Source organism: Modestobacter sp. NPDC049651 (assembly GCF_040659695.1).
Lineage (GTDB): Bacteria > Actinomycetota > Actinomycetes > Mycobacteriales > Geodermatophilaceae > Modestobacter.
This window is the reverse complement of sequence record NZ_JBFAOG010000001.1, coordinates 539961-597631: the sequence shown is the minus strand read 5'-3', so window position 1 is coordinate 597631 and position 57671 is coordinate 539961. Positions and strand designations below refer to the sequence as shown.

Genomic DNA, 57671 nt, shown 5'->3' with positions numbered 1-57671 from the left:
CGTTCACCGCCTTGAAGCCGTCGAGGTCCAGCGCCAGCAGTGCGAGCTGGGTGCCGCTGCGCCGGGCCCGGTGCATCGCGGCGCCGATGAGCTCCAGCACGTGCGCGCGGTTGGCCAGCCCGGTGAGCGAGTCGTAGGCGGCCTGGTGGGCGAGCTCCTGCTGCAGCTCGGTGCGCCGCCGGCCGGCGGCCACGATCTCCCGGATGGCCAGGTGCATGCGGGCCACGACCAGGCCGAACAGCGCCACCGAGGCGACGACGACCGGCCAGCCCTGCACGGCCAGGTGGAACGTCAGCTGGACGGCGAGCGCCCCCGGCGCGACGAGCACCGCGATCCCCAGGGCGGCGAGCCGGCGGCCGCTGAAGGGTGCGGGCTCCCCGGGGCACCGCTCCGACAGGCTGCGCATCGAGGGGTGCAGCGCGGCCGCGCCCCAGAGCACGTAGGAGGCGAGCCACAGGAGGTCGAACGCCCCGCTGTCGTAGTCGGTCCGGGCGGTGATCACCGCGTAGCCGACGTCGGCGAGCAGCATGGTGCCCACGGCGGCGCCGAGCAGCCGGAACGACGCGGTGCGCGCGCCGGGGGTCGTGACCAGCCGGGCCAGCAGGGCGAGCAGCAGGATGTCGCCGGCCGGGTAGGCCAGGCTGACCAGGCGGGTGGGCACCGCCTCGGCGGAGTGCACGATCGGTCCGGCGATCACCAGCCAGGACACCAGGCCCAGCGCGATCGTCACGACGGCGCTGTCGATCGACCCGGCCAGGTCGAGTCGGCGCTGCCGCACGCGGATGAGCACGACGATGCCGCCCCCGAGGATCGGGTAGGCGGCCAGGTAGAAGGCGTCGGCGGGCGAGGGGTAGGGCGACACGTGCAGCACGTCGTCGTACCAGGAGAACAGCGCGTCGGCGGTCACCCAGCTCAGCTGCCCGGCGGCCATGGCCCACCAGGCCGCCGGTCGCGCGGGCCGGTGCAGGCGGATGCCGGCCACGACCGCCGCGACGCTGGACAGCCCGACCGCCACGTAGGCGCTGTCCCGGGGGATGCCGGCGGGCAGCAGGAAGTAGCCGGCGAGGACCACCCCGCCGGCCGTCGCGTACGCGTGCCAGGCCTTGACGTTCACGCCACCCCATCGGACGGCGTGCGGGCGCCCTTGACCGGTCCGGGAGCCGGGTGGACGCCGCGGCGGTGCGCGCGTGGTGCCGCAACGGAACCGCCCGGTATCGCTTCCAGCGGCCTGACCTGCTGTTTCCGTTACGGACGTGTTTCGTTCAGCGCAGTCGGCGGTGCGGGGACGGGTTCCGGCTGGATCCCCCGGTGGGGGGAGGTGGCTCAGCCGGGCGGACGGTGCGTGCCCTGCTCCCGTCGCTCGGCCGCGGACGGTGGCCGGCGCACCGTGATGCCGGCGTCGGTGAGCATGCTGAGGTCCAGCGACCAGTCGACGGTGTTGCGCCGCCGCCACACCGCGGCCGCCTCGTCGATGTGCCGCGCGGTCTGCGCCGCCGACCAGCCGTTCACCGCCGCCAGGTGCGCCCGCGCCTCGGCGTCCCGCCCCTTGATGCTCGCGAAGCCGTAGTGCGTGGCCTCGTGGCAGTCGTGGCAGAGGCAGATCAGCCGCCGCAGGTGCTGTGTCCGGGTCGCCTCGTCGTAGGCCCAGCGCTCGTGCGCCTCGAGCTGCGCACCGGCGGCGCCGCACGCCTCGCAGTGCCAGTCGGCGCGCCGGTAGACCATCTTCCGCAGGCCGTCCCACTGGCTCGGCTCCACGCAGCTGCGCACGTTGGTGAACCAGCAGCTGCGGGGCACCAGGTCGACGAACAGCCCCCGGCCGAATGCGCGGTCCTCGCCCGGGAAGTGCGTCGGGACCGGCCCGGACGGCGGCGCGACCGGCGTCCGTTGCTCCCGTTCCTGCTCCTTCGGGCGCCACCGGGCCAGCCCCGGCAGCAGGTCGGCGCGCGGCGCGTACCAGCGGCGCGCCTCCTGGTCCCAGCGGGCGCCGGCCGCCTTCGCCTGGTCCTTCTCCGCGTAAGGCACGTCCAGCCACAGCCGCTCCGCCATCGGAACCTCCCCCTGGTCACGACGAGGGGCCGAGTGTGCCGCACACCGCACGGTCCTGTCTCGGTTTTCTCCGCGCCGTCGGCCGTTCACCCCGCCGGGTGACCGGGACCGGCGGGTTCCGCTCGGGCGGTCAACTGCGGGCCCGACCCCGACGACGTCTGCTGGGTGAGCTGGTCGACCGCGCCCGAGGTGGCGACGCCGCGCATGATGGCGCGCGTCCTGGCGACCTTCTTCGTCTCCGGTGGCGCAGCCGCGCTGCTCGCCGCCACCGGTCTGCACGGCGCCGGTCGCTGGGCGCTCGTCGGGCTGGCGCTGTGCGCGGTGGGCTGCGGAGCCGCATCCTCCCGGTTCGGACCGCGCTGGCCGCGGTCGGTCTTCCACGCCCCGGTCGCCTCGGCCGCCGGGCTGATCGTCGCCGCCGTGCTGGTCAGCCCCGACTCGGCGACCGCGGTCGCGGCGGCCTCGGTGATGTCGTTCGTCGCGGTCGACGCGTTCTTCTTCTTCAGCCTGCCGCTCGCGTACCTGCACATGGTCGGGGGCGTCGGCGCGGTGACGATGGCGCTGCAGCTGCAGGGCGACGTCCCGCTCCCGCTGGCCCTGGCGCTGGACTCGGTGATCGTCGCGCTGGGCGTGGTCACCCGGGGGCTGGTCATCCGGGCGTCCAGCGCGAGCCGCGACCCGCTCACCGGGCTGGCCAACCGCCGGGGGTTCGACGACGTGCTGCAGGAGCTGCTCGTCTCGGCGTCCCGCACCGGTGAGCCGCTGTCGGCCGCGCTGCTCGACCTCGACCACTTCAAGCAGATCAACGACACCGCCGGGCACGAGGCCGGCGACCGGGTGCTCTGCCGGGTCGCCGAGGTCTGGAGCCTCGAGCTCCCGCCCACCGCGCTGCTCGCCCGGCACGGCGGCGACGAGTTCGCGCTCCTGCTGCCCGGGGTGGCCGGGCCCGCGGCGCTGGCCCTGGTCCGGCGGATCGCTGCGCTGCACCCGGACGTCGGGATGTCCTGCGGGATCGCCGAGCGGCAGCCCGGCAACAGCGGCGCGGACCTGATGCGCCGCGCCGACCGCGCGCTCTACGACGCCAAGGCCGCCGGGCGCGGCCGCAGCGAGCTCGACGGGAACGTCGGCTCCCCGCTCGCCCGCGACCTCGCCGCCGCGCTGACCGCCGGGGAGATCGAGGTGCACTACCAGCCGATCGTCACCGTGCCCGGCGGCGCGGTGACCGGCGTCGAGGCGCTGGCCCGCTGGACCCACGCCGGGCGCGGCCCGGTGCCGCCCACCGAGTTCGTGCCGGTCGCCGAGCAGGGCGGGCTGGTGCACGCGCTCGGCGAGCACGTGCTGCGCACCGCGTGCGCGGAGCTGGCCGGCGTCCGGTCTAGGACGGGTGCGCAGCTCACCGTCGGCGTCAACGTGTCCGGCCGCGAGCTCAACGACCCCGGCTACCCGCAGCGGGTTCGCGCCGTCCTGGCCGAGACCGGCTTCCCCGCCGGCCACCTCGTGCTGGAGGTGACCGAGAGCCTGCTGGACGGCGAGTCGCCGAGCGCCGTCGCGGCGCTGCACGCCGTCCGCGCGCTGGGCGTGAACGTCTCGATCGACGACTTCGGCACCGGCTGGTCGTCGCTGAGCCGGCTGGACACGCTGCCGGCCGACATCCTGAAGCTGGACCGCTCGTTCATCGCCACGCTCACCGACTCGCCGCGCCGGGCGCAGATGCTCCGGGACCTGGTCACGATGTGCCGCGGGCTGGGCCTGGACGTGGTCGCCGAGGGCGTCGAGACCGGCGAGCAGGCGGCCGCGGTGCGCGACGTCGGTTGCGAGTTCGCGCAGGGCTGGCTGTACGGCCGCGCCGTCCCGCTGCCCGCCCTGCTCGCCGGGCCGGCCCTCGCGCAGCCGCTGGCCGGTGCGGCCCGCAGCACCTGACGCGCCCGGCGGGTCCCGGCGGAGCCGTTCCCGTCAGCCGGCCGCGACGCCCGACGTCGGCCCGGCGCTGCTGCCCGCCGCGGTCGACGTGGGCCCCGCGGTCGACGTGGGCTCAGCGGTCGTGGCGGGCGCGGTCGGTTCCGGGGTGGTGGTCGGCTCTGGGGTGGTGGTCGGCTCTGGGGTGGTGGTCGGTTCTGGGGTGGTGGTCGGTTCTGGGGTGGTGGTCGGTTCTGGGGTGGTGGTCGGTTCTGGGGTGGTGGTCGGTTCTGGGGTGGTGGTCGGTTCCGGGGTGGTGGTCGGTTCCGGGGTGGGCGGTGCCGGGGACGGGGGGACCGTGGTCTCGACCGGTGCCGCGTCCTCCGTCTCGGCCGGCGGCGCAGTGCTCGGCGCGCGCGACCCGGAGGCGGTGGGCTCCGGGGCGGTGGACTCCGGGGTGGTCGTCTCCGGGGTGGTCGTCTCCGGGGTGGTCGTCTCTGGGGCGGTCGTCTCCGGGGCGGTGGACTCCGGGGTGGTCTCCGGGGCCGTCCTGAGCGCGACCGCAGGCACGGGCACCTCTGCTGGGACGACCGGCTGCGGCGTCACCGCCGGGCGGAAGGCAGGGGAGCTCGACGTCGGTGCTGCGGGCGGCGGCCCGTCGTCCGCGGTCGGGGCTGCGGCTGCGACGCTCGCCCCGCCGTCGGTGCGGAACAGGTCGCTGCCCAGCGCAGCGGTGCCGCCGAGCAGCAGGACACCGCCGAACCCGACGGTCCCGACCATGACCGCGGCCCGCCGCCGCGCCGACCGGGACGTCCGGGGCTGCGGGACGGCCACCGTCGGCCCGGTGCCGAGCAAGCCGTCGAGCCCCGTGCCCGGGGGGCCGGCCGCAGACCCCTGCGCGGCAGCGGCAGCGGCGGCGGCCAGCGCGCCCGCCGTGGGGTGCCGGTCGGCCGGGTCCTTGGCCATGCCGCGGGCGACCACGTCGTCGAGGCCCGGTGGGAGGCCGGGGACGACGTCGGTGACCCGGGGTGGTGCCTGCTCGAGGTGCGCGCGCGCCAGTTCGGGCCCCGGGGTGCCGGGGAACGGGCGCTGCCCGGTGAGCAGCTCGAACAGCACGCAGGCCAGCGCGTACACGTCGGTGCGGGCATCGGCCGCGGGGTCCCGGCGCAGCCGCTCGGGGGCCAGGTAGTCGAACGACCCGATGGTCGCCGCATCCGGTGCGGGCTGCCCCGCGGTGGCGCCGACCGACCGGGCCAGCCCGAAGTCGACCAGGTAGAGGAAGCCCTGCGGGGTGACGAGCAGGTTGGACGGCTTCACGTCGCGGTGCACCAGACCCGCGCGGTGTGCGGCATCGAGGGCGAGGGCTGCCTGGTTCAGCAGGGGCAGAGCCCGGGCCAGCGGCAGCGGGGCCTCGCGGGCGATGAGCCGGGAGAGGTCCTCGCCGTCCACCAGGCGCATGTCCAGGAACAGCCGGCCGTCGATCGCGCCGAACCGGTGCACGGGCACCACGTGCGGGTCGGTCAGCTGGGCGACGGCGTGGCTCTCCGCGAGGAAGCGGTCCGCGAAGCCGGGCTCGGCCGCCAGCGACGGGCGCAGCAGTTTGAGCGCCACCACCCGGTCGTGCTCCCGGTCCCGGGCCCGGTACACCTCGCCCATGCCGCCCTGCCCCAGCAGTTCCTGGAGCTCGTACTGGCCGAAGGAGGTCGGAAACGCCAAGGAGCTTCTCCCGTGCACGGATCGGTTGCGCTGCTTCTGTCCTCTCCGCCGTCCCCGTGCCCTCCGCCGGGGAAACCGGCCGGTGCGCTTCGTCACGCGACCGCAAAGAACCCGGCGCGCCCCAGCAGCCACCCGCGTCGCCGCGGTCTCCTGCGCGTCACCCGGGTGCAACGCAACCGTGGGACGCTCGGCGTCGTGTCTGCACCACCTGGGCCCGAGCCCGCGGCCCCCCGCACCGCCGAGCACGCCCGTCTGGCCGAGTCCGCCGACATGTCCGCCCCGTGGCGGATGTGGGGCCCGTACCTGGCCGGCCGGCAGTGGGGGACCGTCCGCGAGGACTACTCCGCGGACGGCGACGCCTGGGCGTCGTTCCCCTTCGACCACGCGCACGCCCGCGCCTACCGCTGGGGTGAGGACGGCCTCGGCGGGCTCTGCGACCGCTACGGCTTCCTCAACTTCTCCGTCGCCATGTGGAACGGGAAGGACCCCGTCCTCAAGGAGCGCCTCTTCGGGCTGACCAACGAGGAGGGCAACCACGGCGAGGACGCCAAGGAGTACTGGTGGGCCGTCGACGGCACGCCCACGCACTCGTGGATGCAGTGGCTCTACCGCTACCCGCAGGCCGAGTTCCCCTACGCCGAGCTGCGCGAGGTCAACGCGCAGCGCAGCAAGCTGGAGCGCGAGTACGAGCTGGCCGACACCGGCGTGCTCGACGACGACCGGTTCTTCGACGTGCAGGTCACCTACGCCAAGGACTCGCCGGAGGACGTCTGCATCGTCGTCTCGGCCACCAACCACGGCCCCGAGGCCGCGCCGCTGCACCTGCTGCCGCAGGTCTGGTTCCGCAACACCTGGTCGTGGGGCGGCGACAAGCGGCAGGGCACGCTCAGCCAGCTGCTCGCACCCACGCTGACGGTCAACGGGCTGGAGGCGGTCGAGGCCGAGCACGGGGCGCTCGGCCGGTACGTGCTGGCCGCCGAGGGCGCGCCGACGGTGCTGTTCTGCGACAACGAGACCAACGCCGTCGCGCTGTTCGGCGCCGAGCGGAACCTCAGCCGGTACCCGAAGGACGGCATCAACCGCCGCGTCGTCCACGGTCAGCGGGACGCCGTCAACCCGGCGGACTCGGGCACCAAGGCCGCGTTCTGGTACCAGTGGGACGCCGTCGCGCCCGGGGAGACCGTCCAGGTGAAGCTGCGGCTGCGCCGCGACCACCCGGACGAGCAGATGTTCGGCGACGAGTTCGAGGGCGTGCTGGCCCAGCGCCGCGCGGACGCGGACGAGTTCTACGCCAGCGTCATCGACGACAGCCTGGACACCGACGACCGGCACGTCGCCCGCCGCGCCTACGCCGGGCTGCTGTGGACCAAGCAGCTGTACCGGTTCGACGTCAGCCAGTGGCTGGACGGGGACCCCGACGTCCCGGCGCCCGAGTCGCGCCGGGGACGCGGCCGGCGCAACACCGGCTGGCGGCACCTGGCGCTCGCCGACGTCATCTCGATGCCCGACGAGTGGGAGTACCCGTGGTTCGCCGCGTGGGACACCGCCTTCCACTGCCTGCCGCTGGCGCACGTCGACCCCGCATTCGCCAAGGAGCAGCTCGTGCTGATGTGCCGCGAGTGGGCGATGCACCCCAACGGCCAGCTGCCGGCGTACGAGTGGGCGTTCGGTGACGTGAACCCGCCGGTGCACGCGTGGGCCGCGTGGCACGTGTACCGGCTCGACGGGTACCGCGACCAGCAGTTCCTCATCCGGGTGTTCACCAAGCTGCTGCTGAACTTCAGCTGGTGGGTCAACCGCAAGGACGCCGACGGCTCCAACGTGTTCGAGGGCGGCTTCCTCGGCATGGACAACATCGCGCTGTTCGACCGGTCCGCGCCGCTGCCGCCGGGCTACAAGCTGGAGCAGTCCGACGCGACGAGCTGGATGGCGTTCTACTGCCAGCAGATGCTCAAGATCGCGCTCGAGCTGTCGCGCAACGACCAGGCGTGGGACGGCGTCGCGACCAAGTTCTTCGAGCACTTCCTGGCGATCGCCCGCGCGATGAACGCGTTCGGGTCGCAGGAGGTGTCGCTGTGGCACGAGGACGACGGCTTCTTCTACGACGTGCTCGTCTCCCCGGACGGGACGGCGGAGCCGCTGCGGGTGCGCTCGATGGTGGGGCTGCTGCCGATCCTGGGCGCGACCGAGATCCCGGGGTGGGTCAGCCAGCTGCCGGACGTCGCGAACAAGGTGCGCTGGCTGCAGAAGCGCCGGCCGGAGCTGATGGGCCCGCTGCGCAGCCGGTCGACGCCCGAGGGTCGCAAGATGATCCTGTCGCTGGTCGACAAGGAGCGGTTGCAGCGGCTGCTGCAGCGGATGTTCGACCGCGACGAGTTCCTCTCGCCCTACGGCATCCGCTCGCTGTCGAAGGCGACCGGGCAGGTGTTCGCCAACGTCGGCGGGCGGGACGCGTCGATCGAGTACGAGCCGGGGGAGTCGCACACCAAGCTGTTCGGCGGGAACTCGAACTGGCGCGGGCCGGTCTGGTTCCCGGTGAACGTGCTGCTGGCCGACAAGCTGCGCACGCTCGGCCGGCACTACGGCGACTCGCTGACCATCGAGATGCCGACCGGCTCGGGCCGGCAGGTCACGCTGGTCGAGGCCGCGGACATCATCGACGACGGGCTGACCGCGCTGTTCCGGCCGGTCAACGGCAAGCGCCCGGCCGACGGCAAGCGCATCGAGGCCAGCGACTCGCCGCTGTGGCGGGAGCACCCGACGTTCAGCGAGTACTTCGACGGCGACACCGGCGAGGGGCTCGGGGCGACGCACCAGACCGGCTGGACGGCGCTGGTCGCGCACCTGCTCAACCCGCGGCTCCCACCCGACCCGCGCTGGGCCTGAGAGGCCGGCGGACCGGCCGTGCTGGTCTGGTCTCACTGCCCCAAGAAGTGTGAGGTCAGCCGTCTTCGCCTTCCTTCCGAGGCGGCGCCGTCCGATGGTCTCGGGAGACGCCACGGAGGGAGAGCAATCAATGGGTCTGATCCGCAAGAGCATGTCGCTCGGCACCATGGGCCTGGTCAACTACCGGAGCAAGGACGAGCGGACGGCCAAGTACGCCAAGCAGACGCGCAACGCCGCCCGCGTGCAGGTCGCCCAGACGGCGATGATGATCGAGAACCAGCGGCAGCAGCTCGCGGCCGCCGATCACGCGAACGTCCGCGAGGAGGTCCGCGACATGCGAGCTGTGCAGGCCCCGGCTCCCTCACCGGTGGGGCCGCCCCCGGGGTTCTACAACGACCCCGACGACCCGGCTGTGCTGCGGTGGTTCGACGGTTCGCAGTGGACCGGGATGACCAAGCCCGTCGAGGGCTGACCGTCGAGCCGGACCGCCGGACGCGCGCCCCGGCTTCCTCGGACGAACACTCCGAGGAGGCCGGGGCGTCGTTCGTCCGTGCTCGTGTCGGACCCTGCTGGCAGGGTGCCCGCCGGTGCTCGAAGGGGGACGAGGCATGGACGACGACGCGCTGGCCGAGCTGGCGGACGCACTGGGCGTGGACCCGCGGACGGCGTTGCGGGCGCTCGGTGGGGGCTGGCGGCGGGCGGACGTGCGCGGCCGCGAGTGGCCGGTCGACCGGTGGACCGGCGCGACCTGGTTCGTCGCCGGGAAGCCGCGCCAGGTGCTGCTGGGCGTCGACCACGCGCAGCTGGTGCTGGCCCGCCCGCTGGTGCGCTGGGACCCCGGCCCGGTGCTCGGCTGGACCGACGCGCGGGAGTTCGCCCGCGACGACGTGACCTTCCAGCCGGACCTCCTGGCCGACGCTGTCGAGGACGTCGTCCGGGCGAGCCGGCGCCGGCTGCGCTGGTGCCGCACCTGCCGGACGGTGCACGCGCCGGAGGACATGCACGACCGCGACGACTGCTCGGCCTGCGCCGCCAGCCACCGCGGCATCCGCCCCTGACCCGGCCGGGGCTGCCCGGTCGGACGCGGCCGGTCAGCGGTTCGGGAAGGTCGGCGCGGGGCGGTTGAACGGCGGCCACCAGGACGTCGGCGGTGCCGGCGCCGCCGAGGTCGGTGGAGCCGGAGCGGTCGTCGTCGGTGGTGCCGGCTCGGTCACCGGCGGCGGCACCGGCACGCTGACCGTCGGCGGCGGCGGCTCCACGACCGGCGGGGGCGCCGGCTCGCTGGGCACCTCGCTGGTCGCCGGGGGCGGCTCCGGCGGCGGGCTGCTCGCCGGCGGCTGCTCGCTCGGCGGCGGGGTGCTCGGCGCGGGCGCCGGGGGCGGGGCCGCGGTCCGCCGCGGGACCGGTGCCCGGCTGGTCCGCGGTGCGGCTGCCTCCTGCGGCTCCTCGGTCGCCGGCACCGACGCCGCGGCCGGGCTGGGCGTCACGGGCACCGGCATCGGCGTCGGTGTCGGCGTGGCGGACACCGTCGTGGTCGCCGCCGGCCGCGCTGTCGGGTCCGCGACGCCGTCCACCTCCGCGGCCGACGGGGTGACCGGCCGGAGCACGGTCCCGCCCAGCACCGCCCCGCCGAGCAGCAGCACCGCACCCGCGCCCACGGTGAGCACCGCCCGCACCCCGCGGCCCCCCACCCCGGGCCGGCGCACCGGACGGGTCACGACCCCGCCGGTCAGCCCCGGGCGGCGGGCGCCCAGCAACGTGTCCAAGCCGACGTCCGCCGGTTCCTCCGCGGCGGCGACCGGGAGCACGGCGTCGCCGTGCACCGCGGCCCGGGCGGCGGCCGCGAGCGCACCGGCGCTGGCGTACCGCGCCGACGGCACCTTCGCCATGCCGCGCGCCAGCACCGAGTCGAGGTCGGCGGGCAGTTCGGGCCGCAGCGAAGTGACCCGCGGCGCCCGTTCGCTGAGGTGCGCCCGCACCACCGCGTCGCTGGTGTCCAGCGGGAACGGCGGCCCCCCGGTGAGGCACTCGAACAGCACGCAGGCCAGCGAGTAGACGTCCGACCGCGCGTCCGGCTCGGCGCCGTCGAGCACCCGCTCCGGCGCCAGGTAGTGCGGCGTCCCGACGGTCGTCCGCTCGACCGGCGACGCCGCGCCGATCGCCTCGGCCAGCCCGAAGTCGACCAGGTAGACGAAGTCGTGCGGCGCGACCAGCAGGTTCGACGGCTTCACGTCCCGGTGCAGCACCCCGGCGGCGTGCGCGGCGTCCAGCGCGTGGGCCGCCTGCTCGACCAGCGCGACCGCCCGGGCCGCCGGCAGCGCGCCGTCCCGGGCGAGCAGCCGGGCCAGGTCGGAGCCGTCGACCAGCCGCATGTCGATGAACGGCCGGCCGTCGACCTCGCCGAACCGGTGCACCGGGATGACGTGCGGCTCGGTCAGCTGCGCGACCGCGTGGCACTCCGCCGCGAAGCGTGCGGTGAACGCCGGGTCGGCGGCCAGGCCCTCGGGCAGCAGCTTCAGCGCGACGTCCCGCTCGTGCTGCTCGTCGTGGGCCAGGTGCACCTCGCCCATGCCGCCCCGGCCGAGGAGGCCGCGCAGCTCGTACGGACCGAAGTGCGTCGCGTCCGCCACCGGCCACCCCCTGCCGTCCGACTGGGCCTGACGCTAGAGCCGGGTGCCGGCACCGGCGCGCGAGCCGCGCGCCGGCGCCGTCGTCCGGCCCCGTGTTCCCGACGCTCCGCGACCGGTGGGTGACGATCCGCTGCACCCGATCCGGTCGCGCGGCGCCGGACGCGGTCAGGTCAGCCGTCGGGCGGTGGTGAAGCTGCCCATCGCGTCGAGGCTGACCACCTTGACGACGCTGCCGCTGGTCGGTGCGTGCACCATCTGGCCGTTGCCGATGTACATCCCGACATGGCTCACCGGGCTGTAGAAGAACACCAGGTCACCGGGCCGCAGGTCGGCCCGCGACACCGGCGTGCCCAGCTTGGACTGGGACAGGGACGAGTGCGGCAGCTTCACCCCGGCCGCCGCGTAGGCGTACTGGGTGAGCCCGGAGCAGTCGAAGGCGTCCGGGCCGGCCGCGGCCCACACGTAGGGGTCACCCTGCTGGGCGAGCGCGGTGTCGACCGCCTTCTGGGCGGCGCCGTTGGGCGCGGGAGCGGGTGCTGCGGCGACCCCGCCGCCGCCGGAGCTGGAGGCGAAGGCCGGCAGCGGGGTGAGCGCCACCCCGGCTCCGACGAGCACCGCCACGGCGGCGCGGCGGGAGCGGGGCAGGATGGACGTGCGTGCAGTCGTCATCGACGACGGTTCTCCTCGTTCTCGACCGCCTACCGGGTGAGCTGACGGGTTCGGGCGGGAACTCGCCCGGCGGCGCGGTGGCCGCTTCACCCCAGACGTGCGGTGGGTCCCCGGTCCGGCCCGCCCCTGGCGGGGGCGGGCCCGTTCGGCGTGCCCGGCGGGGGTCGCCATCGGCGACGAGGACCCGGCGGGCGCGCTGAACCTATGAGCGGGCGCAGCGCTCCGCAGGGGGACAGCACGTCACGGCTGGTGACCCCGTGTGGTCGGCGCGCCCGGGTGCTCGGGACTCGCCGTCGGTGAACTGCGCGGTTCCGGAAGGGGTGGAGAACACTGCGGAAGACGGCCGCGGACGACTGCGCCGGACGAATTCCCGGGGCCTGCGCGCGTCCCTGCACACCGTGAGCAGCCCGGCCCGCGTGTCAGCGGGCGCGCTGCCAGTCCCGCGGGCTCAGCCCGTACGCCTCCCGGAACCGGCGGGCGAAGTGGCTGGGGTCGGCGAACCCGTGAGCCCGCGCGACGGCAGCCACCGACCGCCGGCGCCCGGCAGGGGAGGCGAGCGCCCTCCGGGCCGCCTCCGGCCGCCCGGGGTGCCGGTCGACCTGGCCGCCGGGGCCGCCGCTCCCCGCTGACCGGGCGGGTCAGCCGGTCGCGACGATCAGCCCTCCGGCGCGGGTGACCCGGTCGGCGCGCACCAGCGCCGACAGCGCGGCCTCCAGGTACGGGATGAGCACCGGGTGGTGCCGGCGGTGGCCGAAGACGGCCAGCGTCTCGTCGAACAGCTCCTCGCGGGTCAGCCCGGCCCGGGCCCGGCACAGCGCCACCATCGCGTTGGCCACCTCCTCCGGCGGCACGTGCTCCAGGGGCCGGTCGGCGTGGTCGGACTGCCGGCGGAAGCCCGCCCAGGACGCCGGGTCCAGCCCCGCCGGCCAGCGGTACTCGGCACCGGGCTCGGGCAGCAGCGCCAGCACGTCCTCGGTGCGCGCCTCGCTCAGCCGGGCCACCCCGAACGCCGCGGCGGTCAGCCGGGCCAGCCGCACCCGGTGCACCGGGCCCTCGGCGGCGATGCCGGCCAGCATCGTGCGGCGCACCGCCCGCGCGGCCTCCGGGTTGGCGAGCTGGTGCAGCAGGCGGGGGTCACCGGCCGGCCGCGGGGTCCACGGCTGGAACGGCTGCTCGCCGGGCAGCACGGCGGGGGCGAGCACCGGCAGCGCCGTGGTGCGCACCGGTTCGCCGAGGTCCTCGTCGTCGAGGTCGTCGAGGTCGTCGAGGTCGTCGGTGTCGTCGAGGTCGTCGTCGTCCAGCTCGTCGTCGGCCGGTTCCGCGACCGGTTCCTCGACGGGCTCCGGGACGGCGGGGCCCGGCGCCGACCGGACCGCCTCCACCAACCGGTCGAGCACGGCCTCCCGGTCGGCCAGCCAGCCGGGCAGCCAGACCCGCTGGACTGCCGGCCACCGCGCGGCCAGCGCCTCCGCCGGCACCAGGTCGCGGTCGGTCACCGTCTCCCGCGCCGCCCACGCGGGGCCGTCGAGCAGCACCGCCAGCACCGGGGGCGCACCCGGGACCCCCACGGCGAGGTCCACCCGGAAGTCCGACGTCCCGACGTCGGTGCGCACAGCCAGGCCGCGGCCGCGCAGCCCGGCGGCGACGTCCTCGCGGTGCGCGTCGGGCCGCCGGTCCGCGGCCGGCTGCGGCGGCCGCGCCCCGGTGGCCACGTCCAGCAGCGCGCGCAGCCGGCGCACCCCGGCGGCCGACGTGGCGCCGCCGGCGAGCAGCGCCGGCGGGAACGACGCGACCACGACGACCTCCCGCCGCGCCCGGGTGACCGCCGCGGTCAGCAGGTGCTCCCCGCCTGAGCGGGCCAGCGGACCCAGGTCGCCGGCCAGCCGGTCGAGGCCCTCGGGCGCGCAACCCAGCGTGAGCAGCACGGTGTCGCACTCCCGCCCGGCCACGTCCGCCGGTTCGCGCACCCACACGGTGCCGTCGGCGAGCGCCTGCAGCAGCCGCTCGTCGCCGGTGGCGCGCAGCCGCTCCTCGACCAGCGCGCGCTGGGCGTCGTGCAGCGCCACCACGCCCACCGACCGGCCCGGGCGCCGCCGCACCTCCGCGACGACCGCGTCGGCCTCCGCGGGGTTGGTGAACCGGTCGTCGGTGGCCGAGCGCAGCACCGCGCCGCCGGTGCGCACCAGCGAGACCGCGGCGCGGCCACCGGGGGAGGGGAACGTGCGGGTGCCGGGCCGGGGCGCGGCGGCGGTCAGCTCCTCGGCCAGCGCCCGGTGCTGCCAGATCAGCTCGCGGCGCGGCACCCCGGCGCGCAGGCACGCCGACAGCAGATCCGCGCCGCCGGCCTGCGCACCGTCGCCCACCACGACCGCCGTCCGGCCACGACCCAGCGCACCGATCGCGTCGACCACGGGCAGCCGCTCGGCGTCCTCCACGAGCACCAGGTCGAACGTGCCGGCCAGCGGCGGCAGCTGCCGGGCGACCGCGGCGGGCGTGGTCAGCACGCAGCGCGGGAGGTCGGCCGGGTCGGCGAACAGCGCCGGCACGTCCGCGGCGGGCTCGGGAGGCGGAGCCTCCACCGCGGGAGCCGGCGTGCCGGCCACCCGCGCGCGCAGCCGGCCGCCGAGCTCGAGCGCGCGGTCGTGCGCCCGCTGCACCGCGGCGGCCTCGGCGGCGCCCAGGCCGGTGGCCGCCGCCCGCTCGGTGAGCGAGGTGCGCGCGAGCCCGCGGTCGAAGGCGGCGACGGCGTCCTCGGCCGGCACCGCGCCGGCGAGCAGCGCGCTGCGCACGCCGGGCAGCTGCGCGGCCTCCAGCAGGTGCAGCGAGCGCAGCAGCTCCAGCCAGCGGGCCAGCGACGGCAGGCCGGGCTCGTCGAGCGCCCGCCCGGCCCGGGTGGCCTCCCAGCGCGGGAACACCCCCTCCTCGCCCGCCCAGTCCGCCAGCTCCGCCCCGCCCGCACCCACGACGGCGAGCAGCGTCTCCAGCGCCGTCCGCAGCGCGGTGAGCGCGGCCGCGTGCAGCGGATCGGGACCGGGCTCGGTGAGCAGGTACCGGCGCAGCGCGGCGGGGAAAGGACCCCGGTCCAGCAGCGCCGCCCGCAGCCGGCGCAGCCGACCGACCTGCCCGTCGAGCAGGTCGGGGGCCAGCAGCGGGTTCCAGTTCCAGGGCACCGTCAGGCCGGGGACGTCGCCCGCCCGGGCGGCCAGGTCGCGGACCTGCTCCTGCACCCCGAGCAGCGCCTCGGCCAGCGCGGGCACGTCGGCGGGCAGCACCTCCACGCCGTCGCGCAGCACCGGCTCCAGCTCCGCGCGCACGGCCAGCAGCCGCTTGGTGCGGCCCAGCCGGCCGGACGCCGCCGCCTCCTGCGCGCCGGCGACGATGCCGGCCAGCGGCAGGTCCAGCGCCGTTGGCCAGGCGACGTCCAGCCCGGGGTGGTCGCTGCCGGCGACCTCCGCCGTCTCGGCCAGCAGCGCGTCGGCCCCGTCGTCCCAGTCCGCCCGCAGCGCCGGCTCCAGGTCCTCCACCCGCAGCACCGGGCCGGCCAGCACGACGGTCAGCACGTCGAGGTCGGCCGGGGTGCGGACGGCCGCGACCACCCGGGCCAGCGGGCCAGCGCTGGGCAGCCGCTCCAGCGCGGCGTCCAGGTCCGCGGCGGCCGTGGCGACGGCGCCCGGGTCGACCGCGTCGCTGCAGACCAGCCCCCACGGGTGACCGGGGCCGGGCAGGGTGGCGGCGGCCCGGCGTGGGAACTCCGCGAGCAGCGACCGCACGGCCGCGACCGTGCGGTCGGAGGCCGTCACGACGAACGCGGGCGGGACCGGCAGCACCGGCAGGTCGGCGTCGGCACCGACCGTGCCGGCGTGCGCGGCGTAGAGCGTGAGCCCCGCGGAGTTCGGCTCGTGCAGCCGGTCCCGGTAGGCGGTGAGCGCGCGGCGGGCGGCGCGCAGCTCCTCGGTCGCGTCGGGTACCGGTGCGACCGGGGCGGGGCCGCCGGCCAGGACCGCACCCAGCCCGGCCGCGGTCAGCCGCTCGGTCAGCGCCTGCCGGGTCGCCCGGGCACCGGCGACGACCAGCACCCGCCGGCCCGCGCCGACGACCGCGGCGGCCAGGGCGGCCACGGTGTGCGTCCGGCCCGTGCCCGGCGCTCCGTCGAGCACGAGCGTCCGGCCGGCGCAGGCGTCCGCGATCGCCGCGAGCTGCCCGGCGTCGGCCGGCAGCGGCAGCCGCGCGGCGAGCTCGTCGAGGTCCGGGTCGACGGTGTCCGCCGGGTCGGGCGCCGGCGGCCGGAAGCGGGTCGCCGGGCCGCTGACCAGCGCGGCCACCAGCGGGTTGCGCATGAACTCGGTGGGGTGCCGGTCGGCGTCGGTGCGCCGCTGCTGCGCGGGCAGCGGCAGCAGCGCCAGCGCCGCCGTGGGCTGCACCCGGGCGGGCAGCCCGGCCCGGGCCAGCGCCGGGGGCAGCGCCGCCAGCACGGCGGCCAGCGCGCCGGGCAGGTCGGCGCGCACGTCCGCGGCCGGCAGGTCCAGCCCGGTGCGCCGGTGCAGCTCGGTGGACAGCCGCTCGTTGACCGCCGGCACCCCGGCCGGGTCCAGCGCCAGCCGGCGGGCGCCGCTGCCGGGCACCCGGGTCAGCGTGACCGGCACGAGCACCAGCGGCGAGCGCACCGGCCGGCCGTCGAGCTCCCAGGCGATCGCGCCGAGGGTCAGGTGCAGCAGGGCGTCGCCGGTCTGCTCGGCCGCCGCGCCGGCCCGGACGGCGAGCGCGTCCAGCCGGCGTCCGTAGCCGTCGCCGGTCAGCTCGGTGTAGACGCCGCCGTGCCCGGTGAGCAGGTCGCCGAGCTGGTGGGCGGGCAGGTCCCGCGCGCTGACGATGCCGCGCCGGCGGTGGACGGCGCCCAGCTGGTCGTCGGGCAGCAGCGTGGCCCCGCCGCCCGCGGCGATCCGCTCGGCCAGGTCGCGCAGCCCGGTGGGGGGCAGGGTGAGCGGCACCGGGGCGGTGTCGCTCAGCCCGTCGTCGGTGCCCAGGTCGAGCAGCTCGTCGGGGAACGCCCAGCGGGCTCCCGCCGCTCCCCGCCGGCGCCGGGGCGCAGGCCCGGGCGCCTCGGGGGCGGGCGGCAGCGGGCCGATGCCGTCGAGCCGGGCCCGGTGCACGTCGGTGACGCCGACCAGCCGGTGCAGGTCGCCGGTCAGCCAGGCGGCGAGCGGGGTGCGGTGCAGGTCGCCGAAGGTCGCCGGCGGCGCGGTCCCGGTCAGCATCGTCGGTTCCACCAGCTGCACCGCTCCGCGCCGGACCAGCGGCACCAGCCCGGCCACGTCGGTCGTCGCGGTGGCCTGGGTGCTGCGGCCGGTGCGCCAGTAGCCGAGGAAGGCGTGCCCGTCGGCGATCCACAGCAGCGGCCGCAGCCCGGCGTGCTCGAACGCGGCGGCCAGCACCACGACGGCGTCCAGGCTGCTGGCCACCCGCTCGTCGAGCACCTCGGTGGGGGTGCGCACCCGCTGGGGCACGTCGGCCCAGCTGTCCGGGGCCGGGCCCGGGCGCACCGCCCGGCGGCGGAACGCCTCGACCAAGGCGGCCGCGGTCTGGTCGATCCGGTGCGCGTCCGACCGCGACGGCTCCCGGCCCGGGTCGCCGGTCGCGGCGCGCAGCAGGTCGGTGGCCGAGCCGACGAGCGCAGCGGCCGCCGGGTCGTCGGGCCGCACGTGCGCGGCGAGGGTCTCCAGCGCGAGCGGACCGGGGGCGGCCAGCCACTCGCCGGGGGCGAGCACCCGCAGCCGGGTGCTGGCGGCGGCGAGCTCCGCGCCGTCGGCGGTCACCCGCACGGTGAGCTCGCCGGCGGCGGGCAGCCCGGGTGAGGCGAGCACGTCGGGATCGGCGAGCAGCCCGACGTCGGCCAGCACGGTGGGGCGGTCCGGCCGGAGGGCGCAACGCAGCTCGACGTCCGGGCCCAGCCGCACCGCCCCGGCCCGGGCGGCGACGGTCACGACGGCGCCGTCGGCCGGTCCGGCGGGGAGCGTGAGCCGCGCGACGAGCGGCACCCGGCCCCGGGCGAGCGCCTCGCCGACCACCGGGACGGCGTCGACCACCACCCGGTCGCGGTCGCCGTCGACGGCGACCGCCGGGCCCGGGGGGACGCCCATGGTCCCTGTGTACCCGGCGGCGGCACCCGTTCCCGGGACCCCGGCGGCCGTGTGTCGCGGCTCAGCCGTCCAGCCAGGCCTCCACCGCGTCCAGCTCGGCGTGGGTGAGCCCGGTCGCGAGGTGGGGGGAGACGACGAAGACCTGCGGGTTCGCGGCCAGCCACTCCCCGGCGTCGGCCGCCTGGTCGGCGAGGTCGTCGTCGATCCAGACGATCCGCCGGCCCGGCTCGGCCGCCGCGACATCCTGCGCGGCGGTCAGCTTCCACCAGCCGGCCAGCGCGCCCCACCGGCCGGCGAACCCGGTCGGCGCCGCCGCCCGCTCGTGCACCCGCAGCCCCCGCGGCAGCCCCATCGGATCGGCGAGCAGCGCGTCGGCGTCCGCCGTCCAGGTGGTCAGCCACTGCAGCTCGACCCGGCCGCTCTCGTGCCAGTCGCGCAGCCGGGCGGTGACCGTGGGGTCCCAGCTGAGCACGTAGCCGTTGAACCGGCCGCGCGCCCAGCCCGCCGGCAGCTCCGGGGTGAGCGCGTTGAGCACGCCGTCGACGTCGAGCAGCAGCACCGGGGGAGCGGTCACCGGGCCAGCAGCCGGCGCAGCCACCGCACCCGCGCGGCCCGCGCCTCCCGGGACAGCTGCGCCTGCGGGGCGAACCCGTCGAAGCCGTGGAAGCCACCGGGCCAGACGTGCAGCTCCGCCTCGCCACCGGCCTGCCAGATGCGGCCGGCGTAGGCGACGTCCTCGTCGCGGAAGGTCTCCGCGCTGCCCACGTCGATGAACGCCGGCGGCAGGCCGGCGAGGTCCGCCGCCCGCGCCGGTGCGGCGTAGGGGGAGACGTCCGGGCCGCCGCGGGCGTCGCCGAGCAGCGCCGTCCAGCCGGTCTCGTTGCTGGTGCGGTCCCACACGCCGCGCCCGGCCATCTGCCGCGCGGAGACCGTCTCGTTGCGGTCGTCGAGCATCGGGCAGATCAGCAGCTGACCGGCCAGCGCCGGGGCGCCGCGGTCGCGGGCCATCAGCGCGAGCGCCGCGGCCAGCCCGCCGCCGGCGCTCGCCCCGGCCACCACGATCCGAGCCGGGTCGAGGCCCAGCTCGGTCGCGTGCTCGGCGGTCCAGACCAGCCCGGCCCAGCAGTCCTCGACCGGGCCGGGGTGCGGCGTCTCCGGTGCCAGCCGGTACTCCACCGAGACGACGGCGAGGTCCAGCTCCTCCGCCCAGTCGACGATGTCGGCGACCCCGCTGCGGTTGTCGCCGAGGACCATCCCGCCGCCGTGGGTGTGGTAGACGACCGGCACCGGGGCCCCGGTGCGCGCCGGCCGGATGACCAGCAGCGACACGTCCGGGGCGCCGGCCGGCCCGGGCACGGTGCGCTCCTCGACGGTGAACCGGCCGCCGCGGGAGAGCTCCTCGTCGGTCGGCGGCGGCACGGGCGGGGCGGCGCCGCGGCGCAGCGCGACCATCTCCGGGGTGATCGACGGCGGGAGCACACCGGCCAGCGGCGCCAGGGCCGCGGCCAGCTCCGGGTCGAAGGGCGGCGGCGGGCCGACCGGGTCGGTCGGGGCGGACGTCGGCGTCACGGGACCTCCAGCTGCGGGGCGGCCGGGGGTGACCGCGGTCTCATCCTGGCGTCCCGACCCGGGCCGGGCGAGCAGGGGTCAGAGGTAGCCCCCGATGTCGGTTCCCCGCCGGACGGTCGGCAGCCTGCGCTCCTCGCGCAGCGCGTACAGCTCGGCCAGGGTCACCGGGCCGGTGGGGGCGGGGCTGTCCGGGCCGAGCCAGGCCTGCGCCTCCGCCGGGGACAGCGGGGAGAACTCGACCGCGCTCAGGCACCGCCCGGGCCGGGTGATCGCCGGGTGCAGCGCGCCCAGGTCCTCGTTCGTGGTGAGCAGCACCACCACCCGCAGGCCGTGCCCGAGGATGCCGTCGCACAGGTTGAGCAGCCGGCCCAGCGACGCCCCGGCCCGCAGCTTCGCGTCGCTGCGCAGGTACTCGTCGCAGTCCTCGGCGACCACCAGCCGCCACCGGCCGGGGTCCTCGTCGACGTCGTCCTCGTCGCCGCCGGCCACCTCGAGGAGGTACTGCGGGCTGGCGAACAGCTGCTCGGGGTCGGTCACGTAGTGGGTGTCGCACCAGCCCGACCACGCCCGGCTCAGCGCCCGGGCCGCGGTGGTCTTGCCGGTACCCGGGGCGCCGTGCCAGAGCACCAGCCGGCCCGTGCGCCCCTCGAGGTCGGTCAGCGCGAGCAGCGGGTCCAGGCCGGCGGCGGTGCTGCCGGCGTAGTTGCCCACCACGTCCGGCCACTGCGGCGTCGACACCGTGCGCGCCGCGCTCGTCGCGGTGTCCTGGGAGCTCGACCAGAACCGCATCCGCACGGTGCCCTCGGGCAGCGCGACCGCCGTCCGGGCGCTCCCGACCAGCCGGTCCAGCACCTCCTCGACCCGCCGCAGGTCGGCGCCGATGACCGTGGCGTGCGTGATGCCCCACCGCACGGACAGGTGCACGATCGCGCCGTCGAGGTCGGCCAGCACCGCGCGCCACTTCTCCGCGCGCTGGTCCAGCCGGACCCGCGCGCCGTCCGGGAGCAGTGCGCGCAGGTCGTCGACGGCACCGGGCACCTCGGCCGCCCGGTGGTAGGGCATCGCGCCGGTCCACTGGGCGTGCAGCAGCACTGCGTCACTGATGTCCTCGACGTCCGACAGCTGGACGCCGGGGACGACGGTGCCCGAGGGCGAGCCGGGCAGCGCGGCGGTCACGGGTCCTCCTGGGGAGCGGGGAGCAGAGCCCGCGAACTCTACGGCCGGCCGCCGACGGCCACACCTGCATTCCGCCGCTGCCGACACGCACGACCTGCCCGTGGGCGCACACCGGCTGGGGGATGCTCGACCCTTCCCCCGCACGGAGCCCGCACGGAGCAAGGAGACGACATGAAGGCCCGGTACCTGGGCGGCCTGGTCGCCGCCGGGCTCGCGCTCGGCGGCCTCACCGGCTGCAGCGGGGACGACGAGCAGCCCGCCGCCGCGCCCCGGACCACGAGCGCCGCGCCGACCCCCACGCCCACCCCGCCGCCCCCGCCGCCGCCGACCTGGCCGCTCACCGGGCTGACCGCGAGCTCGGCCACCGGTGACGTCACCGAGCGCCCGGCGCTGGCGATCAAGGTGGAGAACTCCGTCGACGCGCGCCCGCAGACCGGGCTGGACGCCGCCGACGTCGTCTGGGAGCAGGTCGTCGAGGGCGGCATCACCCGGTTCGTCGCCGTCTACCAGTCGACGCTGCCGCCGCAAATCGGGCCCGTGCGCTCGGTCCGGCCGATGGACCCGGCGATCGCCGCCCCGCTGCACGGCCTGCTCGCGTTCTCCGGCGGCGTGCCCGCGTACGTGCAGGCCGCCCGGGACGCCGGGCTGCAGGTGGTCAGCCAGGACTCCGGCGCCGCCGGCTTCTCCCGGGTCAGCACCCGCAAGGCACCGCACAACGTCTACGCCGACCCCACCGTGCTCGTCGGGCAGGCCGACGATGCGCACAAGGCGTCGCCGCAGCCGCAGTTCGAGTTCGGCCAGCCGCCGACCGCCGGCACCCCCGCCACCCGGCTGGACCTGACCATGTCCGGGGTCAGCCACCCGCGGTGGACGTGGAACGGGCAGGCCTGGCTGCGCGCCGAGGGCCAGCAGCCGGCGGTCACCGCCGACGGCCGGCAGCTCGCGGCCACCAACGTCGTCGTGCTGCGGGTCGACGTCGTGCAGACCACCGCCCGCGACCCGGCCGGCAACCCGGTGCCCGAGACGCAGATGGTCGGCTCGGGCGCGGCGACCGTCGCGGTCGGCGGCACCACCGTCGAGGCGCGGTGGGCGAAGAACGCGGTCGGCGACCGGGTCGCGCTCACCGGTGCCGCCGACGGCATGCCGGTGCGGCTCGCCCCGGGCACCACCTGGGTCGAGCTGGTGCCCAACGGCTCCGGCGGCGTGGCGGTCGGCTGAGGCGCTGGTCGCGCCTCAGCCGACCACCGGGATCAGCGCCGGACCTCGGCGGTGCCGATCGTCTTCGTCGGGAACCCGAGGGTCTGCAGCACCGTGCTGATCCCCGCGTTCGCGGCGCCGGCGACCACCACGATCACGTCGTCCGGCGTGCGCACCGTCGTCACCAGGTCGTCGTCCGCGACCTGGTCGATGCCCGACGCCGACGCCTCGTCGAACGCCGAGACGCCCGGGGCGTTCTCGAACACCGCGGTCGAGTCGCCGCGACCGGCGGCGCGCAGCTGCCCCGCCGTCCGGCCGCTGTGCTCGGCCAGGTACTCGCGCACGTCCTGCTTGGAGAACCCACCCCCGGCCAGCAGCTGCGCGTGCTCGGGACCGATCACCACCACGACCCGGCGGAACCGGCGGGTCATCGACCCGATCCGGCCGCAGGTGTCGGCGAGGTCGTTGAGCACCGCCTTCGGGTCACCGGTGTTGCGGTTGTCGACGTGCTCGGTGCTGCGGGTGTGCACCGCCGACACCGCGCTGACGCCGGGCGCGTGGCCCAGCGTCTCCGACAGCGGCTCCCAGGGGCTCTCCTCCTCGTTCTCCGCGATGCAGAGCGAGTACTTGCCGGGGAAGCCCTGGGTGGCCTGGTCCAGCTCGTGCGGCCGGATGCCGTAGGCGTTCATGATGATCAGCCGCAGCGCGCGGCCGACCGTCGCGTTCGCCCGGAAGCCCGGCCCGAACACGTTGCCCTTGGCGTTGAAGCCCAGGTCGGCGCGCACCGGGCCGTTGACCACCAGCAGCGGACCCCCGCCGGTGGTGCTCTGCCAGCCGCCCAGCCCCGGCCAGCCCTCGTCGACGGTCGCCTCGAGCGCGGCCAGCACCACCGGGAAGTGCTCCGGCCGGCAGCCGGCCATCGCGGCGTTGATCGCCGCGGCCTCCACCGTGCAGCCGCGCTTGACCTGCTTCATCGTCCAGAGGACCTCGGACGGCGAGCGGTCGGTGTGCTCGAGGAACCGGTGCACCAGGCTCGGGATCGGCGGGACGACGGGCAGCCCGTCGGTCCAGCCGCGCTCGTGGCACTCCTCGATCGCCGCGATCAGCTCCTCGGGGCTGAAGGCGGTCTGCTGCTCGGTCACGGTGCCTCCCCGCGCAGGACGGCCAGCACCTGCGGTGCGGCGAGTGCGGCGTGCTTCGCGATGCCCTCGGCGTCCAGGCTGCTCACCGGGTGCGGCACGACCGCGAACGTGTAACCGGGGGCGCCCTGGATCGTCGCCATGGCGTCGGCGCTCGCCTTGAGGGCGTCGGTGCAGATGGCCACCGACGGGATGCCCCGCTTCTCCATCAGGATGACGTCGGCCACACTGGCCGCGCTGCAGCTGCCCTAATCACCGACCGCTTCGATGACCAGGTCGCACCCGGCCGCGATCTCGTCGAGCAGCTCGTCGGGGGCCGGCCAGGTCGCCGGCACCTTCTTCCAGATCACCTCGGACGGCGCCAGCTCCGGCTCGACGATCGCGAAGACCGCCTCCAGCAGCTCTCGGGCGTTGTGCTTGCCGTTGTCCATCAGGACCAGGCGCTTGCCGCGCAGGTCGGCGGGGCGGTCGGCGAGCAGCACCGCTGCCCCCTCGGCCTGCACCGTCGGGTCCATCAGCTCGAAACCCACAGCCATGGCCACTCCTCTCGGTTGCCAGTGATGGCGGTCACGCTAGGCAGCGGCGGCGGTGAGTGCAGGTCGTCGTCCGGTTGGTGGAAGACGTATCGCCGTCCGGGCTCCTGCGGGTCGACCCGGCCGTCCGCCGGGTTGAGCCGGGCGGCCTGAGGTGGAGCCGTGCCGTGGCACGGCTCCACCTCGGTCGGTGCGGGTCGACCCTGGCGCCGGGCGGGTCGACCCGGGCGGGACGGCGGGGGGTCAGGCCGGACGGCGGCCCACCCAGCCGGCCGCGGCCATGCCCAGCCCGAAGACGACGGTGCCCGGGATGATCCCCCAGCCCTCGACCGGCAGCACCCCGCCGGCCAGCACGCCCCCGACGGTGATCGCCGGCAGCGCCAGCGCGACCGCCGCGGGCAGCAGCCGGTGCCGCAGCGCCCCGACGCAGACCAGCAGCGGGCCGAGCAGCGTCGCGGTGCCGGCGAGCGCCGAGAACCAGGCGATGGACTCCTCGAGCTCGTGGAAGTGCGAGTGACCCATCAGCGGCGCCACGTACCCCTCGGTGATGCTGCCGATCGGCATGAGCACCAGCCCGACCCACAGGACGGCGAGCCCGGCGGTGGCCAGCCGGGACGGCGCCAGCCGGCGGAACAGCACACCGATCCCGGCGGCCATCAGCACCGCGCCGGCGCCGAACGTCAGGTGGGCGGCGAGCCAGGTCGGTGCCTCCAGCGCGGCGTCGTCGTGCCGCATCGGGTGCAGCGCGTTGCCGACGGCGAACAGCACCCCGCCGGCGACGACCGACAGCGCGGCCAGCGGCGGGCGGCCGGCCGGGGCGCGGTGCCCGGGAGCGGGGGAGGAGGTGGTGGGGGCGAGCGTGGCGGTCATGGCGTCCTCGTCGGGTGCGGCGGCTCCACGGTGAGCCGGTCGGGGCAGACCGTCGCCGCCCCCACTTGCCGGGCACTTGCGGCGCCGCGGCAAGTCGGCCGCAAGTGCGCCGGTGCACGGTCCTCGGCATCCACAAACCCCCACCGAGGAGGACCCGATGACCACCACCGCCCCGTTCCCCGTCACCCCCCGCCGCGACGGCGACCCGGTGCCCGACGTCCTGGGCATGCGCCTGGCGCACCGCACGATGCTCAAGGACGCCGCCCGGCTCACCACCCGCGCCGAGCAGTTCGCCGCCGGCGCGAGCGGCGACGTGCCGGCCTTCAGCGCCTACGTCCGCGACTACGCCTTCTCCGTGCACCACCACCACACGGTGGAGGACGAGATCCTCTGGCCGGTGATCGTCGAGTCGGCCGGGCCGCACGTCGACCTCTCCGAGCTCAGCGACGACCACGCGGCGCTGGACCCGCTGCTCGAGCGGCTGCGGTCGACCGCCGACGGGTTCGCCGCCCGCCCGGCCGAGGACTCCGCGACCGCGCTGGCCACGGCGCTGGCCGAGCTGCGCGACACCCTCACCGAGCACATCGCCGAGGAGGAGGCGGAGGTGTTCCCGGTGATCGAGCGGCACCTGTCGGTGCGGGACTGGGCGCAGGTCGAGGCGCGCATCCGGAAGCGGGCGAAGATGTCGTTCGAGGCGCCGCGCAACGTGCTCGCGGCGACGCCGGCGGAGCTGGCGAAGGTCAAGGCCGAGGGCGGGCTGCCGATCAAGGTGCTCATCGCGCTGCTGGTGCCGCCGTTCCGCCGCCGGGAGCGCGCGGTGTTCGGCAGCTAGAGGTCGAGCCCGGCGAGCTGGCGGGCCAGCTCCTCGCGCAGCCGGGCCGCCCCCGCCCGGTGGGCAGCCGCGGCCGCGGGGTCGCCGACGGCGTCGGCCACCGCGGCCAGCGCGTCGTCGACCGGGCCGACCACCAGCGTCCCCGACTCCAGCCCGGCCACCCGCCCCGCCCAGGGCAGCAGGTCGGCGTAGGCGGCGCGCGCCACCGGCAGGTCGCCCAGCCCGACGGCGGCGTGCGCGCGCAGCACGGTGGTCACCAGCCAGTAGTAGTCGCGGGCGATCGGACGGCGGACCGGCCACACCGCCCGCGCCTCGTCCGGCCGCCCGGCGTCGAGCAGGCCGAGGACGACGGCGTCGGTGAGCGCGCCGGGCATCGCGGCGCGCAGCCACTCGAGGTCGGCCAGCGCGCCGGACAGGTCGCCGCGGTTCCAGCCGGCGGTGAACCGGCCGATGATCGCCATCAGCTCGCCGTTCATCGCGCCGGACTCCGCCAGCCGCGCGGCCACGGCCTCGTAGCGGGCCCGGCCCTCGTCCGGCCGGCCGGCGAGCACCAGCAGCGCGCCGGAGAAGATGTGCAGCGCGCCCAGCAGGTGCGCGAGCTGACCGGTGCCGGCCAGCGTCACCGCGGTGTCGGCGTGCCGGCGGGCGGTGGCCAGGTCGGTGCGCGCCCCGGCCGCCAGGAACAGCAGCCAGTGCGCCACCGCCAGGTGGTCGGGCTGGCCGGCCGCGGCGGCGCGGTACTGCTCGGCGAGGGCATCGCGCTCGGCGGCCAGGTCCGGGCCCAGCGCGTAGTAGCAGCGCGCGTTCAGCGCCAGGCACCGCAGCCGCTCGTCGTCCACCGCCCGGGCGAGCTCCAGCGCCTCCCGGCCGGCCTCCCCGGCGCGGTCGTCGTCGACCCCCTCGACCTCCCGGAACAGCGCGACCAGCAGCCGGCAGCGGACGTCGCCGGGCAGCCCCGCACCCGCGTCGGTGTCCAGCAGCTCCAGCAGCGGGCCGAGCAGCTCGGGGTCCTGCGCGCCGTCGTCGCGGACGGTCCACACCAGCGGCGCGTCCCAGGCGGCCAGCGCCTCGACCAGCGGCTCCCGGCGGCCCAGCCGGGCGGCGGCCCGGACGGCGTCGCGCTGCTGGCCGCGGGCGGTGACGATGTCGCCGGCCCGGGCGTGCGCGGCGATCGAGGGCACCAGCAGGTCGAGCAGCGCCTCGTCACCCCCGGGGCCGCCGGCCAGCGCGTGCAGCCGCAGCGCCGAGGCCCACTGCCGCGCGGCCTCGGCCGGGGCGCCCAGCTCCGTCGCCGCCCGGGCCGCGGCGACGGCGAACGGCACCGCGTCGGCGGCCGTCGTCGGACCGGCGGCGGCCGCCGCGTGGTGGGCCAGCGTCATCGGGTCGGCGCCGCCCCGGGCGCGCAGCGCGGCCAGCGCGGCGGCGTGCAGCCGGGCCCGGCGCAGCAGCGGGGTGCCCTCGTAGAGCGCGTCGCGCACCAGGGCGTGGGTGAACCGCACCCGGCCGGGCGCGGGCTCGTCGAGCAGCCCGGCGAGCACCGCGGTCTCCAGGCCGTCGAGCAGCTCGTCGGGATCGCGGCCGGCCACCTCTGCCAGCAGGTCGACGTCGACCTCGCGGCCAAGCACGGCGGCCTGCCGCAGCGCCGTCCCGGCCGGGCCGGGCAGCCGCTCGACCCGGCGGCGCAGCACGTCGCGCACCCCGGCCGGGACGGCGGTGCGCGCGGCGGCGCGGCCCTCGGCGACCAGCAGCCGGGTGAGCTCGCGGACGTACAGCGGGTTGCCGTCGGTGCGCTCCCGCAGCAGCGCCACCTCCGGGCCGGTCACGTCGGCCAGCCCGAACCGGCGGGCCAGCACCGCGACGCCGGCCTCGTCGAGCCCGGTCAGCGGCAGGTGCAGCGACGGCACACCGGCCAGCGCCGCGCGGGTCGCCGACAGCGCGTCGCCGCCCTCGCCGGTGCGCTCGGTGGCCAGCACGACGACCGGCTCCCCGGCGAGCAGGTCGGCGAGCTGGCGCAGCAGCTGCAGGGTCAGCTCGTCGGCGCGGTGCACGTCGTCCAGCACCACCAGCACCGGGTGCTCGCGGGCGGTCGCGCGCAGCCGGTCGGCGAGCGCGCGGGCCGACCAGAAGGCGTTGGGCGCCGCGCCGCCGAGCAGCTCGGCGTCCTCGAGGTCCGGGGAGCCGAGGTCCGCGGCCACCTCGCGCCAGGCCCAGGCCGGCGGGGCGCCGTCGACCTCGGGGCAGCGGCCCACCGCGACCCGCCAGCCCCGCTCGCGCAGCGCGGTGGCCGCGGCCTCGGCGAGCGTCGTCTTGCCGGCGCCCGGCTCGCCGTCCAGCCACACCAGCCGCAGCCCGGGGCCGTCCGCGACCGCGAGCAGCCGGGCGAGCTCCGCGGTGCGGCCCAGCGACGGCGGGGGAGCGGGCGCCGGCCCGGGAGCCGCGGGCGGGGTGCCGGGCCGGTCGAGCACCGGCGCCTGGTCGAGCACCGCGGCCTCCAGCGCGCGCAGCGCGGGACCCGGGTCGACGCCGAGCTCGTCGGCGAGGTGGTCGCGCGCCCGGCGCAGCACCGCCAGCGCGTCGCCCTGCCGGCCGGTCCGGTACAGCGCCAGCGCGAGCAGCCGCACCGCCTCCTCGCGGGCCGGGTGCGCCTGCAGGTGGTGCTCCAGCACCGGGACGACGGCCGCCGCGGCCCCCAGCTCCAGGTCGGCCGCCGCGCGCTCCTCGACCGCCGACAGCCGCAGCTCGTCGAGCCGGACCACCTCGGGCGCCGCCCAGGCGGTGTCGGCGAACTCCGCGTAGGCCGGGCCCGACCAGCACGCGAGCGCCTCGTCCAGCAGCGCGCGGCGGGCGGCGGGACCCGCGGCGGCCCGGGCCCGGTCGACCAGCGCGCCGAACCGCCAGGCGTCGACGGCGTCCGCGGGCAGCTGCAGGCGGTAGCCGGGCGCCGCGCTGACGAGCACGGTCGCCGCCTCCCGCCGTCCGCGGGCCGGTTCGAGCGCGCGGCGCAGGTGGCTGACGTGCACCTGCAGGGCGGCCAGCGCCTTGGGCGGCGGCTCGCCGGCCCACAGGTCGTCGACGATCCGGTCGGCGGAGACGACGTGGCCGCCGGCGGCGGCGAGCCGGGCGAGCACCGAGCGCTGCCGCGGACCGCCCAGCGGCGGCGCGGCCCCGTCGACGAGCGCGCGCACCGGACCGAGCACGCAGACCTGGACCCCGCTGGACATGGTGCCGGGGAAGGTATCGCCCGGGGGGCCGTTCCGCACAGCACCGCCGAGTTGCTCCCGCCACGCAACCGGTTCCGCATCGTCTGTGGGGGTGCTGGACACAGGCTGTGGCGCCGCGCGCGGCCCGCCCGGGAGCCGTCGCCGCACCCGTTCCCGGACGGCGTCCGCGCTGGCAGGTTCCGCGGCGTTTCTCGGGGACCCTCGGAGCTGAGGAGAGACCAGATGAGGTATCGCAGGACGGCGGCCGGTGCGGCGACCGCGACGGCGCTGGTGCTGGCCTTCCCGGCCACGGCCAGCGCGCACGGCGGGGGCGACCACGCCCCGGTCACCACCGTGGCGTCCGGTCTCCAGGGACCCCGCCAGCTGAGCGACTGGTACGGCAGCAAGCTGCTGGTCGCGGAGTCCGACTCCGGGGAGGTGTCCTCGGTCGACCGGTACAGCGGCGAGGTGCACACGCTGCTGACCGGGCTGGGCAGCCCGCAGGGCGTCGACTCCTCGCGCGGGAAGATCTACGTGGCGGTCGGCGAGGCCGGCGGCCCGCCCGACTCGGGCACCCCCGCGCCGCCGCCGGGCACGCCCAGCGCAGAGGTGGTGGAGGCGACACCGGACGGCCACGTGCTGCGCACGTGGGACCTGCTGCAGTACGAGAAGGACAACAACCCCGACGGCCAGGTCCAGCTCGTCAACGGCCAGCCGGTCGACGCGCTGTCCAACCCGTTCGGCGTGCTCGCCCAGCGGCACCGGGTGCTCGTCGCGGACGCCGGTGCCAACGACGTGCTGTCGATCGACCTGCGCAGCGGGAAGATCAGCACCTTCTTCGTCCCACCGACGGTCACCGACGTCGCGGGCTGCCAGAACGCCAACCCCGGCACGCAGGGCTGCGACCCGGTGCCGACCGAGATCACCGAGGGTCCGGACGGGCTGATCTACGTCGGCTCGCTCGGCGCGGAGACCCCGGGTGCGGGCCGGGTCTACGTGCTCGACCAGTGGGGTCACGTGGTGCGGGTGATCAAGGGCCTGACCTCGGTCACCGGTGTGGCCGTCGACCGGCGGGGCAACGTCTACGCGTCCAACGTGGTCAAGGGTGCGCCGGAAGGTGACGGCCCGCCGCCGGCCGGCTTCGACCCGGCGACGGTCGGTGAGATCACCAGGATCGACCGGTGGGACAACCGCTCGACCGCGCACGTGACGATGCCCAGCGGCCTGGAGTACGAGGACGGCGCGCTGTACGCCTCGGCGTGGAGCATCGCCGGCTTCGTGGGGCTGCCGAACCGTGGCGAGGTGGTGCGCGTCGACCGCAGCGCCTTCAGCGGCTGAGGTGAGCCGGCAGCGGTGAGCGCGGTGGCGGGGCCCGGGACGACACGTCCCGGGCCCCGCTGCCGTGGCTAGGGTCGGGACGTGTCCCGGGCCGACCGCACCGCCGCCGTCGCCGCCGTGCCGCTGGCCCGCGCCGCCCGGCTGTCGGCTGCCGCGCTCACCCGGCAGTGGCGGCTCCCGCCGGCCCGCAACGGCGTCCGGGTGCTGGGCGGCCTCGACGTCCCGGTGCGCGACCGCACCCGGCTGCGCACCGACGTGTACCTCCCCGACACCGACGGGCCGCACCCCACCGTCCTGCTGCGCTCGCCGTACGGCCGGGGCTGGCAGTTCAGCGTCTTCCTGGTGCTGCCCTACGCCGCCCGCGGCTACGCGGTCGTGCTGCAGAGCGTGCGCGGCACGTTCGGCTCCGGCGGTGACTTCCGGCCGGTGGTCGACGAGGAGCACGACGGCCAGGACACCGTGGCCTGGCTGCGCGAGCAGCCGTGGTTCGACGGCCGGCTGGCCACCCTGGGGCCCAGCTACCTCGGCTACACGCAGTGGGCGCTGGCGCTGGACCCGCCGCCGGAGCTGCAGGCGATGGTGCTCTACATCGGCCCGCACGACCTGGCCGGCGCCGGCATGGAGAACGGCGCCTTCCAGCTCGCCAACCTGGCCACCTGGACCGAGCTGATCGCGCACCAGGAGCGGGTCGGCACGCTGCAGGGCAACGTCCGGCTGATGACGGCGGAGCGCCGGCTGGCCCCGCACCTGGCCCGGCTGCCGCTGGCCGGGCTCGCCGAGCGGCTCGGGGGTGTGCCGGTGCCCTGGTTCGAGGAGTGGATCGCCCACCCCGACCTCGACGACCCCTACTGGGACCGCTACCGGGCCACCGCCGCGGTGCACTCCTCGACGGTCCCGGCGCTGCTGGTCGGCGGCTGGCAGGACTGGTTCCTGGAGCAGACGCTGGAGCAGTACCGGGTGCTGCGCGACCGCGGGGTGGACGTCGGGCTGACCGTCGGCCCCTTCGCGCACCTGAACCTGGACTCCGCGCTGGCGGTGCGCGAGTCGCTGGCCTGGCTGGACGCGCAGCTCGGCGACGGCCCGCCGCGGCCGGACCGGGTGCGGGTGTTCGTCACCGGCGCGGACCGCTGGCGGGCGCTGCCGGACTGGCCGCCGGCCACCCGCGACCGCACGTGGCAGCTCGCCGCCGGCCGGCTCGTCGACGGGCCGGGGGACGACGGCACGACGGTGTTCCGGTACGACCCGGTGGACCCGACCCCGTCGGTGGGCGGGCGCACGCTCGGCCGGCTCGCGGGTCGGCGGGACAACACCGGGCTGGAGGCGCGGGACGACGTCCGGACCTTCACCACCGACCCGCTGCCCGCCCCGGTCGAGCTGCTCGGCGCGGCCCGGGTGCGGCTCGTGGCCGACCCGGACAACCCGCACGCCGACCTGTTCGTCCGGCTCACCGACGTCGACCGGCGCGGCCGCTCGGTCAACGTCACCGACCGGCTGGTGCGGCTGGACCCCGTGGCCGGCGAGCCCGCGCCGGCCGGACAGCGGACGGTCGAGACGACCCTGCCGGAGACCGCGCACCGGTTCGCCGCCGGGCACCGGCTGCGGCTGCAGGTGTCCGGCGGCGCGCACCCGCGGTTCGCCCGCAACCTCGGCGCCGGCGAACCGCTGGGGGAGGCCACCCGCGCGGTGCCGGTGACCCACCGGCTCCGGCACGCCGGCTCGGCGGTCACCCTGCCGCTCGGCTGACTCCCAGCGCCTCGCGCAGCCCGGCCAGCCACACCTGCGGCCGCTCCCAGGCGGCGAAGTGGCCGCCGGAGTCCTCCTCGCGCCAGCCGCGCAGGTCGAACGCCCGCTCGGCGACCGGCCGCGCCACCCGGATCAGCTCGCCGGGGAACTGCTGCACCACCGTCGGCACGTCCATCCGGCCGACGTCCGGGCTGCGGTGCGCGTACGGCGCGAACGAGGTGCCGATCGCGCCGGTGACCCAGTAGGCGGTGATCCAGGTGAGCAGGTCCGCGCGGGACCACACCTGCTCGACGTCCCCGCCGGAGTCGCTCCAGTCGCGCAGCTTCTCCACGATCCAGGCGGCCAGCCCGGCGGGGGAGTCGCCGAGCGCTGCGGCCAGGGTGTGCGGCCGGGTGGCCTGCTCCAGCGCGTAGGCGCCGTCGGCGAGCCGCCACCGCAGCACCTGCTGCTGCAGCTCCCGCTCCTCGGCGGTCGGGCCGCCGTCGGTGACCACGTTGGTCGGGACGTCGGTGAGGTGCAGCGCCGCCAGCCGGTCCCGGTGCCGGGAGGCCAGCCCGACCGCGACGCCGCGGCCGATGTCGCCGGCGGAGACCACGGCGCGGTCGTACCCGAGCGCGGTCAGCGCGTCGGCGACCAGGTCGGACATCAGCGCGCTCGACAGGTCCGGGTCGTCGACCGGCGCGGCGAACGGGTAGCCGGGCAGAGCCGGGACGACGACGTGCACGTCGGTGAGCTGCGGCAGCACCCGCTCGTAGCGCAGCACCGAGTCCGGCCAGCCGTGCAGCAGGACGACGACCGGGGCACCGGGGTCGGCGGCGCGCTGGTGGACGACCCGCAGCGCGCCGGCGCGCTCCCACGGCAGTGCGCGGATCCGCTCCTCGTGCGGCCGCCAGTCGTACTCCTCGGCCCACCACCGCACCAGCTCGGCGAGGTACCCGGCCTCGGTGCCCCGGTCCCAGCCGGCGGTGCCGGTGCCCGCGACCGGGCGGTGCGCGCGCAGCCGCTGCCGCAGGTCGTCGAGCACCTCCGGTGCCACGGGCGGGGGTGCAGCGTCGTCCATGCGGGATCTCCTCAGCTCACGCGGAAGACCGGCCAGCCGATCTCGGTGCGCCACTCTGCCGCATCGGGGGTGTCGCGGGGCCCGACCAGGTAGTGCTCGCGCACCGGGCCGGCCACCGCCAGCGCGTGCTCGACCACCCAGGCGCCGAGCTCGCCGTAGGTGACGTCGATGTCGTCGTGCTCGCCGCGGTGGGTGGTCACAGCCAGCTCGGCGGCCGGCAGGTCCGCCGGGCGGACCCGGCCGGCCACCGGCGGGTGCGCGGTCGGCAGGTAGAGCAGCGCGGTTCCGGCGCCGTCGGTGAACAGCGCGTTGTCGTACAGCCCGCCGGGTGGGCCGACGGGCTCCGGGACGGCGGCGTCGAGCTCGGCCATCGCCGCGGCATACCAGGCGATCACGTCGTCGTCCCGCACGGTCGCCTCGACCGCGGCGACCGTCGTGGCCGGCACCCGCCGCAGCTCGACGTCCAGCCCGGTCGGCTGGAGCAGCCGGCGCAGGCTGGTCACCGCGGCCCGGGTGCGGTCGAGCTGCTCCTCCAGCCGGCGCAGGTGGCCGGCGACGAGGTCGGCGCGGGTGCCGGGGTCGGGGGTGGCGAGGATCCGCTGCACGTCGGCGAGCGGCACGTCGAGCTCGCGCAGCCGGTGGATCACCTGCGCGGTCGGGATCTGCTCGGGCGTGTACCGGCGGTAGCCGGTGAACGGGTCGACCGCGGCCGGCGCCAGCAGCCCCGCGTCGTGGTAGCGGCGCAGGGTGCGGACGCTGAGGTGGGTCAGCGAGGAGAACTCACCGATCGACAGCACGCTGCGACTCTGCACCCTCTCCCCGGGGGAGGGTCGAGCCCGGGCCGTCGAGCAGCTGCTGCCAGGCGGGTCCGAGCGTGCGGCCGTAGGAATGACCGCTGCCGGGCGGCCCGTCCAGCGAGGTCACCAGCGCGCCGGTCGTCTGCCAGAAGGTGACCACCGGCAGCCACGGCAGCCCGGCGCGCGGCGTCGCCAGCAGCCCGGGACGCCACCAGGCCACCGGGTCGTCGACGTTGCGCACCTCGACGCAACCGGGCACCGGCGGTCCGCCGGCCGAGCCGGGCAGGCCGGCCAGCAGGCAGCCGTCGACCGGCGTCGTCCGGACGGCGGACGCCGCGGCGACCGCGCCGAGGCTCTCGCCGAACACCAGCAGCCGGGGCCGGGTGGCCGCCGGCAGCGCGGCCAGCTGGGTGCGCACCGCGCGGAGCACCGCGGCCGCGGACCGGTCCGCCCGCTGCGGGCCGCGCAGGTACTCCAGCCAGCTCGGCTGCTCGGCGTACTGCACGGTCACCGTCGCGACGTCGCCGCCGCTGCGCCGCTCCAGCTCGCCGACCGCCCGCCAGTCGACCCACCCCGACCCGGTCGGGACGGCGACCAGCACGGTCGACCGGGCGGTGCCGCCGGCCCGCACCAGCCGGGTCACCGCGGCCCGTGCCCGGTCGGCGTCGGTGCGGCCGGCGGCGAGCGGCACCGTGATGCGCAGCGGGCCCGCGCCCGGCACGCCGGGCACCGCGGACACCGGGCCCACCGCGGGCGGCCCGGCCGTCGCGCTGCCGGGCGCGCCGACCAGGACCAGCAGGACGGCGAGCGGTGCGGCCAGCCGGAGCCGCCGCCGCGCGGGCGACCGCAGCAGGGCGACGAGCCCGCCGACCGCCCGCACCGCGAGCCAGCCGGTCAGCCCGGCGAGCACCGCGGCGGTCAGCCGCACCCAGGTCGGCGGGGTCAGCAGCCACGGGGTGGCCCAGCAGGTGAGCGCCGCGGTCCAGGCGGCGAGGACCGCGATCGGGTGGCGCAGCGGCCTCATCGCGGGCTCCCGGCGCCGGCGTCCCCGGTGACCACGGCGGCGATCGAGCGCAGCGCCGTCGAGCCCGGCGTGAAGTAGCCGGTGTGGCCGGTCGCCTCGCCGGTGGCCAGCCGCCGCGCGCCGAAGCCGGGGGAGACCGGGTCGGTGCCGTGGCCGAGGTCGCCCAGCGCCAGGTGCGGCACGCGGGCGATCCAGTCGCCCCGGGTGCGGGCCACCGAGACCCGGGCGCGGGTGTGCAGGGCGGCGACGTCGGCGGCGCGGGCGCCCGGGCTGCCCAGCAGCACCAGGTCGTCGGCCGGCAGCCGGTCGGCGGCCAGCGCGGCGACGACCGCGCCGTAGCTGTGCCCGACCACCGTCAGGTGCGGCGGTGCGCCGGGGCGGTCCCGCAGCCGAGCGACCTCCTCGACCAGCGCGGGCACCGCCGCGCGGGCGAGCCGGCCGGTGGCGGCGTCGCGGCCCAGCCCCTGCGGCGTCGGGTAGCCCACCCACAGCACCACGGCGGCGTCCGGCCCGGCCTCGGCCTGCAGGGCACGGGCCCAGCCGAGCGGCCGCCGCTCGGGGTGCGCCGGGTCGGCGAGGGTGCCCAGGTCGATGTCCGCCCCGGGCACCAGCACGGCGACCGACGCCGCGGTCGCCGGGTCGCCCACCGCCAGCACGGCGCGGCCCCGGCCGGTGCGCTCGCAGCCGAGCACCCGCAGGTCGTCACCCGTGGTGACCCGGGCGGTCAGCGACGCGGCGCAGGACGCGTCCAGCGGCACCGGGCCGACGGGTGGTGCGGCGGCCGGCTGGGCGGCCAGCACCAGCGCGCTGAGCAGCGAGGACGCCGTGGCCAGCAGGGCCAGCAGAGGGAAGCGCATGCCGATCGACCGTAGGCACGCCGCGGGGCCGGGTCGTCACGCTGCGGAGCCGATCCCGGCGCCACCCCCGGGGTGACGCGAGCCCGCTCGTCGCCCTGCGGGACCGGGCCGGTGCTACCGCGGTAGGGGGTCGGGATGCCCGCGCAGAGGGACGCGCACGGCCGGTCGCCGTCACTACCCTCGGCTCACCATGACGCCTCCCTCGCTGTCCGACCGGCTCCGCGCCGACGGGGCCGCCGTCGCCGCCGTCCTCGGGCACGCCGCGCTCGCCGCCGTCCGCCGGGAAGGGCCGGCCGCGCCGCCGTGGGCGGGCCGCCGCTGGCTCGTCCGGGTGCTGACCCTGCTCACCGGCGCCTTCGCCCTCGAGGTCGCGGCCGCCTCCGCCTCGACCGTCTACGACGGCAACGGCGTGGCGTACTTCTTCTGCCTGCTGCCCGCGGTGGTCGCGCTCGTGCTCGCCCCGCGCCGCCCGCTGGACGCCTGGCTGGTCGTCACCGGCGTCGTCGTGCTGCTGGAGGTCGCCGGCACGCCGATGCAGTGGATCTGGCTGCTCTGGATCCCCGCCCTGCTGCTGGCCGCCGCCGTCGCGCAGGGCCGCACGCTGCTCGGCATCGTCGTGGTCACCGGGGCCGGCTACGGCATCTGCCTCGGCGTGCAGCCGGACGCCGTCCAGGGCGGGTGGCACCTCGGGGCGGCCATCGTGCTGGCCATGGCCGTCGTCCTGGGCGCGGCGCTCGGCGGCCGGCAGCGGGCCCGCGCGGCGCTGCGCGGCGAGCAGGAACGGGCGTCCGACGCGCTCGCCCGGCAGGGCGCGCTGGCCGAGCGGGCCCGGATCGCCCGGGAGATGCACGACGTCGTCGCCCACCACATGTCGCTGATCGCGGTGCGCTGCGAGACCGCGCCGTACCGGCTGGCCGAGCTGCCGCCCGCGGTGCGCGGGGAGTTCGCCGAGGTGGCCTCGGCCGCGCGGCAGTCGCTGGCCGAGATGCAGGGCCTGCTCGGGGTGCTGCGCTCCGACGACGGCGCCGAGCGCGCGCCGCAGCCCGGGCTGGCCGACGTCGAGCAGCTGCTGCGCTCGGCCCGGGCGGCCGGCGCCGAGCTGCAGTGGGAGCTGATCGTCCCGGTGGTGCCCGAGGCGGTCGGGCTGTCGGCGTACCGGATCGTGCAGCAGGCGGTCGCGAACGCCGGCCAGCACGCCCCGGGCGCATGGGTGCGGGTGCGCGTCGAGTCCGTCGACGGCGTGCTGCGGATCGAGGTGGTCAACGGCCCCGGGACGACGACCGCCGCCGCGCCGGGCAGCGGCACCGGGCTCACCGGCATGCGCGAGCGGGCCGCCGTCCACGGCGGGGAGCTGACCGCCGGCCCGACCCCGGACGGCGGGTTCCAGCTCACCGCGGAGCTGCCGATCGGGGTGCTGGCGTGATCGGGGTGCTGGTCGTCGACGACCAGTCGATGGTGCGCGAGGGCTTCGCCGCGCTGCTCGGCGCCCAGCCGGACATCGAGGTGCTCGGCACCGCCGGCGACGGCGCGGAGGCGCTCGCCCTGGCCGGTTCGCTCACCGGTGCCGGGCGGCCGCCGGACGTCGTCCTGATGGACGTGCGGATGCCCCGGCTCGACGGCATCGAGGCCACCCGCGAGCTGCTCGGCCGCAGCCCCGCACCGAAGGTGCTGGTGCTGACCACGTTCGACCTCGACGACCACATCTACGCGGCGCTGCAGGCCGGCGCGAGCGGGTTCCTGCTCAAGCACGCGCCGGCGGCGGAGCTGCTGCACGCGGTGCGGGTCGTTGCGGCCGGCGACGCGCTGCTCGCACCGGAGATCACCCGGCGGCTCATCTCGCACTTCCTCCAGACCGGCCCGTCGCGGCCGGCCGACGACGACCGCCCGGCCGTGCTCGCGGCGCTCACCCCGCGGGAGACCGAGGTGCTGCGGCTGGTCGCCCGCGGGCTGTCGAACCGGGAGATCGCCGACGAGCTGTTCGTCGTCGAGCAGACCGCGAAGACGCACGTGTCGCGGGTGTTCGCCAAGCTCGGGCTGCGCGACCGGGCCCAGGCGGTGGTGCTCGCGTACGAGACGGGCCTGGTGCGGCCGGGGGCTTGACCCTCCCCCTGGGGGAGGTCCGACGGTCGGTGCATGACCGAGAACCTCGTCGCCCCGCCGGCCGTCGTCGGCGACTTCCTGACCGCCTCCACCGCCCGCGACGTCGACCGGGCGCTGGCCGCGTTGACCCCGGACGCCGTCGTCGTCGACGACGGTTCCACCCACCGCGGCACCGACGAGATCGCCGACTGGCTGCGCCGGGCGGCGTCGGAGTACCGGTACTCGTCGACGCTCACCGGCGTCGAGCGGGTGGACGACGAGCACTGGGTGACCACCCACCACCTGGAGGGCGACTTCCCCGGCGGCGTGGTCGACCTGCGCTACCGCTTCACCCTCTCCGGCGACCGCGTCGCGGAGGTGGTCATCGCGCCGTGAGCCCTGGCGTGCGACCGCCCTTCCCGGTTGGTGGCGACAAACCGGGAAGGGGTGGTCGATTGGCCGGTTGACCTGGGGATTCGCCTGGTCTGGGTGGTCGTCATCGGGTAGACTCCGTACACACGTTCGAAGCGGTCGGGAGGTGTCGTGAGCGGATTGCAGTCGGCTCTCGACGAGCTCGCGGCCGAGGACGTCGAGAGCATGGCGGACGCCGAGACGCTGGATTCGGTGGCGGGGCTGATCGCAGCCCGCAACCGGCTGGATGCGCAGATCACCCGCCGGGTGAGGCACGGTCAGCTCATCCAGTCCGCGGAGCGTGATGGCTTGAAGTCGATGCGGTCGTGGTTGATCGGACACCAGCGCCTGTCGGCGTGGGACGCATCGAGGCTGATGCGGGCCGGCCGCACGCTGCCGCACTTCCCGTTGGTCGCGGTCGGGTTCGCGGACGGGTCGATCACTGCCGCGCAGGTGGATGTGATCGCCGATGCGGTGGGTCCAAGGGAGATCGCGGCCGCTGCGGAGCAGGGGATCGACCTGGCCGCGTTCGACGAGGACTGGGCGCGGGTGGCGCGGGAGTCGTCCTATGACGCGCTGAAGGTCGCGGTGCAGGCGTTCCAGGCCGCGCTCGATCCCGATGGCCCGGAGCCGGACCCGACCGAGCTGCGCAGCCTGAGGATCGTCAAGCACGCCGACGGGTCGACCACCGGCCGCTGGGACCTGGACGCCGTCGCGAGCGAGAAGGTGCAGGCGGCGATCGAGTCGCAGGTCCAGGCCGACCGGCCGAAGGGTGACACCCGGACCCGCGCGCAGCAGAACGCGGATGCGTTCGTGCAGATCGCCGACAACCAGCTCGCCGCGGGCAACCTGCCGGTCCTGCGGAGCGAGAAGCCGCACGTCGTCCTCCAGATCAAGCTCGAGGATCTCATCGATCCCGCGACCGGCGCGCAGACCGCGAGCATGGGGTTGGGGGCGCAGATCTCCGCGGCGAGAGCTCGCTGGCTGGCCTGCGACGCGGTGGTATCCCGCGTGATCATGGGCCCGGACGGTGTTCCGCTGGACTACGGCCGCAAGCACCGCATCGTCCCGGCCAGCCTGAGACGGGCGGTGGTGGCGCGGGACAAGACGTGCGTGTTCGCCGGCTGCGGGGCACCGCACTGGTGGGCCGACGTCCACCACCTGGTGCACTGGATCAACGGCGGCGAGACCTCACTCAAGAACTCAGCGTTGTTGTGCGAACGGCACCACACGAAGGTGCACCACGGGTTCCGGGTCGAGCGAGATCCCGGCGGGCGATGGCGCACCTACCGCCCCGACGGCACCGAGATCCTCATCGGACCCCTCATCAGCTGACGCGCGTACACCGGCGCCTTCGCGCCGGCCGCGGTTGCCATGTGCAGTGTCCCAGGCGCGCCCCGAGCGAGGCGGCACGCTGCGCTGGAGCGGTGCCGCGCCGATAGCTTGAGCTCGTGACCACGGAGGTCGTTCGTCTCGGGGCTTCGTGCGACCTGGTGTCCGAGGAGCCTGCCACCCACGAGCGGTCGTTCTGCGTCGGCGAGTTCGCCGTCCTCTCGGACGGCCGTCGGATCGAGATCCACGCTTCCGGTCGACAGGGAGGCGATCCTGGCGCGTCTGGCGCGCGCGCAGCAGGACCAGCTGGTCGTCACCGTCCGACGCTGGATACCGGAGGCCGATCGACTGGAGGGTTTCGTGGTCGGCGTCGGCGAGAAGTGGGTAGCGCTCCAGCGTCTGTCCGACCGAATCGTGTTCGACGGCTGGCACCTGATCCGTGTGAAGGACATCCAAGCTGTCTCCACGATCCCGACCCTGATTGCTTCGAGATCAGAGCGCTGAAGGTCCGAGCACTGTGGCCGCCTTCTCACCGGAACTGGACCTGGCTGATGTCGCCAGCGTCGTCGGGTCGGCGTCAGCTGTGACAGCCATGGTGTCAGTGTTCGACGAGTTCGCGCGGCCGGACGTGTGCTGGATCGGCACGGTCTCCATGGACGAGTCCACGCTCCGCTTGCTCGAGGTCAACACGCGGGGAGGTTGGGCGCGCAAGCCGCGCACCTTCGACGCAACCGACGTCACCCGTATCGACTTCGGCGGTGGCTACGAGGAGGCGCTTCGCCTCGTTGCTGGTGCCCCACCAGCCGGGTAGGCCTTCAGGGGCTCAGGACGGCTGCCGCTGGCCGCCATCGGGTGGCGGGTCGATGGCGGCTTGCAGGAGAAGATCTCGCGCGTGCGTGAGGGCGTCGTCCTGGCGCTCGCTCCCAGTCATCAGCTCCGCTGCAGCCTGCATGGCGCGTGGACCGACGTTGGTGGCGCGAAGGCGGATCACGGCGTCCTCGTCGTTGAACCCCCGGCCGATGAGCCAGTGGGCCAGTACGGCGATCGAGGTCACGGGGTGCCGCTCGAAGTCCAGGTCGTCGACCGACCCGGAACGCATCGACGTCTCATCGTGATCGCGCTGCACCCACCGGAACTCAGGACCCACTTCGTGACAGGCGGTGTCCCGAGGGTCGGGCAGACCGTGTTCCCGGAGGCGGCTTCAGGGACGCCTGTCGTCTTCCGAACGCTGCCAGGGCCAGCGGAGTCGCCGCCCACGGTGGGGCGGTCGGCTGAACAGCGGTTCGTCATCCGGGAGGTCGGCCACCCGTAGGCCGACGTCGGCCAGCTCCGCTCCGTACTGGACCCGGTCGAACCGCAACGGCGCACACAGCGAGTCGATGGGCTCAGGGCCGCTGATGTTCCCCTGGTCCCACCGGAAGTCCGACCACGTCACCTCGGTCGCGCCCACGTGCAGCGCGGCAGTGACGGCACCGCACTCCAACTCGCCGCACGAGCCGCAGACGAGCAGGGGGATGCGGCCCGCGTCCAGGTAGGGCGCGGGACGTCGCCCCAGGAGGGTCTCGACGGCTCCCGAGATGTCCGCCCAGACGGAGCGGTTCAGTGCCGTGACGAGGTTCCTGTCGACGTGCGCCAGGTTCGAGAAGGAGACGCCGTCGACGAGGAAGTCCAGGAAGTACGACCGGGGGTGACGGACCACCCTGCCGTCCCTGACGTCGTGCGTGTGGACTGCCGGCTGAAGGCCCAGCGTCAGCAGCTCCGAGGTCACGGCTGCAGTATCGGCACAGTCGTGCGTCCCGTGATGGGCCGCCCACGGACAAGCTGACGCGAGATGCAGCGTCCCCTCACTGCCGGTCGGCAGTTCCCCGCTCTCGCCGCCTTCGACGTACGTTCAACGCATCAGGCGGTGACCAGGCCGGACGGTGCGGTGCGGAGCCGGCCGGCTGCGGTGGCCGCGGCCAGCGACACCTCCAGCACCGCCGACTGCGCGGCCGTCCGCCGCCGGAAGCCGAACACCTCCAGCGTCGCGGCGAACAGCTCGTCGCGCGGCATCCCCGCCGACGCCCGGCACAGCGCCACCATCGCGTTGCCGATCTCCTCCGGCGCGATCTGCTCCAGCGGCCGCTCGGCGCCCGGGTCGCGGCGGAACCCCGTCCACGTCGTCCGGTCCAGCAGCTCGGGCCACACGAAGTCACCGGACCGCGTCCAGCCGGGCAGCAGCTCGGCCAGCGCGTCGCGCCGCTTCTCCACCACCCGGCTCAGCCCGAACGCCCCCGCGGTCAGCCGGCACAGCCGGTCCACGTGCACCGGCCCCTCCGCGTCGACCCCGGCGAGCATCACCTTCCGCACCTTCTCCGCCGCACGCGGGTCGGCCAGCCGGTCCAGCAGCTCCCGCGAGCCGGCCGCCTTCGGCGCCCACGCCGCGAACGGCTCCTCGCCGTCCAGCACCAGCTCCCGCACCTCCGCGACGTCCGGTTTCGGCGCCGGAACCGGGACGGGGGTGGGTGTCGGGGCCGGGGGAGCAACGGTGGCGGGGACGTGCGTGGCAGCCACCAGCCGGTCGACGACCGCGCCCGCGTCGGCCAGCCACTCCGGCAGCCACACCCGCTCCACCGCCGGCCAGCGCAGCATCCCGCCGAGCACCTCCACCGGCAGCCCGTCGCGGTCGCCGACCGTGCGCCGCCGCGCCCACGCCGGCCCGTCGAGCAGCACCGCCAGCACCGGTGCCTCCGGCGCATCGGGCAGCGCGACCGAGAGGTCGACCTTGAAGTCGGACAGCCCGACGTCGGTCCGGACGACGAAGCCGCGGGCCCGCAGCGCCGCCGCCACCTCCTCCCGGTGCCGGTCGGGCACCGCGGCGAACCGCGAGTCCCGCGGCAGCGCGTCGGTGCCGAACGCCGCCATGTCCAGGTAGGACCGCAGGTGCTTGATGCCCACCGACGACGTCTCCTCGGCGCGCAGCATCGCCGGGTCGAACGAGCTGAACACCACGACCTGCCGCCGCGCCCGGGTGACCGCCACGTTCAGCCGCCGCTCACCCCCGGCCTTGTTCAGCGGGCCGAAGTTCAGCGGCAGCTGGCCGCGCTCGTTGACGCCGAACGCGGTGGAGAACAGCACCACGTCCCGCTCGTCGCCCTGCACGTTCTCCAGGTTCTTGACGAACAGCCCCTCGCCGTCGGTGCGGTCCAGCGCCTCGACCAGCCGCTCGTCGCCGGCGTCGCGCAGCAGCGACTCGATCAGCGACCGCTGCTGCACGTTGAAGGTGACCACGCCGATCGAGGGCACCTCGTCCGGCGAGAGGTCGAACCGCCGCCGGATCTCCGCGACGATCGCCTCGGCCTCCACCGGGTTGGTGCGGTGCAGCGGCCCGCTGCCGGTGCGGTGGAACACCCCGTCCACCCGCACCAGCGAGACGCCGTGGCCGCCCGGCTCCGGGGTGGCGCGGCCGTGCACGGGTGCGGGGAACGACGACAGCCGGTTCTCGTAGTACTGGCCGTTGCTGAACGCGATCAGCGACTCGTCCTGGCTGCGGTAGTGCCACGACAGCCACTGCCTCGGCACCCGGGCCTGCACGCACTCGCCGAGGATCGACTCCTCGTCCTCCACGGCGGTCGCGAGGTCGTCGTCGTACACGTCGTCGTCGGCGCCGGACGACGGCTCGGCGAACGACGTCGGCGGCATCTGCCGGCTGTCGCCGACCACCACGGCCGACCGGGCCCGGCCCAGCGCACCCACCGCGTCGGCGACCCGGATCTGCGAGGCCTCGTCGAACACCACCAGGTCGAACTGCTCCGCGCGGGCGGGGAAGAACCGGGCCACCGAGTCGGGGCTGACCAGCACGCACGGCATCACCGCGGTGATCAGGTCGCCGTACTCGGTGAGCAGCCCGCGCACCCCCAGCCCGCCCCGCTGCCGGTTGAGCTCACGCTGCAGCGCCCCGACCCGCCCGCCGGGAGCGGCGACGTCGAACGGCCGCGCGTCGAGCACGGCCGCGGGCAGCGCCGACCGCAGGTGCGCGCGCACCGCCCGCGAGGCCGCGGTGAACCGGCCGATCGCCTTCTCGTGCACGGGGGCGTCGAACGCGGTGAGCCCGGTGGCCGTCTCGCGCTCGGTCACCGACGCCGTCGACAGGCCGAGCTCGAACGACCGGACGGCGTCGTCGGCCGGCACCTCCCCGGTCAGCAGCGCCGTCCGGGCGGCGGTCAGCCCGGCGGTGCGCAGCGGCTCCAGCGCGGCCAGCAGGTCCAGCCACCGCTGCAGCGAGGGCAGCCCGGGCGTCGGCACCGACCGCTCGACCGCGCCGGTGCGCCAGCGGGCGACCAGCCCGGCGTCGCCCGTCCACACGCCGAACCGGTCGGCGGGGCAGTCGCAGGTGGCGAGCAGCGCCCGGAGCGCGTCCCGCACCGCTGCGACGGACGCCGCCAGCGCGGGGTCGGGCAGCGGGCCACCAGCGAGCACGTCGCGCACCGCGCCGGGGAAACCGTCGGTGCCGTCGACCACGGCGGCCGCGGCGCGCAGCCAGGCGATCTCCTGGTCGATGAGCTCCGGCTGCACGAGCGGGTTCCAGCCCGCCGGCACCTCCAGGCCGGGCAGCGCCTCCGCCCGGGCGGCGAACGACCGGGCGGTGGTCTGCGCGGCCAGCAGCGCGGCGGCCAGCGCGGGCACCGCCTTGGGCTCCACCTCGGCGGTGAGCACGCCGGCCAGCCGGTCGCGCACGGCGGTCAGCCGCTTGCCGCGGCCGAACCAGCCCGAGCCCGCCGCCTCGGCCGCGGCGGCGGAGATCTCGGCCAGCGGCAGGTCCAGCGCGGCCGGCGTCGCGACGTCCAGGCCGGGCTGGTCGGCGGCGGTGGCGGCGAAGGCACCGATCTCCGCGCCCAGCGCCGCGGTCTCCAGCTGCCAGCGGCGCGAGCGCACCTCGTCGAGCACCGCCAGCTCCAGCGGTGGCCCGCTGAGCAGCCGGGCCAGGCCGTCGAGGTCGTCGGGGGTGCGGGCAGCGGCCAGCGCCGGGGCGAGCCGGGAGCCCGCGGGCAGCCGGTCCAGCGCGGCGTCGAGGCGGGCGGCGGCGGCCTTCGCGGCCGGCACGTCGACGAGGTTGCTGTCGACGAACGCCCACGGGTGGTCGGGGCGGGGTCGGGCCACGTCGGCGACGTCGGGCAGCCCGGCCAGCGCGCGCCGCACGGCGGCGGTGGCCTCCGCGGTGAGCGCGCCGACCGCGGCCGGGTCGACCGGCAGCGCGGGCACCGCGCCGCCGACGCTGAGCGCGCCGGTGTGCGCGCTGTACAGCGACAGCCCGGCGGCGTTCGGCTCGTGCAGCCGGGCGGCGTACCGGGCCAGCGTGCGGCGGGCCGAGCGGAGGTCCTCGCCGTCGGCGGCGAGCCCCTGCCGGTCGACCTCGACGGCGTGCTCGAGCGCCTCCCGCACCTGCGCGCGCACCACGGCCGGGCGGCTGCCCTTGTCGTGCAGGTCGAGCGCGAACGGGCCCATCCCGACCGCCTCCAGCCGGCGCGCCACGACGTCCAGCGCCGCGCGCTTCTCGGCGACGAACAGCACCCGCTTGCCGTCGGCGACAGCACGGGTGAGCAGGTTGGTGATCGTCTGCGACTTGCCGGTGCCGGGCGGGCCCTCGAGCACGAACGTCCGGCCGGCCACCGCCTCGGCGACCGCCTGCAGCTGCGAGGCGTCGGCGGGCACCGGCACCGCGGCGGCCAGCTCGTCGAGGTCGACCTCGCCGGGCGCCGGCACCGGGTCGGGGAACGGCTCGGTGGGGGAGGAGACCAGGTGCGCGACCAGCGGGTTGCGCACCAGCTCGGCCCAGCTGTCGTCGAGGTCGCGCCACAGCCGGTACTTCGCGAACGCCAGGATCGCGAGGTCCGCGGTGGCCTCCACCCGCCAGGGCAGCCCGCGCTCGGCGACCGCCCCCCGCATCGCCTGCAGCGCGGCGTCCAGGTCGATGCCGGCGCCGTCGGTGCTGGGCTCGGCCAGGCCCGGCACGGTCAGCCCGTGCAGCTGCCGCAGCTTCTCCAGCAGGCACCAGTTCGGCGTGCTGCTGCCGGACTCGTCGAGGGTGAGCCGGTAGGCGCCGGTGCGCGACAGCGGCCGCACACTGACCGGCACCAGCACCAGCGGGGAGCGCAGCGGCCGGCCGTCGAGGTCCCACACCAGGCTGCCCAGCGCCAGGTACAGGTTGTTCGCGCCGGTCTCCTCCAGCACGGTCTTCGCCTTGTACGCGATGCCGCGCATGCGGGGCACGTAGGCCGCCTCGGACAGCTCGGCGTACAGCCCGCGGCGCTCGGTGAGCAGCGCGCGCAGCTGGTCGGCGGGCAGGTCGCGGGCCGAGCGCAGGCCGCGCTCGCGCTGCACCGCGGCGAGCTGGTCGCTGGGCAGCAGGGTGATCGGGGTGCCGCCGCCCACCAGGTCCTCGAGCGTGCCGAGCTCGTCGTCCGGGACGATCAGCGGCAGCCCGGACCGGGACGTGTAGTTGATCAGCCGGTTGCGCAGGCTGAGGTCGAGCAGCGCGTTCTTCCACTGCGCGATGCGCGGCGGCGCGACCTCCCGGGCCGGCTGGCCGGGCACGGCGGGCGCGGGGGCGGGCGGTGGCGCCGGGACGGCGACCGGCGGGCGGTACTCGACGACGGTGACGGTGCCGTCGTCGGCGCGGGTGCGGGCCGGCAGCGGGACGACGCCGTCCCGGCGGGCGCGGTGCACGTCGGTGACCCCGGCGACGGCGGCCAGGTCACCGGTGAGCCAGCGGCGGTAGGGGGAGCGGTGCAGCTCGGCCAGCGGAAGCGGCGGGGCGCCCGGGTCGTCGCCGGCGGTGAGCAGCGTGGTCTCGACCAGGCCGATCGCGCCGAGGTCGACGAGGTTGACCAGGCTGGCGACGTCCGTGGTGGCCGCCGACTGCGCCGCCATCTCCTCGCGCCAGTAGCCGAGGAACGCGTGCCCCTCCACCACCCACAGCAGCGGCCGGACGCCGGCCTGCTCGAACGCCGCGGCCAGCACGACCACCAGGTCCAGGCAGGTGCCCACCCGGTCGTCGAGCACCTCGGCGGGGGTGCGCACCTTCTGCCCGTGGTCGGCCCAGCTGGCCGGCGGCTCGCTGTAGCGCACCCCGCGGGCGTGCACCGCGGCGCAGATCGCCTCGACCACCTCGTCGACCCGCTCGGGGCCGGCCTGGTAGCCGGGCATCGACGGGCTGCCGGTGCGCTCGCGCAGCACCTCGCCGGCCTCGCCGAGCAGCACCGGGACGGCGGGGTGGTTGGGCAGCACGTGCGCGGCGAGCATCTCCAGCGCGAGCGAGAGCGGGGTGGCCACCCACTGGCTCGCGGCGAGGACGACGACCGGCACCCGGGCCGAGCCGAGGATCCGGCCGTCCTTCTCCACGGAGACCTCGAGGGTGCCCGGCCGGCGCTCCTCGACCTGCAGCATCGCCGCCGGGTCCAGCCGCAGCCCGACGTCGGTGAGCACGGTGGCCCGGCCGGGGTCGAGGTCGGCCAGCAGCTCCACCGGGGCGCCGATCGGGCCGCGGGCGTCGCGGACGCCGAGGTGCACGGCCGCACCCCGCACCGGCGCACCGCTGCCCTTGAGGCTCAGCTGCGAGACCACCGGGACGCCGTTGTGCGCCAGCGCGTAGCTCAGCACCGGCACCGCGGTGACGCCGACCGACACCCGGGTGGCGGGGAGCGCGGCGTCGGGATCGCTGTCGACCGGGTCGAGCTGGAGGTCGGCGGCCATGGTCCCTGTCTACCGCGCGCGGACGACGATGCGGGGACGTCCCGGGGCAGCGGTCGCCGGTGGGGCGGGTGGGGCAGGAGTGGCCGGCCGCGCGCGCCGCGCCGCAGGGGGTGTGGCGGCGGGTCGGCGTCCCCTAGGTTGCGCGGCGACGACGCCGGATCCACGAGACGGGACCGACCGATGACGACTCCGCAGCAGCCCGGCCCGGACACGCCCCCGCCGCCGCAGTACGGCCGGTACGCGCCGCCGCCGCAGGGGCAGTACGGCCAGTACGCCCCGCCGCAGCCCGCCGGGTGGCCGGCGCCGATGCCGCAGAGCTACGACCAGCGGCCGCCGATGGGACCGGTCGGCAAGGTGCGCGGCACCTGGGCGGTGATCGGGCTGACGATCATCACGTTCGGCATCTACTCGCTCGTCTACTACTACCTCACCCACGAGGAGATCAAGAAGCACACCGGCGAGGGCCTGGGCGGCCCCATCGCCCTGCTCATCGCCTTCTTCGTCGGCTTCGTCTCGCCGTTCCTGCTCAGCCACGAGGTGGGCAACCTCTACGCGCGGCACGGCCGCCCGCAGCCGGTCACCGCGCTGAACGGGCTGTGGGTGGTCCCGGGCTGCCTCATCCTGGTCGGCCCGTTCATCTGGCTGTTCCAGACCAACGGTGCGCTCAACGACTACTGGCGGAGCGTCGGCGCGCGCTGACGGCGGGCCGCCGACCTCATCCGGGACAGCGCCCGGCTGTGGCACCCTCGGGGGGTCAGCTGGACGGCTGAGGTGCGGCCACCAGCTCCCGCCTCGCAGCTCCGGCGCGCAGCGCCCGACCGGGGCGCTGCACCGACCCACCCCCGATGCGCTTGCGAGGCACCTCCACGATGAGCACCGACAACCCCGGCCCGACCGAGCCGAACTGGGCCGGCCCGAGCGAGCCGAACGTCGCCGGCCACGCCCCGGGCGCCGCCCCGGCGACCGGCCCGACCGAGCAGCTCACCGACGGCTCACCCGACGGCCCGGCCGCGGACGAGCAGCGCGAGCCCGGCTGGGTCACCCGCAACACCACGCTGCTGATCACCCTGCTGCTGGCGGTCATCGTCGCCGGCTGCGCGGTCATCGGCGTCGGCGTCTACCGGCACAACCAGAACGAGGCGGACAAGGACACCGAGGCCGCGTTCCGCACCAACGTCTCGGCGCAGGGCGCGACGGTCGAGACCGTCGAGTGCAACGGCGACACCTGCCGCGCGGTCATCGGTGGCCAGGCCTACAGCGTGCTCGTGCAGGAGGACGCCAAGGGCAAGAAGCACTTCGGCGTCGCCGCCTTCAACGGCCGCTGAGCCGCCCGCACCCCCCGGCGCCCCGGTACCGCGGTACCGGGGCGCCGTGCTGTCCGGGCCAGGGTCGTCACATCCGGAACTCCGGTGCCCGGCCGACCCAGCGGTCCCGCGTCGGGGCACCGCCTGTCGCCGGAGCGCGCGCCGGTCGGCAGACTGCTGCGCGACGGCGCCACGCGGGCGCGCGGCGAGGAGGAACGGCATGACCCGGCCGGACGGGCGGACCGACCTGAGCACACCCAGCAGCAGGACGACCCTCGTGGTCACCCTCGCCGTGCTGCTCGTGGTGCTGGTCGGCATCGCCGCCGGGGTCGGCGGGGCGCTGCTGGCCGCCGGTGCGACCGCGCTCGTCGTCGGCGGGTCCGCCCTGCTGCGCGGCCGGGCGGACTGGCTGCGCCTGCTCAGCCGCCGGGCCGGGGCGGCCGTGGCGGGCGCCGGCCTGGTCGTGGGAGGCGTCGGGACGGCGTTCGGGCTGACCCCGACCACCCCCGCCGCCACCGAGGGCACCGCGCTGGCGGGCACCCCGTCGTCCGCCGCCCCGTCGAGCACCCCGCCGGCACCGCCGCGCCCGGCGCTGACGATCACCTGCCCGACCGGGGCGGGGGCCGCGCCGGTGTTCGGCCGGGACATCACCGCGACCGCGCCCTACCGGGTGACGATCGACTACGGCGACGGTGACCGGTACACGAACGACGACCAGCACCTGGGTGCGGTGTTCTCGCACACCTACGCGGCCCGCGGCAGCTGGACCGTCACCGCCCAGCTCACCGACGCCACCGCGCAGACGACCACGGCGACCTGCACCTACGCGTGGCCCCGCCGCTGACCGGCGGATCTCCTCCGCTGGTGTGACACCTGGGGCGCAATCGGACGGTTGCGGTCCACGGACGTGCGTCCCGGCGGGCACCTGTGGCAGCGTCGGGACGAGTCGTCTGCCTAGGGAGGCTGCATGCTGCCGGTGCTCGTGATCGTGGTGCTCGTCGTGGGAGCGCTCGGTCTCGTGCTCGTCCGGCGCCGGCGGAGCGCGCCCGGCCGGCACGCCGCCGCCCGCCGTCCGGACGCCGTGACCGGGGTGCCGACCGCGCTGAGCGCGGCGCCGGAGCCCGTCGCGGTGGTCGAGCCGGTGGCCGAGGAGCCGGTGACCGAGCCCGTGGCCGAGGAGCCGGTGGCCGAGGAGCCCGTGGCCGAGGAGCCCGCGCCCGCCGTCGACCCCGCGCCCACCGAGCCCGAGCCTGAGCCCGCGGCCGACGAGCCGGACGTCGAGCAGCAGGTCGTCGCCGAGGCCGAGCAGGTGGTGGCGGCGGCCGAGCAGGCCGTCCAGGCCGAGGACGCCGCAGTGCAGGACGCCGCCGCGCAGGACGCCCCCGTCGCCGCCGCCGAACCGGAGCAGGGCGCCCCCGAGCCCGAGGCCGTCGCGGAGCCCGCGACCCCGGCGCCGCCGGCCGCCCAGCGGACCCCCGGCCGCACCACCAGGGCCGCCGCCGTCCGCTCCCGCAAGGCGACCGTGTCGGTCGACGCCGGCACCGCGCCGAAGGTGCGCCGCTGCGGGCACTGCCGGCAGCCCGGCCACACCCGCACGACCTGCCCCGACCTGAAGGCCTGACCACGGCGTTCGGCCGACGTCGCGCCCGCGACGACCGGGTCCGGCGGGTGATGGACCTGCTCGTGGCCACGCACGGCTACCCGGCCGACGCGGCGGCCGGGCTGGTCGGCAACCTGCTGTCCGAGTCGGGCCTGCAGCCGGACCGGATCGAGGGCAGCCGCCCGGGCACGCCCATGCGCGCGGCCGACGCCACCGGCCGGGTGCGCGACTTCTCGCCGGAGGAGGTGCGCGACCGGGACCGGCAGGCGGGCACCGGGCCGCGGCTGCCCGGTGTCGGCATCGCCCAGTGGACGTCGCCCGACCGGCGCGCGGGGCTGTTCCGCCACGCGGTCGGCGGGCGGGTGCCCGGCGCTGCCGTGCTCACCGACCTCGATGCGCAGGTCGACTACCTGGTCACCGAGCTGCGCACCGCCTACCGCGGCCTCGACGCGCTGCTGCGCGACCCGGCGACCACGGTCGAGGACGCCGCCGACGCCGTGCTGTTCCGCTTCGAGGTGCCCGCGGCGGTGCTCGACGGCGGGCGGCTGCGCAGCCGCGACGACCCCGCGGTGCAGCCGGTGCTGCACCGCCGGCGGGAGCTGGCCCGCGACGCCCGGCGGACCCACGGGGGCTGACCGGGCGGCTCAGCCCAGCGGCCCGCTGAGGTAGTGCGCGAGCACCGGGGCCACGGCGGCGGCGAGCTCGTCGCGGCTCATCTCCGCCAGCGGCGCGGCGCGCAGCACGTACCGGGTGAAGGCCAGCCCGAGCACCTGCGACCCGACCAGCGCCGCCCGCCGGGCCGGCTGGTCGGGGGTGACGGCGGCCAGCGCGGGGGCCACCTGCCGAACGAACACCTCACGCATCGCCGCGGCCGCGGCCTCGCTGGTCGCCGCCGCCCGGAGCAGGGCGAGGAAGGTGCCCTGTTCCTCCCACACCGCGAAGAACCGGGGCAGCAGCGCGGCGGCCACGTCGCCGGGCGCGACGCCGGCGAGGTCGGGCAGCCGCAGCTCGAACTCGGCCGCCGCGGAGAACAGCGCCTCCTTCGTGCCGAAGTACCGGACCACGAGCGCGGCGTCCACGCCGACGTCCCCGGCGACCGCGCGCAGCGTCGTCCGCTCGTAGCCGTCGGCGGCGAACCGGGTGCGCGCCGCGGTGAGGATTGCGGCCCGGGTGCCGGCGGCGGAGCGGGGCCGGGGAGCTGCCATGGCGGCAGTCTACGGCGCCAAGTCACCAAGCGTTGACATTGCGGTCCAGGAGGGCCAGGGTCGATGTCACCCACTGGTGACCTGGAGGTGCGCGATGTTCCCTGCCGACTCCGACGTGGTGGTGGTCGGCGGTGGCCCGACCGGCCTGCTGCTGGCCGGTGACCTGGCCCGTGCAGGGCGCTCGGTCACCGTGCTGGAGCGGCACCCCGCCGCCTCGCCGCTGAGCCGGGCGTTCGGGGTGCACGCCCGCACCCTCGAGCTGCTCGACCAGCGCGGCCTGGCCGACGAGCTGCTGGCCACCGGCCGGCCGGTGGCCACCCTGCGGCTGCTGGGCCGCGCCGGCGTCGACCTGAGCCGGCTGCCCACGGCGTTCCCGTACGTGCTCATCACCCCGCAGCACCACGTCGACGCGCTGCTCGGCCGGTACGCCGCGGCGCAGGGCGCGACGGTCGTCCGGGGTGCGGAGGTCACCGGCCTGGACCAGGGGCCGGACGGGGTGACGCTGCGGGTGCGCACCGGCGACGGCGAGCAGGCGGTGACCGCCCGGTACGCCGTGGGCGCCGACGGCGCGCACAGCACGGTGCGCGGGCTGGTGGGGCTGCCGTTCCCGGGCGCCGTCGTCCTCCGGTCGATCATGCTGGCCGACGCCGAGCTCGCCGACCCGCCCGCCGACGGCATCGCCGTCGACGCCGGACCCGACGGGTTCGCGTTCGTCGCGCCCTACGGCGACGGGCGGTTCCGGCTGATCACCTGGGACCGGCGCAACCAGGCCGCCCCCGACGCACCGCTGACCGGCGAGGACGTGCGGCGCTCGCTGGTCCGGGCCGCCGGGACCGACTTCGGCCTGGGCCGGGTCACCTGGGTGTCCCGGTTCTCCAGCGACGAGCGGCAGGTGCCCTGCTACCGCGCCGGGCGGGTGTTCCTCGCCGGCGACGCCGCGCACGTGCACACCCCGGCCGGCGGGCAGGGCATGAACACCGGCATCCAGGACGCCGCCAACCTGGCCTGGAAGCTGGCCGCCGTGCTCGGCGGTGCCGCCCCCGACCTGCTCGACGGCTACGACGCCGAACGGCACCCGGTCGGCCGGACGGTGCTGCGCACCAGCGGGACGACCATGCGGATGATGACCGTGCACGCCCGGCCGCTGCGGGCACTGCGGGCCGCCGCCCTCGCGGTCGTGCCCCGGGTGCGCCCGCTGGCCGACCGCGCGGCCGGCACGTTCTCGGGCGTGTCGATCGGCTACCCCCGCGGCGCCGGCGACCACCGGCTGGTCGGCACCCGGGTCGGCGACCTGCCGCTGCGCGCACCCGCGGGCCGGCTCGCCGTCGCGCTGCGGACCGGCCGCTGGGTGCTGGTGCTGCCCGCCGGCGCGTCCCTCGCCGAGCGCGCCGCGGCGTCCGCGGCCGCCGGGGAGCGGGCCGAGGTGGTGCAGCGCGCCGACGCCGGGCCCGGCCTGCTGGTCCGCCCCGACGGCTACGCAGCCTGGGCCGGCGGGGCCGCCTGGGCCGGCGACGCCACCGGCGCCGGGTGGCAGCCGGTGCTGGACCGCTGGTCCCCGCGCCGCCCGGTCCCCGCGGCCGTCGGCTGACCGCCGGTCAGCTGTACGGGGTGGGCGTGCGCGGGCGGACCAGGTCGGCGTACTCCGGGTGCCGGCGCAGGTAGGCCGCGATGAACGGGCACACCGGCGCCACGCGGCGCCCGGAGGCGCGCACCTGCTCCAGCGCCTGCCGGGCCAGCTCGTTGGCCACGCCGCGGCCGCGCTGGGCCGGGTCGACCTCGGTGTGGGTGAACACCACCAGTCGCCCGGCCACCCGGTAGCAGGCGTACCCCTGCGGCCGGCCGTCGACGAGGAGGACGAAGACGTCGCGGTCCGGGTCGTCGACGACCCGGAGGTCGGTCGTGGGTGCGGTCATGAGGTGCTCCTCTCTGCACTGCCCACCACGGTGCCCCGCCGGCCGCCCGGCCGGTATACGTCGAGCGACTGCGCAGCGTCGCGACGGGCGGGGGAGGGGTGGTTCCCGGCGCCGGGCGCCCGGTCGGGGGAGGATCGGGCCCGATGGCACGCAGGCACCTCCCCGACGGCGGCGACCAGCTCGAGCTGCCCTTCGAGCGCACCCGGTCCGACCGGGTGCGGCAGGCCGCGCGCACGACCGGGCGGGTCACCGGCCGGGTGGTCGCGGTCGTGCTGCGCTGGGTGCTGCGGCTGGCGCTGCCGGTGCTCGGCGCGGCCGGGGCGCTGCAGGCGCTGCCCTACCGGGCCACCGTGCAGGGCATCCCCTTCGAGGTGCGCGGCACGCTGTTCACCCGCCCCTGGCTCTCGGCCGACACCACGCTGGGCAGCTGGCAGTTCCCGGAGCTGACCGGGCTCCCGGTCGGCGTGCACGTGCGGCCCGAGGACGTCGACGTGCTGCAGCTGACCAAGGCGGCCGGCGGCGACCTGCCCGGGTTCGTCAGCCGGCTGCGCGGCGACTTCAGCGACCTGGTGCCGCGGATCGCGCTCTGGCTGGTCGGTGAGCTGCTGCTCGGCGCGCTGGCCGGGCTGGCCGCCGCGGCGGCGCTGAACATGGCGCTGCGGTACTGGCGGGGGCTGCCCCGCCGTCCGCACGAGCTGCGCCGCCGCGCCGTCCAGCTGGCGGCGGCGCTCGGCGTCCTGGTGCTGGTCGCCGGGGTCGGCGCGGCCACCTACAACCCCGAGTGGTCCCGGCAGTCCCAGCTGACCGGCACCCTCGCCGCCGCCCAGCTGTTCCCCGACCAGCTGTCGGACTACTACTCCCAGCAGTCCAAGGCGTTCGACGTGCTCGGCTCGGTGGTCGCCATCCAGGCCGCGCTGCAGCAGCAGATCGAGCCGTCGGAGGCGGCCGGCCCCGCCCTGGAGGTCATGTTCATCTCCGACATGCACCTGGCCGCCAACTACCCGCTGGTGCAGCAGTACGTCGCCAGCTACGGCGTGGACCTGGTCGTCAACACCGGTGACGAGGCCGAGTTCGGCACGCCCGCCGAGCTCACCCCGCAGTACCTGGACGGGTTGCGCGCGCTCACCGCGCAGACGCCGATGATCTGGCTGGCCGGCAACCACGACTCCCCGGGCGTGGAGGACGTGCTGCGCGGCATCCCCGGCGTGACGGTGCTCGGCGACAAGACGGCCACCGCCGGCGGCTACCGGGTCACCGCGAGCGAGGTGCAGGCGTTCGGCCTCACCATCGCCGGGCTGCCCGACCCGCGGGTGTACGGCGGCCCGGGCGCCTACGGCGCCGACGACCCGAAGGTGGTCGACCCGTTGCAGCGCCGCGCCGTCCGGGCCGCGCTGGGTGCGCCGGACGACGACGAGGACGACGACGCCGCGGCGACCCCCACCCCGACCGACGACGCGACCGACGGGGCCGCCGGCGCCGCCGCCCCGCTGTACGACGTCTTCGCCACCCACGAGCCGGTGGCCGCCGAGGAGCTGCGGGAGGTGCTGCCCGGCGAGATCCGGCAGACCAACTCCGGGCACACGCACAAGCAGAACAAGACCGCCGACATCCAGGCCGACGACGGCACGATCGACCTGGTGGAGGGCTCGACCGGCGCCGGCGGGCTGGACAACATCGTGCGCGGCACCGCGCGGCCGCCGATCGAGTTCAGCATCGAGTCGGTCGGCGCCGACTGCCAGTTCCAGCGGGTCGTCCGGTTCCAGATCGACTCCGCCCCCGACGCCGCCAGCCAGCCGGCGACCGCCTCGGCCTACGGCGACGACGTCACCGCCTCGACCATCTACTTCCGCCCGCAGCAGGTGGGCACCGACCGGGTGTGCGGCCCGCAACTGGGCATCGGCCCGGTCCTGCCCGTCGTGCCCCGGCAGTGAGGAGAGCACCGTGCCGACCCGTCGCAGCGCCGGGATCCTGCTGCACCGCGCCGGCGCCGACGGCGTCGAGGTGCTGATCGGCCACATGGGCGGCCCCTTCTGGGCCCGCAAGGACGACGGCGGCTGGTCGCTGCCCAAGGGCGAGATCGACGACGGTGAGGAGCCGTTCGCCGTGGCGCTGCGCGAGTTCGCCGAGGAGCTCGGCTCGCCGGTGCCCGCCACCGACTTCGTCCCGCTGGGCGAGGCCCGGGTGACCAGCGGGAAGGTGCTCACGGTCTGGGCCGCCGCGGGCGACCTGGACGCGGGCGCGATCGTCAGCAACACCTTCGAGCTGGAGTGGCCGCCCCGGTCGGGCCGGGTGCAGCAGTTCCCGGAGATCGACCGCGCCGCCTGGGTCCCGCTGGCGACCGCCCGGACCAAGCTGGTCAAGGGCCAGGTGGTCTTCCTCGACCGGCTCGCCGCGCACCTGGCCGGCTGATCCCGCCCGCGTCCGCAGCGATCCTGCCAACCGCGGGCCGGAGGCCCGGTGCTGCCCGCGGGCGCGGCCAGACTGCCGGGGTGACCCTCGACGACCTCGTCCCCGACACCGCCGCCTGCCGCACCGCCCGCGAGGTGGCCGCGGCGTTCCAGAGCCCCGCGCTGCTCGGCCACTGCGAGCGCTCCTACCTCTGGGCGGCGCGCTACGCCGCCGACCGCGGCATCGGGTTCGACGCCGAGCTGCTGTACGTGGCGACGATGGTGCACGACCTCGGCCTGGCGCCGGTGTTCGACAGCGCCACCGAGCCGTTCGAGGACGCCGGGGGAGCGGTCGGCTGGGTGTTCGCGGCCGGTGCCGGCTGGCCGGTCGAGCGGCGCGAGCGGGTGCGGGAGGTCGTCGTCCGGCACATGTGGGACGCCGCCGACGTGCCGCCCGGGTTCGACGCGGAGGGGCACCTGCTCGAGCTCGCCACCGCGCTGGACGTCTCCGGCCGCAGCCCGCAGGACTGGCCGGAGGAGTACCGGGCCGAGGTGCTCGCCCGGTACCCGCGGACGGGGTTCGGCGCGGAGTTCACAGGCTGCTTCCAGCGGCAGGCCGAGCGCAAGCCCGGCTCGACCGCCGCGCGGTTCGTGCGCAGCGGGTTCGCCGACCGGGTGCGGGCGAACCCCCTCGACGCCTGAGGGCGGCCCGTTATGGTGCTCGCCACCCGCCGCCGTCCCGGAGGAGCCCCATGAGCGAGCAGCCCGTCGTCCGCACCCGCGCCGGCGCCGTCCGCGGACGCTCCGAGGGCGGGCTGGCGGTCTTCCGCGGCATCCCGTTCGCCGCGCCGCCGGTGGGCGCGCTGCGCTTCCAGACGCCGCGCCCCGCGCAGCCGTGGGACGGCGTCCGGGAGGCCGACGTGTTCGGGCCGCCGCCGCCGCAGGCCTGGATGGGCCCGCCGCCCCCGGTGCCGCCGGCGACCGGTCCGGTGCGGCACGACCCGACGGACTGGCTGACGGTCAACGTCTGGACGCCGGACCCCGGCGCCGGCGGGCTGCCCGTGCTGGTGTGGGTCTACGGCGGCGCCTACCGGATGGGCTCGGCCGCCGAGCCGGGGTACGACGGCTCCGCGCTGGCCCGCTCCGGCGCCGTCGTGGTGACCGCCAACCACCGGGTGGGCGTCGAGGGGTACCTCGAGCTGGACGGCGCCCCGGCCAACCGCGGGCTGCTCGACGTGCTCGCCACCCTGCGCTGGGTGCAGGAGGAGATCGCCGCGTTCGGCGGCGACCCGGCGCGCGTGACGGTGTTCGGCGAGTCCGCCGGCGCTGGCGCGATCGCGGCGCTGCTGGTGTCGCCGGCGACCACCGGGCTCGTCGCGCAGGCCGTCGCGCAGAGCGTGCCCGGCACCTGGTTCACCCCGGCGCTGGCGCGCGACGTCAGCGCCGAGCTCACCGCCCCGCTCGGGCGGGCACCGTCGGCTGCCGCGCTCGCCGACGTGCCACCGGACGAGCTCATCGCCGCCCTGGCGCAGCTGGACCGCCGCATGGCGTCGCTGGAGCGCTGGGGGCTGGTCTCGCACACCCCGACGCCGTTCTCGCCGGTCGTGGACGGCGAGCTGGTGCCGACCGACCCGTGGACCGGGCTGGCCGCGGGCGCCGCGCGCGACGTGCCGCTGCTGGTCGGGCACAACCGCGACGAGTGGCGGCTGTTCCTGGCGCTGGGCGGTCTGGTCGGCCGGGTCACCGAGGAGATGGCCGACGTGGCCGGCGACGTGTTCGGCCCGGGTCCGGAGGGCGCGGCGCGCGTCCGGGCGGCGTTCCCCGGGGCGGGCGCCGAGGAGCGCTTCGTGCTCGCCCACTCCGACCGGATGTTCCGCATGCCGAGCCTCCAGCTGGCCCGCGCGCACACCGCCGGCGGCGGCCGCAGCCACCTGTACGAGCTCACCTGGCCCGCGCCCGCCGCGGGCGGGGTGCTGGGTGCCTGCCACGCGCTCGACGTCCCGCTGGTGTTCGGCGTCCTCGACGGGAGGATGGGGGAGCAGCTGCTGGGCCCCACGCCCCCGCCCGAGGCCCGCGACCTCTCCGCCGCCATGCAGGCGGCGTGGACGGCGTTCGCCCGCGACGGCGACCCCGGCTGGCCCGCGCACGACGACGAGGCGCAGCTGACCCGGGTGTTCGACGCCGGCGAGCGCGGCGGGGTGCTGCGCTACCCGGAGCAGGCGTCCCGCGCGCTGTGGGCCGACCAGCCGATCGGCGTCCTCGACCTGCTGCCCTGACCCGCCGTGGGGGGGGCCGGCCGGGGGGGGCGGGGCGGCCCCCGGGGGGGCGGGGGCCCAGTGGGTGGGGGACAGGGGGGGCGGGTGGGGGGGCGCCACCCCCACCGCCGCCGGCGGC

General features: G+C 76.7%; 46 protein-coding genes, 1 pseudogene and 1 riboswitch (1 of these 48 only partly in view). Of the genes and pseudogenes, 23 read left to right on the top strand and 24 right to left on the bottom strand.

The window, feature by feature from the left end; translation table 11 throughout:
• Both AB0J00_RS02965 and AB0J00_RS02960 read right to left on the bottom strand, forming a co-directional pair.
• Positions 1-1114: the 5' end (the start) of an EAL domain-containing protein gene (locus tag AB0J00_RS02965; protein WP_357739903.1), read on the bottom strand. 1160 nt of this gene lie to the left of the window's left edge; the window shows 1114 of its 2274 coding nt (coding positions 1-1114); the start codon lies at positions 1112-1114; its stop codon lies beyond the left edge, outside the window.
• Positions 1115-1323: 209 nt separating this feature from the next.
• Positions 1324-2046, bottom strand: coding sequence for a DUF5710 domain-containing protein (locus tag AB0J00_RS02960; protein WP_357739901.1), 723 nt, complete (start codon positions 2044-2046; stop codon positions 1324-1326).
• A 165-nt stretch (positions 2047-2211) separates the two neighbouring features.
• On the opposite strand from AB0J00_RS02960, the gene AB0J00_RS02955 reads away from it, so the two are divergent.
• A complete protein-coding gene (locus AB0J00_RS02955) occupies positions 2212-3966 on the top strand; it encodes a bifunctional diguanylate cyclase/phosphodiesterase (protein ID WP_357739900.1) in 1755 nt (584 codons plus the stop codon).
• Between the two features lie 33 nt (positions 3967-3999).
• Here the strand turns inward: AB0J00_RS02955 and AB0J00_RS02950 are convergent, their stop codons facing one another.
• Complete coding sequence (locus AB0J00_RS02950; protein ID WP_357739898.1) at positions 4000-5658, bottom strand: serine/threonine-protein kinase; 1659 nt, start codon at positions 5656-5658, stop codon at positions 4000-4002.
• A gap of 195 nt (positions 5659-5853) precedes the next feature.
• Between AB0J00_RS02950 and AB0J00_RS02945 the strand changes: the two genes are divergently transcribed.
• The 3 genes from AB0J00_RS02945 (at position 5854) to AB0J00_RS02935 (ending at position 9602) form a co-directional block, all read left to right on the top strand.
• Entirely contained in the window at positions 5854-8544 is a 2691-nt protein-coding gene (locus tag AB0J00_RS02945) for a glucosidase (RefSeq protein ID WP_357739895.1), read from the top strand.
• A 130-nt stretch (positions 8545-8674) separates the two neighbouring features.
• A complete protein-coding gene (locus AB0J00_RS02940) occupies positions 8675-9016 on the top strand; it encodes a DUF2510 domain-containing protein (protein WP_357739892.1) in 342 nt (113 codons plus the stop codon).
• 136 nt (positions 9017-9152) lie between these two features.
• On the top strand, positions 9153-9602 hold the full coding sequence (locus AB0J00_RS02935) for a hypothetical protein (protein ID WP_357739890.1): 450 nt from the start codon (positions 9153-9155) through the stop codon (positions 9600-9602).
• Between the two features lie 33 nt (positions 9603-9635).
• Here AB0J00_RS02935 and AB0J00_RS02930 read toward each other — a convergent pair whose 3' ends face one another.
• The 7 genes and pseudogenes from AB0J00_RS02930 to AB0J00_RS02900 form a co-directional block, all read right to left on the bottom strand.
• Complete coding sequence (locus tag AB0J00_RS02930) at positions 9636-11174, bottom strand: serine/threonine-protein kinase (protein WP_357739888.1); 1539 nt, start codon at positions 11172-11174, stop codon at positions 9636-9638.
• 165 nt (positions 11175-11339) lie between these two features.
• Positions 11340-11843: a C40 family peptidase gene (locus tag AB0J00_RS02925; protein WP_357739885.1), complete on the bottom strand. Its 504-nt coding sequence runs from the start codon at positions 11841-11843 to the stop codon at positions 11340-11342.
• A gap of 31 nt (positions 11844-11874) precedes the next feature.
• Positions 11875-11958: riboswitch (cyclic di-AMP (ydaO/yuaA leader) on the bottom strand.
• Between the two features lie 304 nt (positions 11959-12262).
• A pseudogene (locus AB0J00_RS02920) lies at positions 12263-12406 on the bottom strand (helix-turn-helix domain-containing protein); the annotation flags it as partial.
• 75 nt (positions 12407-12481) lie between these two features.
• Positions 12482-17980, bottom strand: a complete 5499-nt coding sequence (locus tag AB0J00_RS02915) for a DUF4011 domain-containing protein (RefSeq protein WP_357739882.1) — start codon at positions 17978-17980, stop codon at positions 12482-12484.
• Positions 17981-18041: 61 nt separating this feature from the next.
• A complete protein-coding gene (locus AB0J00_RS02910; RefSeq protein WP_357739879.1) occupies positions 18042-18554 on the bottom strand; it encodes an HAD domain-containing protein in 513 nt (170 codons plus the stop codon).
• The gene (locus AB0J00_RS02905) at positions 18551-19549 is read right to left on the bottom strand and encodes an alpha/beta hydrolase (RefSeq protein ID WP_357739876.1); all 999 of its coding nucleotides are present in this window, start codon (positions 19547-19549) and stop codon (positions 18551-18553) included. Before AB0J00_RS02905 ends, AB0J00_RS02910 begins: the two co-directional genes overlap by 4 nt.
• Positions 19550-19627: 78 nt before the next feature.
• The gene (locus tag AB0J00_RS02900; protein WP_357739873.1) at positions 19628-20725 is read right to left on the bottom strand and encodes a DUF5925 domain-containing protein; all 1098 of its coding nucleotides are present in this window, start codon (positions 20723-20725) and stop codon (positions 19628-19630) included.
• 171 nt (positions 20726-20896) lie between these two features.
• Between AB0J00_RS02900 and AB0J00_RS02895 the strand changes: the two genes are divergently transcribed.
• Complete coding sequence (locus AB0J00_RS02895) at positions 20897-21943, top strand: DUF3048 domain-containing protein (RefSeq protein ID WP_357739870.1); 1047 nt, start codon at positions 20897-20899, stop codon at positions 21941-21943.
• 32 nt (positions 21944-21975) lie between these two features.
• On the opposite strand, the gene AB0J00_RS02890 is transcribed toward AB0J00_RS02895, so the two are convergent.
• The 4 genes from AB0J00_RS02890 to AB0J00_RS02875 form a co-directional block, all read right to left on the bottom strand.
• Complete coding sequence (locus tag AB0J00_RS02890) at positions 21976-23064, bottom strand: hypothetical protein (RefSeq protein ID WP_357739868.1); 1089 nt, start codon at positions 23062-23064, stop codon at positions 21976-21978.
• Positions 23061-23288, bottom strand: a complete 228-nt coding sequence (locus AB0J00_RS02885; protein WP_357739865.1) for a hypothetical protein — start codon at positions 23286-23288, stop codon at positions 23061-23063. The genes AB0J00_RS02890 and AB0J00_RS02885 overlap by 4 nt, the downstream gene beginning before the upstream one ends.
• A gap of 21 nt (positions 23289-23309) precedes the next feature.
• Positions 23310-23597, bottom strand: a complete 288-nt coding sequence (locus AB0J00_RS02880) for a hypothetical protein (protein WP_357739862.1) — start codon at positions 23595-23597, stop codon at positions 23310-23312.
• A gap of 240 nt (positions 23598-23837) precedes the next feature.
• Positions 23838-24464 (bottom strand): hypothetical protein, encoded by a 627-nt coding sequence (locus AB0J00_RS02875; protein ID WP_357739859.1) that lies wholly within the window; start codon positions 24462-24464, stop codon positions 23838-23840.
• A 157-nt stretch (positions 24465-24621) separates the two neighbouring features.
• Between AB0J00_RS02875 and AB0J00_RS02870 the strand changes: the two genes are divergently transcribed.
• Positions 24622-25296, top strand: a complete 675-nt coding sequence (locus AB0J00_RS02870; RefSeq protein WP_357739857.1) for a hemerythrin domain-containing protein — start codon at positions 24622-24624, stop codon at positions 25294-25296.
• Here AB0J00_RS02870 and AB0J00_RS02865 read toward each other — a convergent pair.
• Positions 25293-28517, bottom strand: a complete 3225-nt coding sequence (locus AB0J00_RS02865) for a BTAD domain-containing putative transcriptional regulator (protein WP_357739854.1) — start codon at positions 28515-28517, stop codon at positions 25293-25295. The genes AB0J00_RS02870 and AB0J00_RS02865 overlap by 4 nt on opposite strands.
• A gap of 222 nt (positions 28518-28739) precedes the next feature.
• Between AB0J00_RS02865 and AB0J00_RS02860 the strand changes: the two genes are divergently transcribed.
• Together AB0J00_RS02860 and AB0J00_RS02855 are read left to right on the top strand one after the other, a co-directional pair.
• On the top strand, positions 28740-29834 hold the full coding sequence (locus AB0J00_RS02860) for a ScyD/ScyE family protein (RefSeq protein ID WP_357739851.1): 1095 nt from the start codon (positions 28740-28742) through the stop codon (positions 29832-29834).
• 81 nt (positions 29835-29915) lie between these two features.
• Positions 29916-31577 (top strand): CocE/NonD family hydrolase, encoded by a 1662-nt coding sequence (locus AB0J00_RS02855; RefSeq protein ID WP_357739848.1) that lies wholly within the window; start codon positions 29916-29918, stop codon positions 31575-31577.
• On the opposite strand, the gene AB0J00_RS02850 is transcribed toward AB0J00_RS02855, so the two are convergent.
• The 4 genes from AB0J00_RS02850 to AB0J00_RS02835 are packed head-to-tail and all read right to left on the bottom strand — an operon-like array spanning position 31558 to position 35315.
• Positions 31558-32637 carry an epoxide hydrolase gene (locus tag AB0J00_RS02850; protein ID WP_357739845.1) on the bottom strand — a complete coding sequence of 360 codons (1080 nt, stop codon included), beginning with the start codon at positions 32635-32637 and terminating at the stop codon, positions 31558-31560. The two genes, AB0J00_RS02855 and AB0J00_RS02850, sit on opposite strands and share 20 nt — an antisense overlap.
• A gap of 11 nt (positions 32638-32648) precedes the next feature.
• Positions 32649-33434: a MerR family transcriptional regulator gene (locus AB0J00_RS02845; RefSeq protein WP_357739842.1), complete on the bottom strand. Its 786-nt coding sequence runs from the start codon at positions 33432-33434 to the stop codon at positions 32649-32651.
• Positions 33418-34458: an alpha/beta-hydrolase family protein gene (locus AB0J00_RS02840; RefSeq protein ID WP_357739841.1), complete on the bottom strand. Its 1041-nt coding sequence runs from the start codon at positions 34456-34458 to the stop codon at positions 33418-33420. Before AB0J00_RS02840 ends, AB0J00_RS02845 begins: the two co-directional genes overlap by 17 nt.
• Positions 34455-35315 (bottom strand): alpha/beta hydrolase, encoded by an 861-nt coding sequence (locus tag AB0J00_RS02835; RefSeq protein WP_357739838.1) that lies wholly within the window; start codon positions 35313-35315, stop codon positions 34455-34457. Before AB0J00_RS02835 ends, AB0J00_RS02840 begins: the two co-directional genes overlap by 4 nt.
• A gap of 190 nt (positions 35316-35505) precedes the next feature.
• On the opposite strand from AB0J00_RS02835, the gene AB0J00_RS02830 reads away from it, so the two are divergent.
• The 5 genes from AB0J00_RS02830 (at position 35506) to AB0J00_RS02810 (ending at position 39948) form a co-directional block, all read left to right on the top strand.
• Positions 35506-36738 (top strand): histidine kinase, encoded by a 1233-nt coding sequence (locus tag AB0J00_RS02830; protein WP_357739835.1) that lies wholly within the window; start codon positions 35506-35508, stop codon positions 36736-36738.
• Complete coding sequence (locus tag AB0J00_RS02825; protein ID WP_357739832.1) at positions 36735-37415, top strand: response regulator transcription factor; 681 nt, start codon at positions 36735-36737, stop codon at positions 37413-37415. Before AB0J00_RS02830 ends, AB0J00_RS02825 begins: the two co-directional genes overlap by 4 nt.
• A gap of 33 nt (positions 37416-37448) precedes the next feature.
• Positions 37449-37790: a nuclear transport factor 2 family protein gene (locus AB0J00_RS02820; protein ID WP_357739829.1), complete on the top strand. Its 342-nt coding sequence runs from the start codon at positions 37449-37451 to the stop codon at positions 37788-37790.
• A gap of 147 nt (positions 37791-37937) precedes the next feature.
• Positions 37938-39140, top strand: coding sequence for a DUF222 domain-containing protein (locus AB0J00_RS02815; RefSeq protein WP_357739826.1), 1203 nt, complete (start codon positions 37938-37940; stop codon positions 39138-39140).
• A 514-nt stretch (positions 39141-39654) separates the two neighbouring features.
• The gene (locus AB0J00_RS02810) at positions 39655-39948 is read left to right on the top strand and encodes a hypothetical protein (protein ID WP_357739823.1); all 294 of its coding nucleotides are present in this window, start codon (positions 39655-39657) and stop codon (positions 39946-39948) included.
• A gap of 12 nt (positions 39949-39960) precedes the next feature.
• On the opposite strand, the gene AB0J00_RS02805 is transcribed toward AB0J00_RS02810, so the two are convergent.
• The 3 genes from AB0J00_RS02805 to AB0J00_RS02795 all read right to left on the bottom strand — a co-directional run bounded on the left by AB0J00_RS02805 (position 39961) and on the right by AB0J00_RS02795 (position 46868).
• Complete coding sequence (locus AB0J00_RS02805) at positions 39961-40236, bottom strand: hypothetical protein (protein ID WP_357739820.1); 276 nt, start codon at positions 40234-40236, stop codon at positions 39961-39963.
• Between the two features lie 102 nt (positions 40237-40338).
• Positions 40339-40905: a hypothetical protein gene (locus AB0J00_RS02800; protein WP_357739818.1), complete on the bottom strand. Its 567-nt coding sequence runs from the start codon at positions 40903-40905 to the stop codon at positions 40339-40341.
• Positions 40906-41036: 131 nt separating this feature from the next.
• Positions 41037-46868 carry a DUF3320 domain-containing protein gene (locus tag AB0J00_RS02795; protein WP_357739815.1) on the bottom strand — a complete coding sequence of 1944 codons (5832 nt, stop codon included), beginning with the start codon at positions 46866-46868 and terminating at the stop codon, positions 41037-41039.
• A gap of 180 nt (positions 46869-47048) precedes the next feature.
• Between AB0J00_RS02795 and AB0J00_RS02790 the strand changes: the two genes are divergently transcribed.
• The 5 genes from AB0J00_RS02790 (at position 47049) to AB0J00_RS02770 (ending at position 50407) form a co-directional block, all read left to right on the top strand.
• Entirely contained in the window at positions 47049-47567 is a 519-nt protein-coding gene (locus AB0J00_RS02790; RefSeq protein ID WP_357739813.1) for a DUF4234 domain-containing protein, read from the top strand.
• Positions 47568-47737: 170 nt separating this feature from the next.
• Positions 47738-48193, top strand: coding sequence for a hypothetical protein (locus AB0J00_RS02785; RefSeq protein WP_357739810.1), 456 nt, complete (start codon positions 47738-47740; stop codon positions 48191-48193).
• 199 nt (positions 48194-48392) lie between these two features.
• Positions 48393-49016 (top strand): hypothetical protein, encoded by a 624-nt coding sequence (locus tag AB0J00_RS02780; protein ID WP_357739807.1) that lies wholly within the window; start codon positions 48393-48395, stop codon positions 49014-49016.
• A gap of 123 nt (positions 49017-49139) precedes the next feature.
• Positions 49140-49793, top strand: coding sequence for a hypothetical protein (locus AB0J00_RS02775; RefSeq protein ID WP_357739805.1), 654 nt, complete (start codon positions 49140-49142; stop codon positions 49791-49793).
• A gap of 50 nt (positions 49794-49843) precedes the next feature.
• The gene (locus tag AB0J00_RS02770) at positions 49844-50407 is read left to right on the top strand and encodes a phage tail tip lysozyme (protein ID WP_357739802.1); all 564 of its coding nucleotides are present in this window, start codon (positions 49844-49846) and stop codon (positions 50405-50407) included.
• 9 nt (positions 50408-50416) lie between these two features.
• Here AB0J00_RS02770 and AB0J00_RS02765 read toward each other — a convergent pair whose 3' ends face one another.
• Complete coding sequence (locus tag AB0J00_RS02765; protein ID WP_357739801.1) at positions 50417-50977, bottom strand: TetR family transcriptional regulator; 561 nt, start codon at positions 50975-50977, stop codon at positions 50417-50419.
• Positions 50978-51071: 94 nt separating this feature from the next.
• Here AB0J00_RS02765 and AB0J00_RS02760 point away from each other — a divergent pair, with 94 nt between their 5' ends.
• Positions 51072-52565: an FAD-dependent oxidoreductase gene (locus AB0J00_RS02760; RefSeq protein WP_357739800.1), complete on the top strand. Its 1494-nt coding sequence runs from the start codon at positions 51072-51074 to the stop codon at positions 52563-52565.
• Between the two features lie 7 nt (positions 52566-52572).
• Here AB0J00_RS02760 and AB0J00_RS02755 read toward each other — a convergent pair whose 3' ends face one another.
• Positions 52573-52890: a GNAT family N-acetyltransferase gene (locus tag AB0J00_RS02755; RefSeq protein WP_357739798.1), complete on the bottom strand. Its 318-nt coding sequence runs from the start codon at positions 52888-52890 to the stop codon at positions 52573-52575.
• Positions 52891-53033: 143 nt separating this feature from the next.
• Here AB0J00_RS02755 and AB0J00_RS02750 point away from each other — a divergent pair, with 143 nt between their 5' ends.
• From AB0J00_RS02750 to AB0J00_RS02735, 4 genes are all read left to right on the top strand, one after another.
• On the top strand, positions 53034-54821 hold the full coding sequence (locus AB0J00_RS02750) for a metallophosphoesterase (protein ID WP_357739796.1): 1788 nt from the start codon (positions 53034-53036) through the stop codon (positions 54819-54821).
• 10 nt (positions 54822-54831) lie between these two features.
• Positions 54832-55299 carry an NUDIX domain-containing protein gene (locus AB0J00_RS02745; protein ID WP_357739794.1) on the top strand — a complete coding sequence of 156 codons (468 nt, stop codon included), beginning with the start codon at positions 54832-54834 and terminating at the stop codon, positions 55297-55299.
• 80 nt (positions 55300-55379) lie between these two features.
• Positions 55380-55979, top strand: a complete 600-nt coding sequence (locus AB0J00_RS02740) for a cyanamide hydratase (RefSeq protein ID WP_357739792.1) — start codon at positions 55380-55382, stop codon at positions 55977-55979.
• Positions 55980-56029: 50 nt separating this feature from the next.
• Complete coding sequence (locus tag AB0J00_RS02735; protein ID WP_357739790.1) at positions 56030-57553, top strand: carboxylesterase family protein; 1524 nt, start codon at positions 56030-56032, stop codon at positions 57551-57553.
• The last annotated feature ends 118 nt before the right edge of the window (positions 57554-57671 follow it).

Coding starts and splice junctions, on each gene's coding strand:
- AB0J00_RS02760 (WP_357739800.1), top strand. CDS start 51,072: ATGTTCCCTGCCGACTCCGACGTGGTGGTGGTCGGCGGTGGCCCGACC.
- AB0J00_RS02940 (WP_357739892.1), top strand. CDS start 8,675: ATGGGTCTGATCCGCAAGAGCATGTCGCTCGGCACCATGGGCCTGGTC.
- AB0J00_RS02865 (WP_357739854.1), bottom strand. CDS start 28,517: ATGTCCAGCGGGGTCCAGGTCTGCGTGCTCGGTCCGGTGCGCGCGCTC.
- AB0J00_RS02935 (WP_357739890.1), top strand. CDS start 9,153: ATGGACGACGACGCGCTGGCCGAGCTGGCGGACGCACTGGGCGTGGAC.
- AB0J00_RS02880 (WP_357739862.1), bottom strand. CDS start 23,597: ATGGCTGTGGGTTTCGAGCTGATGGACCCGACGGTGCAGGCCGAGGGG.
- AB0J00_RS02735 (WP_357739790.1), top strand. CDS start 56,030: ATGAGCGAGCAGCCCGTCGTCCGCACCCGCGCCGGCGCCGTCCGCGGA.
- AB0J00_RS02790 (WP_357739813.1), top strand. CDS start 47,049: ATGACGACTCCGCAGCAGCCCGGCCCGGACACGCCCCCGCCGCCGCAG.
- AB0J00_RS02755 (WP_357739798.1), bottom strand. CDS start 52,890: ATGACCGCACCCACGACCGACCTCCGGGTCGTCGACGACCCGGACCGC.
- AB0J00_RS02750 (WP_357739796.1), top strand. CDS start 53,034: ATGGCACGCAGGCACCTCCCCGACGGCGGCGACCAGCTCGAGCTGCCC.
- AB0J00_RS02850 (WP_357739845.1), bottom strand. CDS start 32,637: ATGGACGACGCTGCACCCCCGCCCGTGGCACCGGAGGTGCTCGACGAC.
- AB0J00_RS02820 (WP_357739829.1), top strand. CDS start 37,449: ATGACCGAGAACCTCGTCGCCCCGCCGGCCGTCGTCGGCGACTTCCTG.
- AB0J00_RS02830 (WP_357739835.1), top strand. CDS start 35,506: ATGACGCCTCCCTCGCTGTCCGACCGGCTCCGCGCCGACGGGGCCGCC.
- AB0J00_RS02775 (WP_357739805.1), top strand. CDS start 49,140: ATGCTGCCGGTGCTCGTGATCGTGGTGCTCGTCGTGGGAGCGCTCGGT.
- AB0J00_RS02925 (WP_357739885.1), bottom strand. CDS start 11,843: ATGACGACTGCACGCACGTCCATCCTGCCCCGCTCCCGCCGCGCCGCC.
- AB0J00_RS02785 (WP_357739810.1), top strand. CDS start 47,738: ATGAGCACCGACAACCCCGGCCCGACCGAGCCGAACTGGGCCGGCCCG.
- AB0J00_RS02870 (WP_357739857.1), top strand. CDS start 24,622: ATGACCACCACCGCCCCGTTCCCCGTCACCCCCCGCCGCGACGGCGAC.
- AB0J00_RS02805 (WP_357739820.1), bottom strand. CDS start 40,236: ATGCGTTCCGGGTCGGTCGACGACCTGGACTTCGAGCGGCACCCCGTG.
- AB0J00_RS02915 (WP_357739882.1), bottom strand. CDS start 17,980: ATGGGCGTCCCCCCGGGCCCGGCGGTCGCCGTCGACGGCGACCGCGAC.
- AB0J00_RS02780 (WP_357739807.1), top strand. CDS start 48,393: ATGACCCGGCCGGACGGGCGGACCGACCTGAGCACACCCAGCAGCAGG.
- AB0J00_RS02875 (WP_357739859.1), bottom strand. CDS start 24,464: ATGACCGCCACGCTCGCCCCCACCACCTCCTCCCCCGCTCCCGGGCAC.
- AB0J00_RS02835 (WP_357739838.1), bottom strand. CDS start 35,315: ATGCGCTTCCCTCTGCTGGCCCTGCTGGCCACGGCGTCCTCGCTGCTC.
- AB0J00_RS02770 (WP_357739802.1), top strand. CDS start 49,844: ATGGACCTGCTCGTGGCCACGCACGGCTACCCGGCCGACGCGGCGGCC.
- AB0J00_RS02765 (WP_357739801.1), bottom strand. CDS start 50,977: ATGGCAGCTCCCCGGCCCCGCTCCGCCGCCGGCACCCGGGCCGCAATC.
- AB0J00_RS02795 (WP_357739815.1), bottom strand. CDS start 46,868: ATGGCCGCCGACCTCCAGCTCGACCCGGTCGACAGCGATCCCGACGCC.
- AB0J00_RS02840 (WP_357739841.1), bottom strand. CDS start 34,458: ATGAGGCCGCTGCGCCACCCGATCGCGGTCCTCGCCGCCTGGACCGCG.
- AB0J00_RS02860 (WP_357739851.1), top strand. CDS start 28,740: ATGAGGTATCGCAGGACGGCGGCCGGTGCGGCGACCGCGACGGCGCTG.
- AB0J00_RS02895 (WP_357739870.1), top strand. CDS start 20,897: ATGAAGGCCCGGTACCTGGGCGGCCTGGTCGCCGCCGGGCTCGCGCTC.
- AB0J00_RS02960 (WP_357739901.1), bottom strand. CDS start 2,046: ATGGCGGAGCGGCTGTGGCTGGACGTGCCTTACGCGGAGAAGGACCAG.